The organism is Streptomyces sp. CC224B, assembly GCF_030010595.1.
Lineage (GTDB): Bacteria > Actinomycetota > Actinomycetes > Streptomycetales > Streptomycetaceae > Streptomyces > Streptomyces longispororuber.
Genome location: NZ_JASCXL010000012.1, coordinates 1 through 56,020, shown reverse-complemented (window position 1 = coordinate 56,020; position 56,020 = coordinate 1). Strand labels below are relative to the sequence as shown.

Genomic DNA, 56,020 nt, shown 5'->3' with positions numbered 1-56,020 from the left:
GGCCCTCAAGCAGGGAGTTGGAGGCGAGGCGGTTGGCGCCGTGCACGCCCGTGCAGGCGACCTCCCCGCACGCGTACAGGCCGGCCACGGTGGTGCGGCCGTACTGGTCGGTGCGGACGCCTCCGGAGGCGTAGTGCGCGGCCGGGGCGACCGGGATGGGCTCGGTCACCGGGTCGATGCCGTGGGCGCGGCAGGCGGCGAGGATCGTCGGGAAGCGGGTCGCCCACATGGCGGCGCCGAAGTGGCGGGCGTCCAGGTACATGTGCTCGGTGCCCTGCTCCTGCATGCGGCGCGTGATGCCCTTGGCGACGATGTCGCGCGGGGCGAGCTCGGCGAGCTCGTGGGCGCCCACCATGAAGCGCACGCCGTCCGCGTCCACCAGGTGGGCGCCCTCGCCGCGCACCGCCTCGGAGACCAGCGGCTGCTGGCCCTCGGCGTCGGCGCCCAGGAACAGCACCGTGGGGTGGAACTGGACGAACTCCAGGTCGGAGACCTCCGCGCCGGCGCGCAGGGCGAGGGCCACGCCGTCGCCCGTGGACACGGACGGGTTCGTCGTCGCCGAGAAGACCTGGCCCATGCCACCGGTGGCGAGCACCACGGCGGGCGCGTGCACGGCGCCCACGCCGTCGTGCTGGCCCTCGCCCATGACGTGCAGGGTGACGCCCGCGGCGTGCCCCTGGTCGTCCGTCAGCAGGTCGAGGACCAGGGCGTTCTCGACGGTCGGTATGCCGCGCGCGCGGACCGCGTCGACGAGGGCGCGGGAGATCTCCGCGCCGGTCGCGTCGCCGCCCGCGTGCGCGATGCGGCGGCGGTGGTGGCCGCCCTCGCGGGTCAGCTCCAGGTCGCCGTCGGCGGCGGCGTCGAACTGGGCGCCGGTCGCGATGAGGCGGCGTACGGCGTCGGGGCCTTCGGTGACGAGGGTGCGCACCGCCTCGTCGTCGCACAGGCCGACGCCCGCCACGAGGGTGTCCTCGAGGTGCTGCTCGGGGCTGTCGCCCTCGCCCAGCGCGGCGGCGATGCCGCCCTGGGCCCAGCGGGTCGAGCCGTCGTCGAGGCGGGCCTTGGTGACGACCACGGTCTCCAGGCCCGCGGCGGCGCAGCGCAGGGCGGCGGTCAGGCCGGCCACGCCGGAGCCGACGACCACGACGTCGGCGTCGAGCGACCAGCCGGGGGCCGGGGCGTGCAGCCGTATGCCAGTGGTACTCATCCGGGGGCTCCGATCTCCGGTCGCGGTGGTGCGGTGGCCGGGGGCCCGGGCCGCCCGGGGGCGGGCGCTCATGCCGGGGCTCCGAAGGTCAGCGGGATGTTGTCGATGAGGCGGGTGGTGCCGACCTTCGCGGCGACGGCGAGCACCGCCTCCCCCTGGTGCCCCCGTGTGACCTGCTGGAAGTCGGACGGGTCGACGAGTGCCACGTAGTCGAGGACGAGGGGCGGCCGCAGCCGTGCCGCCTCGTCGAGGACCTGCCGCGCGGCCGCGAGGACGGCCTCGGGACCGGCGGGCGCGGCCTGGGCGACGGCGTGCGCGTCGGCGGCCGCGCGGGACTCGCCCAGCGCGTTCAGCGCGTCGGCGCGCTCCGGGGTGGCGGGGGCGAGGGCCGCCCGCGCGCGCAGGGCCTCCTGGGCGGCGTGCCGGTCGCGGCCCGCGAACAGGGCGCGGGAGAGCGCGAGCGCGGTGTGGCGCTCGGCGGGCGACAGGTAGCGGTTGCGGCTGGAGCGGGCCAGGCCGTCCTCCTCGCGGACCGTGGGGACGGCGACGATGTCCACGGGGAAGTTCAGATCGCGCACCATGCGGCGGATCAGGGCGAGCTGCTGGGCGTCCTTCTGGCCGAACAGCGCCACGTCCGGGGCGGTGAGGTGCAGCAGCTTGGCGACGACGGTGAGCATGCCGTCGAAGTGCCCGGGCCGGGTGGCGCCTTCGAGGACCGTGCCCATGGGGCCGGCGCTGAGGCGGACCTGGGGCTCGCCGCCGGGGTAGACCTCGTCCACGGAGGGGGCGAACACGACGTCGGCGCCCGCCTGCTCGGAGGTCTTGACGTCCGCCTCCAGGGTGCGTGGATAGCGGTCCAGGTCCTCGCCCGCGCCGAACTGCAGCGGGTTCACGAACACCGTGACGACGACCTCGCCGTCCCGGCCCGCCGCCCGGCGCGCCTCCCGGATCAGCGTGGCGTGGCCCTCGTGCAGGGCCCCCATGGTCATGACGACGGCCCGACGGCCCGTACGCGCGCGGGCGCGCAGCTCGTCGGCGGTGTGCAGCACCTGGATCGGCGTGCCGCTCATCGGTCTCCTCCGTCCGCCTCGCCGTCACGGAATCCGTCGGTGCCGCCCGCCGCCGCCCCGGGGCCCGCGAGCACGCCCAGCAGGTCCTCGGCTAGCTCCGGCTTGAGCAGGCCGTGCGCGAGGGCGCGGTCGGCGGTGGCGCGGGCCATGGCCAGATAGCCGGCGACGGTGCCCGGCGCGTGCTTGCGCAGCTCGGCGACGTGCGCGGCGACGGTGCCCGCGTCCCCGCGCGCGACGGGGCCGGTCAGGGCGGCGTCGCCGGAGCGCAGGGCGTTGTCGAGGGCCGCGCCGAGGAGCGGTCCGAGCATGCGGTCGGGGGCCGCCACGCCCGCATCCCGCAGCAGCTCCATGGACTCGGCGACCAGGGTCACCAGGTGGTTGGCGCCCAGGGCGAGCGCCGCGTGGTACAGCGGCCGGGCGTCCTCGGCGATCCACTCGGGCTCGCCGCCCATCTCGATGACCAGGGCCTCGGCGGCGAGCCGCAGCTCGTCGGGCGCGGTCACGCCGAAGGAGCACCCGGCCAGGCGCTGGACGTCCACCGAGGTGCCGGTGAACGTCATCGCGGGGTGCAGGGCGAGCGGCAGCGCGCCGGCGCGCAGCGCCGGGTCCAGGACCTTGGTGCCGAACCGCCCGGAGGTGTGCACCAGGAGCTGGCCCGGGCGCACCGCCCCGGTCTCGGCGAGGCCTTCGACCAGGCCCGGGAGCGCGTCGTCGGGGACGGTCAGGAGCACCAGCTCGGCGCGCTCCATGACCTGCGCGGGCGAGACGAGGGGCACGTCGGGCAGCAGTGCGGCGGCGCGCCGGACGGAGCTGTCGGACACGCCGGAGGCGGCCACGGGGCGGTGCCCGGCGAGCTGGAGCGAGGCGGCCAGGGCGGGGCCGACGCGGCCCGCGCCGACGACGCCCACGGTGAGCCGCGCGGGGCGGTCGGCGGGGTCCGAGCCCGTGTCCGATCGGGCGGAGTGCTGCTCCGGCCGGTGTGGTCCGTTCACGCGATGACGCCTTCCGTTCCAGTCCGCTCGGGGTACCGGACGATTTCTCGTCATGCTAACGCGATCGGTTGGCGCGGCGCCGTCGGCTGTCCACAGGCTGTGGGCATTCGTACGACCGCGCGGGATGATCTGTGGATGACCGCACACGACGCGCGGCGCGACGCGCCTCCTCCGCACGCGTCCCCTCCGCACGCGCCCGCCCCGCACGAGAGCAGCCCGCGGGGGAGTACCCCTCAGGAGAGCACCCCGCAGGAGAGCACCGGGGCCGCCGCGGCGGCGCCGGAGGAGTCCGACGAGCACGCCCGGCGCGTGGCGGCCGCCCGGGGCGCCCGGCGGCTGCTGTCCCGCCCGCCGGCGACCGTCCCGCTCGGTGAGCGCCTGACCGACCTCACCCAGGGCGCGGCGGACGTCGCCGACCTGGACCAGGGCGCCGACATGTACGGCGACGGGGTCGTCGCCGACCTGGAGGACGAGGTCGCGCGGCTGCTCGGCAAGGAGTCCGCCGCGTTCTTCCCGACGGGCACGATGGCGCAGCAGGTGGCCCTGCGCTGCTGGGCGGGCCGCACCGGCAACCCGGTCGTCGCCCTGCACCCGCGCTCCCACCCCGAGGTCCACGAACGCGGCGCCCTGGGCGCGGTGTCCGGGCTGCGCACGGTGCATCCCACGGACGCGCCGCGCCCGCCCACCGCCGAGGAAGTACGCGACGTCGAGGAGCCGTTCGGCACTCTGATGCTCGAACTGCCCCTCCGGGAGCCCGGTTTCCTGCTGCCCACGTGGGACGAGCTCCAGGACGTGGTGGCCGCCGCGCGCGAACGGGACGCCGTCGTCCACTTCGACGGGGCCCGCCTGTGGGAGTGCGTGCCGCACTTCGGCCGCCCGCTGGACGAGATCGCGGGGCTCGCGGACAGCGTGTACGTGTCGTTCTACAAGTCCCTGGAGGGCCTGGCGGGTGCCGCGCTCGCCGGTCCCCGGACGCTGGTCGACGAGGCGCGGGCGTGGCGGCACCGCTACGGAGGGCTCGGTTTCCAGCAGTTCCCGACCGCCCTGTCGGCGTTGCTCGGCGTGCGGCGGGTGCTGCCGCGCCTGCCGGAGTACGTGGCGCACGCGCGCGTGGTCGCCGACGCCCTGTCCGAGGCGTTCGCGGCGTCCCCGGTGCCCTGGTCGCGCGTGCACCCCGCACCGCCGCACACCCACCAGTTCCAGGTGTGGCTGCCGTACCCGCCCGACGTCCTGAACGAGGCCGCCCTCGCGCAGGCCGAGCAGACGGGGACCCTGCTGTTCTGGCGCTGGTTCCCGTACGGCCCGCCCGGCCTGTCCGTCACGGAGGTCACCGTGAACGGACCGGGCCTGGCGTGGACGGCTGGCGACGTCAGGGAAGCGGTCGCGGACTTCGTACGCCGGCTCCCCTGAGAGCGCTCACGAAGCGGGCGAGCCCGGCCCGCACGCGCCCGTGTGCGGGCCGTTCGCGGATCACGGCCTGGAACCGGCCGTAGTCGCGCACCTCGCGCACCACCTGCCAGTCGTGGACACCGGGGGCAGGCGGCGCGGCCTGGCCGTGCTGAGCGGCGCGGTAGCTGTCGAGCAGGAACTGCTGGGTGGCACTCATGGCATACGACCTTTCATGACAAAGGGTACTTAACGGGCAAGGGGAGGGCGACCGAGCCCGCCCCTCGTTCGCGGACGCGGTCCGAAGGGCGCGGAACGGTTCCTGAGGGTGCTGAGGGGTGCTGAGGGTGCTGGGATGACGGGGGCGGGCGAACGGGAGTGGGCGATCGGGGGGGACGGGGCGAGGCCCGTCCGTGCGGGGCGGCGCCGTCGCGGCCCCGACATCGCCGGAGCGGCGCCGTCGCGGCCCCTGCGATGACTCCACCCTGCCCAAGGCCGGGCGGCCAGGTCCCGTCGATTGACGCCAGTCGTCAATCGACGGCGGCGATGTCAGTGGCGCGGTGCACCATGGGGATCATGAGCGTGAGCATCGACATCACCGGCCTGGCGCCGGAGCGGGTCCATGTGGTGCCCTCGCCCCTCGCCGAGCTCGGCATGGCGCTGCACGCGCTGTCCGAGACCGGTCACCACCCGGGGCTGCAGGGCTGGGCGACGGCCGTCACCGCGCGCCTCGACCAGGGTCTCGCGGACCGCCTGTGCGAGGCGGACTTCCTGTGGCGGACGACGTTCTCGGACGTGTTCGCGCCCTTCGCGGGCCTGCCCGGCAAGAGCGCCCTGCCCGGGGCCACGCTCGCCGAGGAGCTCGACCAGCTCGACAAGCTGTCGGACGAGCAGTTCGTGGACGCCGCTCTGGAGTTCACCTGCCAGCTCGCCTACGACCAGAACCGCGTGACGGACCCGCTGCACGACCAGGACATGCGCCGCCACGCCCTGGAGCTGGCCGCCGCCCGGGGAGAGCACCAAGTGGCGTTCACCGAGCGGCTCCTGGACGACCCGCCCGCCGTGCGGGCCTGGTTCCGGCAGTTGATGCAGGACTGCGACGAGGCGTTCTTCGCGGACACCTGGGCCCGGGTGAGCCATCAGCTCGCCGCCGACGCCCGGCACAAGACGGAGCTGCTGCGCCGCAAGGGCCTCGGGGAGGCCCTGAAGGCGATGTCCGGGGCGGTGTCCCTGGACGAGGAGGCACGGCTGATCACGATCGACAAGATGGCCGTGGGCCGCACGAGGACCGGCGACGGCGGCCTCGTCCTGGTGCCGACCAGCCTCGGCTGGCCGCATGTGATGGTCCTGCACCGCTACGGCTGGCAGTCCTCGATCACCTACCCCATCACGTCCCCCGGCCTGACCGAGCCCGCCTCCGTGGAGCAGCTCACCCGCCGCATGGCCGCGCTCTCGCACCCGGTGCGGATGCGCCTCTGCCGCCACCTGGCGCGCGGGGCGTACACCACGGGTGAGCTGGCCGACGCCCACGGCATGACCGCTCCGGAGATATCCCGGCACCTGAGCGTCCTGAAGAAGGCCGCGCTGATCACCACGCGCCGCCGCGGCCGGTACGTGCAGCACCAGCTCGACCTGGGGGTGGTGTCCCGGCTCGGCAGCGAGTTCATCGAGGGGGTGCTGCGGTAAGGGTCGCTCCCCCAGGCCCAGGGACCCCGGGGCGCTCAGCCCGCGCCGCCGCCACCGCCCGCCCGCACCAGGCCCGTCTCGTACGCGAGCACCACCACCTGCACCCGGTCCCGCAGGCCCAGCTTGGTCAGGATGCGGCCGACGTGCGTCTTCACGGTGGCCTCCGACAGCACGAGCCGCGCCGCGATCTCGCCGTTCGACAGGCCCTGGGCGACCAGCACCATGACCTCGCGCTCGCGCTCGGTGAGCCGCTCCAGCTCCTTGAGCTGCGGCTGCCCGGACCCGCCGGGCAGCATCGGCGCGAACCGGTCGAGCAGCCGCCGCGTCGTGGACGGCGCCACCACCGCGTCACCGCTGTGCACGGACCTGATCGCGGCCAGCAGCTCGCCGGGCGGCACGTCCTTGAGCATGAACCCGGAGGCGCCCGCCTTCAGGCCCGAGAAGGCGTACTCGTCGAGGTCGAAGGTCGTGAGTATCAGCACCTTCGGCGGGTTCGGCGCCGAGCAGATGCGCCGGGTCGCCTCCACCCCGTCCAGCTTGGGCATGCGCACGTCCATCAGCACCACGTCGACCGGTGTGGAGCGCAGCACCTGGAGGGCCTCGACGCCGTCACCCGCCTCCGCGACGACCTCCATGTCCGGCTGGGCGGCGAGGACCATCCGGAATCCGGTGCGCAGCAGCACCTGGTCGTCGACGAGCATCACGCGGATGGACATCACACGGTCCCTTCGGGGTGGATCGGCGGCAGAGCGTCGGCGGGAGCGGGCCGCGGCCGCGCCCCACGGGCGGAGTCAACCACGGCACTGCGGTCCGGGTGTACCGGTGACCGGTGCCGACGTACCGGTGACAGGTGTCAGTGTGCGGGTTTGAGCGGCAGCAGCGCGCTGATGCGGAATCCTCCGCCCGGCCGTGGTCCGGCGTCCAGCGTGCCACCGACCATGCCCACGCGCTCGCGCATGCCGATCAGGCCGTGCCCGCTGCCGTCGGCGCCGCCGTCCTCGTACAGCTCGTGCGGGGCGCCCTTGCCGTCGTCCTCGACGAGCAGCCCGAGGCCGTCGTCGAAGTAGACGAGCCGGACGCTCGCCCCGGCGTTCTCGCCGCCGTGCTTGCGGGTGTTGGTGAGGGCCTCCTGCACGATGCGGTACGCGGTCAGCTCCACGCCGCTGGGCAGCGGGCGCGGCGTGCCCTCCACCTTGAAGTCCACCGGAAGACCGGCGCCGCGCACCTGCTCGATGAGCTCGTCGAGCTGCTCCACGTCCGGCTGCGGGACGTACTCCCCGCTCTCCTCGGGCTCGCCCGTGCGGAGTACGCCGAGCAGCCTGCGCATCTCGGCGAGCGCCTGCCGGCCGGTACCCGAGATCGTCGCGAGGGCCTGCTTGGCCTGCTCGGGCGCCGCGTCGAGGACGTAGGCGGCGCCGTCGGCCTGGACGACCATCACCGACACGTTGTGCGCGACGACGTCGTGCAGCTCCCGCGCGATCCGGGCCCGCTCGGCCGCCACCGCGACCTTGGCCTGCGCCTCGCGCTCCTTCTCCAGGCGGGCGGCGCGCTCCTCCAGCTGCGCGAGGTAGGCGCGGCGGGTGCGGATGGAGTCGCCGAGCACCCAGGCGAGCGCGAACGGCACGACGGTGAAGGCCGTGACGAAGACGTGGCCCCAGGTGCTCGCCTGCTCCTCCGGCCAGCGCATCTGCGCCAGCGGCGCGGCCGCGAGGCCCCCGGCGAGGGCGAACCGCGAGGCCCACTGGGCACCGTCGGCTGCGGCCGTGTAGATGATCACCAGCATGGCGAAGTTCGCCGGGTTCGGCTCCACGTCCAAGGCCAGCTGCGCGAGGCCGATCACCGCGGCCAGGACGAGCATCCGCTCCGTCATCCTGCGGCGCAGCGCCACGACGAGGGACAGGCCGAGCATGACCGGGATCACGACGAGCGGCGGCTCGTGGCCTTCGGTGTCGGCCACGGCCACCACGCTCAGCCCGGAGATCCCGAAGAGGACGAGCGCCCAGAAGGCGTCGACCCCCGTCGGGTGCCTGCGGAGAAAGTCATAGAGGCGCTGCACGTAACCCAGCGTAGGCAACCCGTCCGGGCCCCCGGGTCAACCCGAGGAGCGATCCGTGCCGCCGTCACGTACTCCCCAAGGTGGAGGCCCGCTTAGCCTTCTCGCTGTGACGCACGAGACGCGGGTACCGGCACGGGGCTGGCGGGAGGCCACCGAGGAGGCGCTGTACGGGCCGTACGGCTTCTACCGGCGGCCCGAGGGACCCGCCGGGCACTTCCGTACGTCCGTGCACGCCTCGCCCCTGTACGCGGCCGCCGTGGCCCGGCTCCTGTGCCGGGTGGACGCCGCGCTCGGGCACCCCGGGGAACTGGCGTTCGTGGACGTGGGCGCCGGTCGCGCCGAGCTGACCACCGGTGTCCTCGACCGCCTGCCCGCCGACGTGGCCGCCCGCACGCGCGCGTACGCCGTGGAACGCGCCGCGCGCCCCGAGGGCCTCGACCCGCGCGTCACGTGGTGCGCCGAGCCGCCCGCCGGTGTGACGGGCCTGCTCTTCGCCAACGAGTGGCTCGACAACGTCCCCCTGGACGTCGTGGAGGTCGCCGCCGACGGGGCGCCCCGCCGCGTCCTCGTCCACGACGACGGCACGGAGGAGCTCGGCGGCGCCGTGACCGGTCCGGACGCCGACTGGCTGGCGCGCTGGTGGCCGCTCGCCGCCGAGCCGGGGCTGCGCGCCGAGATCGGCCGCCCCCGGGACGCGGCCTGGGCGGCGGCGGTGGCGACGCTGCGCCGCGGGCTCGCGGTGGCCGTCGACTACGCGCACGCCCGGGGCGCGCGGCCGCCCTTCGGGACGCTGACGGGCTTCCGGGAGGGCCGGGAGACGGCGCCCGTACCGGACGGGAGCCGCGACATCACCGCCCACGTGGCGCTCGACGCGTGCGCCCTGCCCGGCGGGCGGCTGCTCACCCAGCGGGCCGCCCTGGGCGCCCTGGGCGTGCGCGGGGGCCGTCCGCCGCTGTCCCTGGCCGCCACCGACCCGGCCGCGTACGTCCGCGCCCTCGCGCGCGCGGGCGAGGCCGCGGAACTCACCGCGCGCGGGGGCCTCGGTGACTTCGGGTGGCTCCTCCAGCCCGTCGGCACCGGCGTGGAAGAGCTGCTCGCGGACGCGGGGCTGGCGGAACCGCTCACGGACGCGGGTCCGGAGGAACCGCTCATGGACGCAGTTCTGGAGGAACCGCTCGCGGACGCGGACCCAGGGGAGCTGCCCACCGGCCGTGCGGAGCCGGCGGAGCTACTTGTCGATGTCGCCGACCACGAAGAACAGTGACCCCAGGATCGCCACCATGTCGGCGACGAGCTGCCCCGGCAGGAGCTCGGCGAGCGCCTGGATGTTGTTGTACGAGGCCGAGCGGAGCTTGAGGCGGTACGGCGTCTTCTCGCCCTTGGACACCAGGTAGTAGCCGTTGATGCCGAGCGGGTTCTCCGTCCACGCGTACGTGTGCCCCTCGGGGGCCTTGAGGACCTTCGGCAGGCGCTGGTTGACGGGCCCCGGCGGCAGCTCGGCCATCCGGTCCAGGCAGGCGTCCGCGAGGTCGAGCGCGTTGTGCGTCTGCTCCAGGAGGCACTCGAAGCGCGCCAGGCAGTCGCCCTCCTCGCGGGTCACCACCTTCAGGACGCCGGCAAGGTCCCCGTACGCCAGATACGGCTCGTCGCGGCGCAGGTCGAAGTCCACGCCCGAGGCGCGCGCGATCGGACCGCTCACCCCGTAGGCGTGCACCGCCTCCGCGGAGAGCACGCCCACGCCGCGCGTGCGCCCCCGGAAGATCTCGTTGCCGAGCACCAGGCGGTCGTACACGTCCATGCGGGAGCGCACCGCGGCGACGGCCGCCCGCGCGCGGGTGGTCCAGCCCGCGGGCAGGTCCTCCTTGAGGCCGCCGACCCGGTTGAACATGTAGTGCATGCGGCCGCCGGAGATCTCCTCCATGACGTTCTGCAGCTCCTCGCGCTCCCGGAACGCGTGGAACACGGGAGTGATGCCGCCCAGTTCGAGCGGGTACGAACCGAGGAACATCAGGTGGTTCAGGACGCGGTTGAGCTCGGCGAGCAGCGTGCGGGTCCACACCGCGCGCTCGGGCACCTCCATGCCGAGCATCCGCTCCACGCCGAGCACCACGCCCAGCTCGTTGGAGAACGCCGACAGCCAGTCGTGGCGGTTGGCCAGCATCACGATCTGCCGGTAGTCGCGCGCCTCGAAGAGCTTCTCCGCGCCCCGGTGCATATAGCCCACGACCGGCTCCGCGTGCTGGATCCGCTCGCCGTCCAGGACCAGGCGCAGGCGCAGCACGCCGTGCGTGGACGGGTGCTGCGGGCCGATGTTGAGGACCATGTCGGTGCTCTCGGCCGCGCCGCCGACGCCGACCGTCGTCTCGGTCAGGTCCGTACCCGGCGCCGGCCGCACTGTCTGCGTGTTCCCGGGGTGCTCGGTCGTGGGGCTCATGCGCACAGTCTGACGTACGCACGCGGCCACGCCACTGTCAGATGCCGTACGTACGCTGGAGGCATGGAGACGGGGTCGGGGACGGCGGCGGGCGCGCCCGCCGGTGAGCCGGTGTGGACGGGGCTGCCGCGCGGGCTGCTGCGGATGCGCCGGATGCTGCTCGTGGTCTGGCTGGTGCCGCTCGCGGTGGCGGCCGGTGTGCTGCTCGGCCTGTTCGCCGGGCCCGCCTGGGCGGCCTTCGCGGTGCTGCCGCTCGCCCTCGCGGCCTGGGGCTGGCTGCTCCTGGAGCGCAACTGGCGCTCGTGGCGGTACGCCGAGCGCGCCGACGACCTCCTCATCAGCCGCGGCGTGCTGTGGCGCGAGGAGACCGTCGTGCCGTACGGGCGCATGCAGCTCGTCGAGGTCACCTCCGGACCCGTGGAGCGCTACTTCGGCCTCGCCGGCGTCCAACTGCACACGGCGGCCGCCGCCACCGACGCCCGCATCCCCGGCCTCGACCCGCAGGAGGCCGAGCGCCTCCGCGACCGCCTCACCGAGCTCGGCGAGGCCCGATCGGCGGGGTTGTGAGCGGGGCGCCGGGGGCCCGCGGAGAGCCCGCAGGGACGCCGGAGCCCGGGGCTCCCCTACCCGCGGGTGGTGCTGTGGCCGGTGGGGCCGGGGGAGCTGCGGGCGGTGCGGTGGCCGACGGGCCCGGGGGTGCTGTGAGCGAGGCGCCCAGTGCGGCGGTGGGCGGTGTGCGGGCCTGGGTCGCGGGGTCGGCTCCCGGCCCCGGGGAGCGGCGGCTGCACCCCGTGACGCCGCTGCGGCGGGCCTGGGCGCCGGTCGCCGTGCTCGTCGGCTGGGCCTTCCACGACCCGAACGGCACCCAGCGCCGCCTGGCCGACATGACCGCCGTCTCGCTCGCCCTCGTCGCCACGGCCGTCGTCGTCGGCGGCGCCCTGTACGGCTTCCTGAGCTGGTGGTTCACGCACTACGCCGTCACCGACACCGAGCTGCGCATCCGTACGGGCCTGCTGTTCCGGCGCACCGCGCACATCCGCCTCGACCGGCTCCAGGCCGTCGACCTGACCCAGCCGCTCGCCGCCCGCGTCGTGGGCGTCACCAAGCTGAAGCTGGACGTCGTCGGCACGGACAAGAAGGACGAGCTGGCCTACCTCGGCGAGCGCGACGCGGGCGCGCTGCGGGCCGAGCTCCTCGCCCGGGCCGCCGGATTCGCCCCCGAGACGGCCCGCGAGGTCGGCGAGGCGCCCTCCCGGCAGCTCCTGCACGTACCGCCGCGCATGCTCGCCCTGTCCGTCCTGCTCACCGGTGCGCCCTGGGCGCTCCTGCTCGCCGCCCTGGTCGTACCGACCGCCCTGTGGTTCGCGACCCACAACCCCTGGACCGTCGTCGTGACCGCGCTGCCCATGCTCGGCGGCGCCTTCGCCAGCAGCCTCGGCCGCTTCATCGGCGAGTACGACTGGACGGTCGGCGAGTCCCCGGACGGGCTGCGCCTGGACCACGGCCTGCTCGACAAGGCGCACGAGACGGTACCGCCGGGCCGTGTGCAGACCGTACGGCTCGTCGAGCCGCTGCTGTGGCGGCGGTTCGGGTGGGTGCGCGTGGAACTCGACGTGGCCGGCTCGGCCAACGGCGTGCTCGTGCCGGTCGCCCCGCGCGCCCTGGCCGAGGCGGTGATCACGCAGATCCTTCCCGGGGTACGGGTGCCCGGCCCCGACGAGCTGTCCCGGCCGCCCGCGCGCGCGGCGTGGTGCGTCCCGGTGTGGTGGAAGGGGCACGGGCTCGCCGTCACGGACGCGGTGTTCGCCGCGCGGCACGGGCTGTTCCGGCGGCGGCTGTCGCTGGTGCCCCATGCGAAGGTGCAGAGCGTACGGCTGGTGCAGGGGCCCTGGGAGCGGTTCAAGGGCGTCGCCGACGTGAAGGTGGACACCGGGGCCAGCAAGACGGTGACGGCGCGGTTGCGGCCTGCGGGCGAGGCGCGGGAGCTGTTGCGGGGGCAGGCGGAGCGGTCGCGGACGGGGCGTGGGGCTGCGCGGCCCGAGCGGTGGATGGCCTGAGGCCTGGCGGGGCTCGTCTTGCCCACCCGCCCACCCATGGCCACCTGGCTTCGCCTGGCTGGGGTCGGCGCGAAGCGCTGCAGCTGCGCCTTCGGCTGCCCGTCACCGACTTTCCCGCCCGCCCACCCATGGCCACCTAGCTTCGCCCGGTGCGGGTCGGCGCGAAGCGCTGCAGCTGCGCCTTCGACTGCCCGTCACCGACCTTCCCACCCACCCACCCATGACCACCTGGCTTCGCCCGGTCCGGGTCGGCGCGAAGCGCTGCGGATGCGCCTTCGGCTGCCCGTCACCGACTCTCCCACCCTCCCACCCATGACCACCTGGCTTCGCCCGGTGGGGGTCGGCGCGAAGCGCTGCGGATGCGCCTTCAGCTGCCCGTCACCGACTCTCCCACCCACCCATGACCACCTGGCTTCGTCTGGCTGGGGTCGGCGCGGGGCGCTGCGGATGCGCCTTCGGGTGTCCGCCACAGATCCCTGTTACCGCTCGCCTGTGGCTCCGGGTCGGGCCCAGCGTGGAGCGCTGCGGGTGCGTTTTCGGGTGCCTGTCACACAAGCCCCCAACTGTCCGCCCGCGACCGCCCTGCTTCGCCGGGCCCGGGTCTGGCGCAGCGTGCTGCGGGTGGGTCTTGAGGTGTCCGTTACCGAATCTCCCGCCCGCCTACCCGTGGCTGCTCGGCCTTGCCAAGGGTCGGGTTTGGTGTGCGATGCAGCGGGTGTGTCTTCGGGTGTCCGGCGCCGAGCGTTCTACCCGCCCGTCGGTGGCCGTCTGGCTGCGACAGGTCCGGGACACCGGTGCGGAGCGCTGCGGGCGCGCCCTCGTCGCAGGGGCCTCTGCCGGTCGTCCGTGCCATCCGGCTCGCTGGGTTCGCGGGCCGCGCTGGGCGCTGCGGGCGCGCTTTCGGCTTCCCGTCACAGGAATCTCCCCCCTCCCCGGACGCCTGTGACTGTCCGGCTCGACGGGTTCGGCCTGCGCGGAGCGGCTGCGGAGGCGTCCTCGGCTGTCCATCCCAGGCCCTCGCCGACCGTCCCTGCGATTTGGCTGGGCCATGGCGTCCGCCTTGATGCCTTCCAGGGTGGGGGCGGGTGGGTGGGCCCGCCCGGGCTGGGGGCGTGTGGCCGGGCAACGGGCCGGGCTCGACCGGGCCGCCGCAGGACCCGCGCCAGGGGTGGGGGCGGGTGTGTGGGCCCGCCCAGGCAGGGGGGCGTATGGCCGGGCCGCGGGCCGGGCTCGACGGGGCCGCCGCCAGGGTCCGCGCCGGGGCAGGGGGCGGGTGGGTGGGACCGGCCCGAGCGGGGCGGTGCCGCTCTGTGGAGGGCCGTGGCCAGAGCCGGGGCCCCGCCAGCTGGCAGTCCCGGCAGGGCGTTCGGCCACGCCACAGGGGCCGAGCCTGGCGAGAGGTGCCTCATGCCCCATGCCCCGCGCCACGGCCAGGGTGGGGCGGGCCCGTCCCGGGGGCCGGAGGGGCCGGTCAGGCCCGGAGGGCTGTGCGGAGGCCCTGCATGTCGATCTGCTCCGTCTCGTCGTGGGCGGTCAGGTCGATGACCTGGCCCACCCCGCGCTCCGCGGCGGTCGCCGCGTCCGCGGGCTTGAACTCGGCCTCGGCCTCCGCCTTGTGCACCGCGAGGGCCTCCTCGCCCACCACGTCGGCGAGGTCCTCGTTCTGCACGGCGTCCAGCTCGGCCGGGGCCGTGCTCTTCGCCGCCGTGCTCTTCGTGCCGAAGAAGTCGAAGCCGCCCTCCTCGGCGGGCTGACGGACCTGCGCCGGCGGCACGACGGCCGCGGCGGCCGGGACCGTCACGTGGTCGTGGCCGTGGTCGGCGGCGGCCCGCTCGTGTCCGTCCCCGTCAGGCTCCTGCGCGTGGGCGTCCCCGTGCTCGTCCCCGGGCCCGGCGGGCTCTTCACTCCCTTTGGCGGTGGCCTCCCCGTCCGGCCCGGCCGGGGCCGTGAGGCCGTCCAGGGCCGCGTTGGCCCTGCCGTACAGCGCCGCCGTCAGTGTGCTCGTACCGGCGGGGACCGCCTCGTCCGAGGTGCCGCCGGTGAGCTCGAGCGGCGACGTGGTCTCCATCGCGAGCAGCCGCTGCCCTTCGAGGGCGCTGGCCCGCTCGGTCTCCGCCGTCGCGTACCGGCGCAGCAGCGCCGCGTGCTCGTTACGCAGCGCGGCCAGCTCCGCCCGCTTGGCGCGCAGCTTGTTCTCCAGCTTGGCCCGCAGGGCGCGCGCCTCCTCGAGGTCGGACTCGCACTCCGCTATCCGCTCCTCGTACCGCCACTCCTCGCTCGCCCGCACCCGGCCGAGCTCGGCGACCCGCTTGCCCGCGGCCCGGTCCCAGCGGCGCATCACGACCGAGCCGGCGACGGCGCTCGCGGCCGCGGCGGCGGCAAGACCGCGCAGGACGACGGGTTCCGCGAACAGCCAGGCGCCGCCGGCGCAGACGAGGGAGAAGCCTGCGACCGCCGAGGGTGGAAGCAGCCTGTGCAGCGGTGGGGAATGGCGGTGACGTCCACGTGGCATGGCCAGAAACTTACCGCGCGTAGGCGAAGTCTGGTGCCTCGCCCGCCAAAATCCCGGTGCCCCCACCGCAACTCCCCGCCCTGCCGCGCTTCTTCTTCTCCGACCGGTCACTCCATCTCCTCCGGCTGGATTCCGCAACCCGGCACGCGCACCGCGCGCTCGCTTCGCCCCTACGCCGCGCCTCCTTCCCGTTTACTTGTCGATCAGGCCCTTGGACTTCAGATAGTCCGCGGCGACGTCGTCCTCCTTCTGCCGCTCCTCGTCGACCTTGCGGTTCAGTTCGATGAGGTCCTCGGTCGTCAGCGTCCTGGTGAGCTTGCCGAGCGCGGCCGCCACCTCCTTGCCGCCCGCCGACTTCCCGTTCACGACGGGGAGGATGTTGTCGGCGTTCTGGAGCTTCTTGTCGTCCTCCAGGATCACCAGGCCGAAGTTCTTCAGCGTCGCGTCCGTGGTGGTGGTCAGGACGAGCTGGTCCGTGCCGTTCTTCACGGCCTGCTTGGACTGCGTGGTGCCGACGCCCTTGGGGTCGATTCCGGCGACGTCGATGCCGTACTTCGCCTTCAGGCCCGGCGCGCAGAACGGCCGCGTCTCGCATTCGTCGCCGGCGGCGATCCTGACCTTCTCGCCCGACCTGCCGAGGTCGGAAAGCGTCTTGAGCTTGTGTTCCTTCGCGTATTTCGCGGTGACGGCGAACGCGTTCTGGTCCACCGCCTTGCCCGCGGGAAGCACCTTGAGGCCCTGCGGCTCGGCCAGCTTCGTCAGCGCGCGGACCGTCGTATCAAGATCACTGGAGGCGACCGGCTTCGCGTCGGCGCCGTTCTTCTTCCGGTTGAGGAATTCCGCGAGCGTGGCCGCGTATTCGGGTGCGACGTCGATGGAGCCCTTCTTCAGCTCGGGCTCGTACACCTCGCGGTTCTGCACGGTCTTCACCGACGCGTCGTAGCCGGCGTCCCGCAGGACGCCCGCGTACAGCTCGGCGAGCACCTTCTGCTCGGTGAACCGCGCCGACCCCACCACGATCTCGCCCTTGCCGCCGCCCGAGCCCTTGTCGTCGTCCTCCAGGCTGTCGCCGCCGCACGCGGCGAGCCCCGCGCCCAGCGCCACGACGGCCGCGGCCGTCCCTGTCATACGCCGCGCGCGACGCGTCCTGCTGTTCATCGGTGAACCACCATTCGAGAGTGACGAGGTCCGGGGCCGGGCCCCGGGGCCTGGGGAACCGTAAGAGTCGGATGGGTCGGAAGGGTTGGGAGGATTGGGGGACCGGGTCGTCAGCCGCTCACGCGGGACCGTCCCCGCATCGGGTCGAAGACCCGCCCGAGCAGGACGAGCACGCCCTCCACGACCAGCGCGAGCACCGCGACCAGGAAGGCGCCCGCGACCACCTGCGGGGTGTTCTGGAGGTTGAACCCGGCGGTGATGATCCGGCCAAGGCCACCCTCCCCCGCCATCGCGGCGAGCGTCGCCGTGGCCACCACCTGTACGGCGGCCGACCGCACACCCGTCATGACCAGCGGGTACGCCAGCGGCAGCTCGACCCGGGCGAACACCTGGCGGCCGCTCATGCCCATGCCGCGCGCGGCCTCCACCACCGAGCGGTCCACCTCGCGCATGCCCACGTACGCGTTCGTCAGGAGCGGCGGCACGGCGAACAGCACCAGGGCGATCAGCGTCGGCACGTCCCCGTGCTCCCCGAGCGGGGTGAGCGTGAGGAGGATGAGCACCGCGAGCGTCGGCACCGCGCGGCCCACGTTCGAGATGTTGACCGCGAGCGCGCCGCCCTTGCCGATGTGCCCGAGGAGGAGTGCGACGGGCAGCGCGACGGCGCACGCCACGGCGAGGCACACCCCGCTGAAGTACAGGTGCTCGGCGAGGCGGTGCCACACCCCCTTCTCGCCCTGCCAGTTGGCTGACGTGGTCAGCCAGTCGTAGGCACCGGATATCGCGTTCATACGGGCTCAGCCACCTTGCCCACCCCGGGGGCCGCGTCCGCCGTGCGCGCGGAGCGGCCCGTACGTATGCGACGCGCCCGCGTCCAGGGCGTCAGCCAGTACTGGAGGGCGAGCAGCAACAGGTCGGCGGCGAGCGCGAGCAGCACGCACAGCACCGACGCCGTGAGGACCTGGGCCTTGAACTGGGTGTCGAGGCCGTCGAGGATCAGCGTGCCGAGGCCGCCGTAGTCCACGATCGCGCCGACCGTGGTGAGCGCCACCGTGGACACCGTGGTGATCCGTACGCCGGCGAGTAGCGCGGGCAGCGCCAGCGGCAGTTCGACCTCCCACAGCAGCCGCACCGGGCCGTAGCCCATGCCCCTGGCCGCCTCTCTCGCCTCCTCGGGGACGGCGCGCAGGCCCGCGAGGATGTTGCGGACCAGGATCGTCAGCGAGTACAGGACCAGGCCTGTGATCACCAGCGACACGGAGAGGCCGAAGAGCGGCAGCAGCAGCGAGAACATCGCCAGCGACGGGATCGAGTACAGCACCGTCGTCACGCCGAGGATCGGCGCGGCCAGGAACCGCCAGCGCCGGGCGAGCAGCGCGAGCGGCAGCGCCACCGCGACGCCTATCGCCACGGACGCGGCGGTGATGCCGATGTGCTGCACCGTCGCGTCGGTCAACTCCTGGCTGCGCGAGCGGACGTACTCGCCGCAGATCCAGTCGTTCGTCACGAGACAGTTCCGCTTGCTCACCCGCCCCGCCTCCCCCGATTCCCCGTCGGCCATGCCGGCCGGTCCTGTGCTTCATCGCACACGTGCCGCGTGTCCTGTCGACCACACACGTCGACCACACACGCCCGCCCGTGGCCGCGCACACGTCTCTTTGTCCAGCGACCCTAACGCCGGGCACTGACAATCGCCGAGACTCGTACGACGGGCGCAACACGGCCTTCACATCACACGCGCCACAATGGGGACCCATGATCCGGTTCGAACACGTGACCAAGCGGTACGCGGACGGCACGACCGCCGTCGACGACCTGTCCTTCGAGGTCGGCGAGGGTGAACTGGTCACGCTCGTCGGCCCCTCGGGCTGCGGCAAGACCACGACGATGAAGATGGTGAACCGGCTCATCGAGCCCACCAGCGGGCGGATACTCCTCGACGGCGAGGACATATCCGGCATCGACCCGGTGCGGTTGCGGCGCCGCATCGGGTACGTCATCCAGCAAGTCGGCCTGTTCCCGCACAAGACGGTCCTGGACAACACGGCCACCGTGCCGCACCTCCTCGGCGTCAAGCGCGCCAGGGCCCGCGAGCGCGCCGCCGAACTCCTCGACCTGGTCGGCCTCGACCCGGCCGTGTACGGCGGCCGCTACCCCGAGCAGCTCTCCGGCGGTCAGCGCCAGCGCGTCGGCGTGGCACGGGCGTTGGCGGCGGATCCGCCGGTGCTGCTGATGGACGAGCCGTTCGGCGCGGTCGACCCAGTAGTCCGCGAGCACCTGCAGAACGAGTTCCTCCGGTTGCAGCAGGCCGTACGGAAGACCGTGCTGTTCGTCACGCACGACATCGAGGAGGCGGTCCGCCTCGGGGACCGCATCGCCGTCTACGGACACGGCCGCGTGGAGCAGTTCGACACGCCCTCCACCGTCCTCGGCTCGCCCGCGACGGAGTACGTGGCGGACTTCGTCGGCGCGGACCGGGGGCTCAAGCGCCTGTCGGTGACGCCCATCGAGGAGGGCGACCTGGAGCAGCCGCCGGTGGTGCACCTGGACGACCCGCTGCCCGCGGAGCTCGACGCCCGCTGGGCCGTCGTCCTGGACGGCGAGAACAACCTGCACGGCTGGATCTCCGCCGAGCACGCGCGCGCGGGCGGCGGCACGGTGCGCGAGCACGCGCGGCGCATGGAGGCCTGGCTGCCGGTGGGGGCCAGCCTCAAGCAGGCGTTCTCGACGATGCTCCAGCACGACGCGGGGTGGATCGCGGTCATCGACGAGCACAGTGCGGGGCGGTTCCTCGGGGTGCTGACGCCCGCGCGGCTGCACGAGGCCCTGCGGCGGTCCACCGCGGCCGACGCGCGCGCCATCGCGCGCGCGGACGTCGAGCTGGAGACGGTGGCCTCGGTCGACGGCCTCTGACGGCCCCGCGGCCCCCTGAAGAGGTGCGCCCACCCGCCCTGGTGGGTCGGGTGGGCGCTGGAGGGGGCGGTGCGGCCCCGGCGGGGCCGGAAGCGCCGTACGAGCCACCGCACGTCCGAGCCGCCCGTCAGACAGCCCGCCGTACGGGCTACCGCGCCTCCGAGCCGCCCGTCAGACAGCCCGTCGTACGGGCCACCGCACGTCCGAGCCGCCCGTCAGACAGCCCGTCGTACGGGCTACCGTGCCTCCGAGCCGTTCTCCAGACAGCCCGTCGTACGGGCTACCGCACGTCCGAGCCGCCCGTCAGGCGGCCGCTCATCCACACCAGCGACGCCGGGATCTCACGGCGCCAGGTGTTGAAGTTGTGGCCCCCGCTGTCGAGGATGATCGACGAGACCCGCGTCGGCGGCTTGACCTTGTCGATGAACTTCAGGGTGTCCCTGTAGTTGCCCTCGCCCTTCTTGCTGCTGCTCAGCAGCAGGGAGGTCTTCGGGGGCGGCATGTGCTCCAGGTACCACATGAGGTTGGCGCGGTTGCGCAGGTTCTTGTCGCCGTGGAAGAGGTTGCCCGTGGTGACGTCCTCCGCGGCCTTGTAGTACCCCGACAGGCTCACCGCGGCGCCGTACACGCGCGGGTGGTGCATCGCGAGCTTCAGGGCGCAGTAGCCGCCCGTGGAGTCGCCGATGATCCCCCAGGAGTCGGGCTTCTTGCCGGCGCGGAAGTGCTGGGTGATCGCGTCGGGCAGGTCCTTGGCGAAGAAGGTCTCCGACTGCGGGCCGCCGGGGATGTCCACGCACTCGGTGTCGCGCGGCGGGGCCACGGTCGGCCGCATCATCACCAGGATCATCGGCTGCATCTTGCCGTTCCTGGCCTGCTTGTGGGCGGTCTGCGGGTAGTGCAGGCCCTTGATGAGGGCCTCCGCGGTGCCGGGGTAGCCGGTCAGGACGACAGCGGCCGGGAAGGTGCGGTGGCGGTACTGCGGCTGGAAGTACTCCGGGGGCAGGTACACGTAGGCGGGGCTCGCGATCTTCGAGTGCCGGCCCTGTACCTGGACCTTCTGGATCTGGCCGCCGATCCGGGGGGTGTTCCCGCCGGGCACGTCCACGGACTGCGTGTCGGTGACCTTGACCGGGCCCTTCTCGCCGTTCAGCACGTCGTGGTCGACGACGACCCCCTGCTCGGTCTCCCGCCCGAAGAGGTCCGCCCAGCTCGCGTAGAACCCGAACGTCTGGTTGGCGAAGAGGCCGACCGACGCGAAGACCGCGACCTGGGTGGCCAGCAGCAGCCCGACGCGCCCGGTGACGGCGCGCCAGTGCTGCCGTGCCAGCCGCGGCCACAGCCAGACCGTGCCGATGAACAGCAGCACGGCCAGCGCGATCGCGAGTGCCAGCACTTTGTTGCTCGTGAGACCCATGGGAAGATCCTGCCTGCGCTTTCTGCCTGTTCGCTCCCCGGGGGCCGGAAGGGCAAGCTCCGGTCAGGGGCAGAGCCCTGGGTCCGGGTTTGGCCTGGGCTTTCCTCGGCCTTGGCGTGCCTTTTCCGTCACCTTTGGGCCGGTTTTCCGGTTCGGAGTGAACCCGTGTCCCTGAAGGACCGTCCTAGAGGGCGCAATATCGCCGGATGCCGCCTTCGGCACCGGATCGAAGCTCTCTCGCAGAACTACGGGATGCGATGTCTGTCAGGATAGATGGGGAAATGTCGGGTGTGGTTCCAGAGGGTCCGGAGAGCAAGGGTGGGCTGCGCCGCATCCTCCGCGGGCCCCGCCCCGAAGCCGTCCCCACCTGGGTCGCCAGGGCCTGCACGCTCGTAGGACTCCTGAACGTGGCGGCGGGCGTGTTCCCCCGCTTCCGCCACAGCCGCCTGCACATGGTCGCCGAGGTCCTGCCGGGCCTGTTCGGGCCGTTCGCCGCCGCGCTCGCGCTGAGCTGCGGCGTGCTCCTGCTGCTGCTCGCGCACGGCCTGCGCCGCCACAAGCGGCGGGCGTGGCGCGCCGCCGTGGTGCTGCTGCCCGTGGGGGCCGTGGCGCAGTTCGCGTACCGGCACTCGTTCATCGGCGTGCTGATCTCGATCGCGCTGCTCGTGCTGCTGATCCGGCACCGCGCCGAGTTCGCCGCCCTGCCCGACCCGCGCAGCCGCTGGCGGGCGCTGGCGAACTTCGTCGTCCTCGGGGCCGGCTCCCTCGCCCTGGGCCTGGTGATCGTCAGCGTCCACCCGGACAAGGTGGTCGGCGACCCCAGCATCTCCGAGCGCCTGATGCACGTCCTGTACGGCCTGTTCGGCGTCGAGGGCCCCGTGGACTACACCGGCCGCACCCCCTGGACCGTCGGCTTCTCGCTCGGCGCCCTGGGTCTTCTCACCGCCCTCACCACCATCTACCTGGCCTTCCGTCCCGAGCACCCGGCCGCGCGCCTCACCCAGGACGACGAGGCCCGGCTGCGGGAGCTGCTCGCCAAGCACGGCGCCCGCGACTCGCTCGGCCACTTCGCGCTGCGCCGCGACAAGGGCGTGGTGTTCTCGCCGAGCGGCAAGGCGGCCGTCACGTACCGCGTCGTGTCCGGCGTGATGCTGGCCTCCGGGGACCCCATCGGCGACGTCGAGGCCTGGCCGGGCGCCATCGAGCGCTTCATGGACGAGGCCAAGGCGCACTCCTGGACCCCCGCCGTCATGGGCTGCTCCGAGACCGGCGGCCAGGTCTGGACCCGCGAGACCGGCCTCGACGCCCTGGAGCTCGGGGACGAGGCGGTGGTGGACGTCGCGGATTTCTCCCTGTCCGGGCGCGCGATGCGCAACGTGCGCCAGATGGTCAAGCGGATCGAGCGCAATGGCTACGAGACACGCGTCCGGCGCATCCGTGACCTCGGCGAGCAGGAGCTGGAGCGCATCCAGCGGGCCGCCGACGCCTGGCGCGGCACCGACACCGAGCGGGGCTTCTCCATGGCCCTCGGCCGCATCGGCGACCCCGGCGACGGCGACTGCCTGATCGCCACCGCCCACAAGGCGGACGAGCAGCCCGGCCCGTTCGGCGACCTGAAGGCCGTCCTGCACTTCGTGCCGTGGGGCAGGGACGGCGTCTCCCTGGACCTGATGCGCCGCGACCGCTCCGCCGACCCGGGCATGAACGAGCTGCTCATCGTGGCCGCGCTGCAGGCCGCCCCGAAGCTCGGCATCGCGCGCGTGTCGCTGAACTTCGCGATGTTCCGCGCCGCCCTCGCCCGCGGCGAGAAGCTGGGCGCGGGCCCGGTGCTGCGCGCCTGGAGGGGCCTGCTCGTCTTCCTGTCGCGCTGGTTCCAGATCGAGTCGCTGTACAAGTTCAACGCCAAGTTCCAGCCGCGCTGGGAGCCGCGCTTCGTGGTCTACCGCACCAGCCGCGACCTCCCGCGGATCGGCTTCGCGGCCATGCAGGCGGAGGGGTTCGTGACCCTCGGCCTGCCGCGTTTCCTGCGCGGCCGCACGGCGGGCCCCCGCCCCTGCCCGCACCAGTCGGTGCGCTCCGCCGAGCAGCACGAGATCCGCGCGGCGTAGCACCCACGCGCGCGGGCCTAGGCTGGAGGCATGAGTACGTTGCGCGGGCGGGGACGGGTCGAGGGGCTTCCCCGGTGGGACCGCTGTGCGGTCATGGGGGTCGTGAACGTGACGCCCGACTCCTTCTCCGACGGCGGCCGCTGGTTCGACACCACGGCCGCCGTCAAGCACGGCATCGACCTGGTCGCCCAGGGCGCCGACCTGGTCGACGTCGGCGGCGAGTCGACCCGGCCCGGCGCCACGCGCGTGGACGAGGACGAGGAGCTGCGCCGGGTGGTGCCCGTGGTGCGGGACCTGGCGGGCGAGGGCGTCACGGTCTCCGTGGACACCATGCGCGCCTCCGTGGCCCGGCAGGCGCTCGCGGCGGGCGCGGTGCTCGTCAACGACGTCTCCGGCGGCCTCGCCGACCCGGACATGGTGCCCGTGGTGGCCGCCGCGGGCGCGCCGTTCGTGGTCATGCACTGGCGCGGCTTCCTGTCGGACCTGCGCGCCAAGCCCGTGTACGAGGACGTCGTCTCCGAGGTGGTCGAGGAGATCCACGCGCGCGTGGAGGCCGCCATCGCGGGCGGCATCGCCCCCGAGCGCATCGTCGTCGACCCCGGCCTCGGCTTCTCCAAGGACGCCGAGCACGACCTGGCGCTGCTCGCCCGCCTGGACCGGCTGCGCGAGCTCGGCCGGCCGGTGCTCGTCGCCGCCTCCCGCAAGCGCTTCCTCGGCCGGGTCCTGGCGGGCCCGGGCGGCTCGCCGCCGCCCGCCCGCGAGCGGGACGCCGCCACGGCCGCCGTCTCGGCCATCGCCGCGCACCAGGGCGCCTGGGCGGTCCGGGTGCACGAGGTACGCGCGACGGCGGACGCGGTGCGGGTGGCCCAGGCGGTGACGGACGCGGCGGACCACCGCCCCGGCGGCACCCCGGGCACGACGGCGGGCGGCGGGGACGCCGCCGGAGCGGCGGGCGCTCGGTGACACGCGCCAGGACGGACGTCGAGCAGGTCTGGGAAGCGAACACCGCCTTCTACGAAGCGCTGGAGCGCGGCGACTTCGACACGGTGTCCGACCTGTGGCTGGACCCGGCGGACCTCGCGGACGGCACCGGCAGCGGCGGCCCGTCGACCCTGACCGCGGCCACCCCGCGCCTCATCGAGGACCCCGAGGACCTCACGGACGTCCGGGATGTCACCGACGTCATGGACATCAGCGATGTCGCCGATATCACGGATATCACCGATGTCACGGGGGTCGCGGATCTCACGGACCTCACGGACCTCACCGGTGCCGGGGCTGTCCCACGCCCCGCCTCCTACGACGACGGCGAGAACGACAGCGAGAACGACGGCGACAGCGACAGCGACGACGAGGACGAGGACGCCGACCGCGACTCCGGCGACCGGAGCGCCGCGATCTCCTGCGTCCACCCGGGCTGGCCGGTGCTCACCGGCCGCGGCGAGGTCCTGCGGTCGTACGCGCTGATCATGGCCAACACCGAGTACATCCAGTTCTTCCTCACCGACGTGCGGGTCAGCGTTGCCGGGGACACGGCCCTGGTGACCTGCACGGAGAACATCCTCAGCGGGGGCCCGGCGCCGCGGGGCGGCGACGAGCTCGGGCCGCTCGTCGGACAGCTCGTGGTCGCCACGAACGTGTTCCGGCGCACGCCCGGGGGGTGGAAGCTGTGGTCGCACCACGCCTCGCCCGTGCTCGCCGAGTCCGGCGACGACGAGGACGACGAGACCCCGTCCTGACGGGTGGCGGCCCGCCCGTGAGTGGGTAGGGGCACCGGCGGACGCCCGACGGCCGGGCCCCGGCGGCCCCGCTCGCCCGCGCTGTCGGTGCCCGCAGGTAGATTCGATCGTGGCCGGTGTGCCGACCGCACTCGGCAGCAACCGGCCGTACCGACGACTGTCAGGAGTGATTCGCGTGGATCGTGTCGCGCTGCGTGGCCTCAAGGCCCGCGGGCACCACGGTGTGTTCCCGCGGGAGCGCGAGGAGGGCCAGACCTTCATCGTGGACCTGGTCCTGGGTCTGGACACCCGTGCGGCCGCGGCCGACGACGACCTGGCGAAGACCGTGCACTACGGCATCGTGGCGGAGGAGGTCGTGGCCGTCGTCGAGGGCGAGCCGGTGAACCTCATCGAGACGCTCGCCGAGCGCATCGCCCGGGCCTGCCTGAAGCACGACGGCGTCCTGGAGGTCGAGGTCACGGTGCACAAGCCGGACGCCCCGATCACCGTCCCGTTCGACGACGTGACCGTCACCATCACCCGGAGCCGCGTATGACCCCCCAGAGCGACCCCACCGTCCAGCCGGTGCCCGCCTCCGTCGTCGCGCAGGTGGACGCCGCCGACACCACCCTGTCCAACCCGCGCCGCGCCGTGCTCTCCCTCGGGTCGAACCTGGGCAACCGCCTGGAGACCCTCCAGGGCGCCGTGGACGCCCTGGAGGACACCCCGGGCCTGCGGGTCAAGGCCGTCTCACCCGTGTACGAGACGGAGCCCTGGGGCGTCGAGCCGGGCTCGCAGCCCTCGTACTTCAACGCGGTCGTGGTCGTGAAGACGACCCTGCCCCCGGACTCGCTCCTGGAGCGCGCGCAGGCCGTCGAGGAGGCCTTCCACCGCGTGCGGGACGAGCGCTGGGGCCCGCGCACGCTCGACGTCGACATCGTCGCGTACGCCGACGTGGTCTCCGACGAGCCGGCCCTCACCCTGCCGCACCCGCGGGCGCACGAGCGGGCCTTCGTGCTGGCGCCGTGGCACGACGTGGACCCCGAGGCGCGGCTCGCCGGCCGCGGCGCGGTCGCGGACCTGCTGGCCGGCGTCACCCGCGAGGGCGTCGCGCCGCGCGCCGACCTGGAACTCCGGCTGCCCGAGTAGTCGTTAGGGTCTACCGAGAAGGCGGCGACGGCAGCGGGACAGACGCAAAAGGGGCGACCTCCGGAATGAAGCAACTGCGTGTGAGGACGCTGGCCGGCCTCTTCGTCGTCGCCGGACTGCTCTCCTGGGCGGCCGCCCGGCTGTGGAACTCGGTGGGCACGCTGCCGCGCGTGCCCCTCGCCGCGCCCATCGTCCTCGCGGTGATCGCCGTGGTGCTGCTCGCCACGGCGATCTCGCTGCGCGCCCGGCTGCGCGCCCAGCGGGAGCGGCGCCCCGGGGCGAAGGGCGTCGAGCCGCTGATGGCGGCCCGCGCGGTCGTCTTCGGCCAGGCCAGCGCCCTGGTCGCGGCCCTCGTCAGCGGGATGTACGGCGGCGTGGGCGTCTTCCTGCTCGAGTTCCTCGACCTGCCCGAGCGCCGCGACCAGGCGTACTACGCGGGCTTCTCGGTGATCACGGGCATCGGCGTGATAGCGGCGGCGTTCTTCCTGGAGCGCGTCTGCAAGCTCCCGGAGAACGGCGACGACGACCAGCCGGGCGCGGCCGCGGCCTGACACCGGGCGCGCCCGCGGCCTGACCGGCTCGACCGACCGTTTCCCGCCACCCGCGGCCGTACGGGGTCGGACGGAGCCGCCCGGCGTCACCGAAGGCCCACGCAGCCGCTCGCGTCACGCAGAGCTGTACGCGAGGCAGCGCACGGCCCCGCCCCGAGCGCCCAGCGCGCGCCCAGTGCGCCCGGCGCACCCACCACGATTTCCCACCCCTACGCCCGGACACGAGCACGCCGCCACGCCGGACGCGGCGCACACGGCGGACACGGCGGACGCGGCGGACGCGGCGGACGCGGCGGCCCGACGTACTCCCGGCCGGACGAAACCAGCGCCGTCGGCTAGCGCGCCATGATGAGGCTCATCGCCTCGTTGCGCGTGGCGGGGTCGCGGAGCTGCCCGCGCACCGCCGACGTGATGGTCTTCGCGCCGGGCTTGCGCACCCCGCGCATCGTCATGCACATGTGCTCACACTCGACGACGACGATCACCCCGCGCGGCTCCAGTATCTCCATCAGGGAGTCCGCGATCTGCGTGGTGAGCCGCTCCTGGACCTGCGGTCGGCGCGCGTAGACGTCGACGAGCCGGGCGAGCTTCGACAGCCCGGTGATCTTGCCGTCGTGGGAGGGGATGTACCCGACGTGGGCGACGCCCACGAACGGCACCAGGTGGTGCTCGCAGGAGCTCATCACCTCGATGTCCTTCACCAGGACCATCTCGTCGTGCCCGAGGTCGAACGTGGTCGTCAGCACGTCCTCGGGCTTCTGCCGCAGGCCCGCGAATATCTCCCGGTACGCCCGCGCCACGCGCGCGGGGGTCTCCCGCAGGCCCTCCCGGTCCGGGTCCTCGCCGACCGCGATCAGCAGCTCCCGTACGGCGTTCTCGGCCCGCTTCTCGTCGAACTCACCGATCGAGCCCTCGCCGGCCAGCGTCACGGGGTCGGTCATCTATGCCTCGTTCCTGGTTCTGATACGTGCGGGCGGCCGAAAAAAGCCGTGCCCCCCAGGCTAGAACCAGGGGGGCACGGCATCCATTCCGGGCCGGTCGGGGCTCGGGGATCAGCTCTCGGGACGATCCTCCGGAGCCACCTCGCGGGGCTGCGTCTCGCCGCTGGAGGCGGTGGACGGAGTGGACGAGGCGGACGGGGTGGAGCCGCCGGAGGCGGACACCGCGGGGGTGGCGCCGTTCGCGCCGTTCGTCAGGGACAGCTCCTTGGGCGAGAGCACCGGCGGGCGGGTCGACGGCGTACGCCGCGTGGAACCCGTCCAGGCCGGGCGGGCCGGGCGCTTGACGATCGGGGCGAAGATCTCCGCGATCTCCTCCTTGCCGAGGGTCTCCTTCTCGAGCAGCGCGAGGACCAGGTTGTCCAGGACGTCGCGGTTCTCGACCAGGATCTCCCAGGCTTCGTTGTGCGCGGTCTCGATGAGCTTCTTGACCTCTTCGTCGACCAGCGCCGCGACCTCTTCCGAGTAGTCCCGCTGGTGCGCCATCTCGCGCCCGAGGAACGGCTCGGTGTTGTCGCCGCCGAACTTGATCGCGCCGAGCCGCTCGGTCATGCCGTACTGCGTGACCATCGCGCGGGCCGTCGCCGTGGCCTTCTCGATGTCGTTCGCGGCACCCGTGGTCGGGTCGTGGAAGACGAGCTCCTCGGCCGCGCGCCCGCCCAGCATGTACGCGAGCTGGTCGAGCATCTCGTTGCGCGTCGTGGAGTACTTGTCCTCGTCCGGCAGGACCATCGTGTAGCCGAGGGCACGCCCGCGCGACAGGATCGTGATCTTGTGAACCGGGTCGGAGTTCGGGGAGGCCGCCGCGACCAGGGCGTGTCCGCCCTCGTGGTACGCGGTGATCTTCTTCTCCTTGTCGGACATGATCCGGGTGCGCTTCTGCGGGCCCGCGACGACGCGGTCGATGGCCTCGTCCAGCATGTGGTTGTCGATGAGCTTCTTGTCGCTGCGGGCGGTGAGCAGCGCCGCCTCGTTCAGCACGTTGCTCAGGTCGGCGCCCGTGAAGCCCGGGGTGCGGCGGGCGACCGCCGCGAGGTCGACGTCCGGCGCGACCGGCTTGCCCTTCTGGTGAACCTTGAGGATCTCCAGACGGCCCAGCATGTCCGGGCGGTCGACGGCGATCTGCCGGTCGAAGCGGCCGGGGCGCAGGAGCGCCGGGTCGAGGATGTCCGGGCGGTTCGTGGCGGCGATCAGGATGACGCCGCCCTTCACGTCGAAGCCGTCCATCTCGACGAGGAGCTGGTTGAGCGTCTGCTCGCGCTCGTCGTGACCGCCGCCGAGGCCGGCGCCGCGGTGGCGGCCGACGGCGTCGATCTCGTCGACGAAGACGATCGCCGGGGCGTTCGCCTTGGCCTGCTCGAACAGGTCACGGACACGGGAGGCACCGACACCGACGAACATCTCGACGAAGTCGGAACCGGAGATCGAGTAGAACGGGACGCCCGCCTCGCCCGCGACGGCGCGCGCGAGCAGCGTCTTGCCCGTACCGGGCGGGCCGTAGAGCAGCACACCCTTGGGGATCTTGGCGCCGACGGCCTGGAACTTGGCGGGCTCCTGGAGGAACTCCTTGATCTCGTGGAGCTCCTCGACCGCCTCGTCGGAGCCGGCGACGTCGGCGAACGTCGTCTTGGGGGTGTCCTTGGTGATGAGCTTCGCCTTGGACTTGCCGAAGTTCATGACCCGGCTGCCGCCGCCCTGCATCTGATTCATCAGGAACAGGAAGACGACGACGATCAGGACGAAGGGGAGGAGGGACAGCAGGATGCCGACGAAGGGGTTCTGCTTCGACGGCGAGACGGTGTAACCGTCCGGGATCTGCTTGTCCTCGTACTTGGCCTGCAGCATCTTGGCGATCTCGACGCCCTGGTCGCCGATGTAGCTCGCCTGGATCTTGCTGCTGCCCTTGACCTTCTGGCCGTCCTTGAGCTCGACCTTGATGGTGTGATCGTCACCGGTCGTGAGCTTGGCCGACTCGACCTTGTTCTGGTCGATGGCCTGCACGACCTGGCCGGTGTCCACCGTCTTGTAGCCGCCGCCCGAACCGACGACCTGCATCAACACGACCACGGCAAGGACGGCCAGCACGATCCACATGACTGGCCCACGGAAGTATCGCTTCACGTCCATCCACACGGAGCGATGCCGCTCCGTACCTCCTGCCATAGTGAGTTTGATAAAGACTGTTCTTCGGACGGTACCCCAGCATTGTCACCCGAAGCCGCACGGGACGGCTGGCAATCCCGCCTTCGCATGCTCCAACGGCGGGAAAGCCCTCGGGGTTCCCGGGCCCCGCGCCGCCCCGGGTGACCGGTGGCCGCCGGTGGCCCGCTCAGCCCCCGTAGACGTGCGGGGCGAGGGTGCCCACGAACGGGAGGTTGCGGTACTTCTCGGCGTAGTCCAGGCCGTACCCGACGACGAACTCGTTCGGGATGTCGAAGCCCACCCACTCGACGTCGATCGCGACCTTGGCGGCCTCCGGCTTGCGCAGCAGCGTGCACACCTTCAGGGAGGCCGGCTCGCGCGAGCCGAGGTTGGACAGCAGCCAGGACAGGGTCAGCCCGGAGTCGATGATGTCCTCGACGATCAGGACGTGCTTGCCCTTGATGTCCGTGTCGAGGTCCTTGAGGATGCGGACCACGCCGGAGGACTGGGTGCCCGCGCCGTACGACGACACCGCCATCCAGTCCATGGTGACCGGGGTGGACAGGGCTCGCGCCAGGTCCGCCATGACCATGACGGCGCCCTTGAGCACGCCGACGATGAGCAGGTCCTTGCCCGCGTACTCCGCGTCGATCTTCGCGGCCAGCTCGGCCAGCTTCGCGTCGATCTCTTCCTTGGTGATGAGCACCGACTGGAGGTCGGTGCCCATGTCTTTCGCGTCCACCCGCATCACTTTCGGTCGTCCCACCGGCCCGCGGAAAACTGTCGCAAAACCAGCTCGCGTGAGCTGGGGACGGTCTGCCGCGTCAGCCTTGCCGGATCACCAGTCTGCCACCCTGCCGCTGGGCGACGACCTTGCCCGGGAGATTGATGGCCCCCTGGCCGCGCCAGCCGGTGATGAGCCGGTCGACCTCCTCGATGTGCCGGGCGAAGAGGGCGCCCGCCGGAGCACCGGCCTCGATGGCCGCGCGGCGCACGATGCGGCGGCGCACCGCGGGCGGCAGCGCGAAGAGCTTCGCGCACTCCAGGCGCCCGGCCTCGTCCCGGACGGTCGCCTCGGCCTCGGCGGCCCAGGCGTCGAGCGCGTCGGCGTCGTCCCGGGAGAGCTGGGCGGTGCGCGCGAGGGCCTCCACGACGCCCTTGCCGAGCGCCTTTTCCAGGGCCGGCAGGCCCTCGTGGCGCAGGCGGGAGCGGGTGTAGGCCGGATCCGCGTTGTGCGGGTCGTCCCAGACCGGCAGGGACTGGACCATGCACGCCTTGCGGGCGGTCTGCCGGTCGAGCTGGAGGAACGGGCGGCGGTAGCGGCCGCGGACGCCGGAGACGGCGGCCATGCCGGACAGGGAGCGGATGCCGGAGCCGCGCGCGAGGCCGAGCAGGACCGTCTCGGCCTGGTCGTCGCGGGTGTGGCCGAGCAGCACGGCGGCGGCGCCGTGGCGCTCGGCGGCGTCGTCGAGGGCCGCGTACCGCGCGTCGCGGGCGGCGGCCTCGGGGCCCACCCGCCGCTCGCCGCCCCCGGTGTACGCCGCGCCGTGCGCGGCGCGGCCCGAGGCGGGGCCCACGGAGACGGCCAGCGACTCGACCGGGTCGAGGCCGAGGGCGGTCATCCGGGTGACGACTTCGGCGGCACGGACGTCCGAGCCGGGCTGCAGACCGTGGTCGACGGTGACCGCGCCGGCGCGGATGCCGAGCTTGGGGGCCTCGAAGGCGAGGGCGGAGGCGAGCGCCATGGAGTCGGCGCCGCCCGAGCACGCCACGAGCACGAGCGGCGAAGGGGGCTGCTCGTGCGGGTCACGCGGGGCGTGCGGGTCGCTCGGGGGGCGTGGGCCGGGGTGGGGGGCGTGCGGGTCGGTGTGGGGGGCGCGCGAGGTGTCGGTCGCGCGGTGGGCGGCGACGTCGTTCAGTACGTCGTGGAGGACGCGGCGGACCGCCAGGCGTATCGCCGCGACCGCAGGATGGGGACCCATTCCGGTTGGTTCCCTTCATGAAGTTCGGGGGGTGAGCCTCGGGCCGTCACTCAGCGGCCTCGCGTGGGGGCGCGAGGGTTTCGGATCTCATGATCCCCGCACTGCCGGTCACCGAGAGTGCGTCGATGGTGACAGAACCGAGCCGTTACCCGAGCATTGCACGCCTACCCATGCCCCACGGTCCCTCGGACGGGTGATAACGGGGGCGTTCTCCTGCCGTCGGCCGCATCTGTTCGCTCACTCTGCCCTACGGTGCACCCGCGCGACCCAGTCCGCTGGTTTGGCGATCTCCGCCTTGGTGGGAAGCGTGTTCGGTGAGGTCCACACGCGGTTGAAGCCGTCCATGCCGACCTCGTCGACCACGGCCCGCACGAAGCGCTCCCCGTCGCGGTACTGCCGCAGCTTGGCGTCCAGGCCGAGCAGCTTGCGCAGCGCCTGGTCGAGGCGGCTCGCGCCGCGCTGGCGGCGCTCCTTGAACTTCTCCCGGATCTCCTCGACGGACGGGACGACGCCGGGGCCCACGCCGTCCATCACGTAGTCCGCGTGGCCCTCCAGGAGCGACATGACGGCCGTCAGGCGGGCCAGGATCTCCCGCTGCGCCGGGGTCTGCACGAGGTCCACGAAGGAGCGGCCGCCGTCGTCCTCCTCGGCGTCCGGGCGCCCGCCGGCGAGGCTCTGGGCGGCCTCCCTGATGCGCTCGAGGACGGTCATCGGGTCGACGTCCGTCTCGCCCAGGAACCCCTGGATCTCGCTCTCCAGGTGGTCGCGCAGCCACGGCACGGAGGAGAACTGCGTGCGGTGCGTCTCCTCGTGCAGGCACACCCACAGCCGGAAGTCGTGCGGGTCGACGTCCAGCTCGCGCTCCACGTGCACGATGTTGGGCGCCACGAGGAGGAGCCTGCCGCCGCCGTTCTCCCCCGCCGGGAGGTCGCGGGTGGCGGGGGCGAAGGTCTCGTACTGGCCGAGGACGCGCGAGGCGAGGAAGGACAGCAGCATGCCGAGCTCCACGCCCGTCACCTTGCCGCCGACCGCGCCGAGGACGGCGCCGCCGGGGCCGCTCGCGCGGCGGTCCTTCATCTTCTCCAGGAGGGGCTTGAGGACCTCGCGGAAACCGGCGACGTTCGCGCGGATCCAGCCCGCGCGGTCGACCACGAGCACCGGCGTGTCGTGCGTCTCCTCCGTGCCCATCCCGGTGAACGAACGGACGTGCTCCTCCGAGGACTTGGCGTGCCGGCGCAGCTCCGCGACGACCGCGCGGGCCTCGTCACGGCTCACCTCCGGGCCCGGCCGCACGAGCCGGGTCGCGGTCGCCACCGCGAGATTCCAGTCGACCATCTCCGCACCACCGAGGCTCGTCATGCGTCAACGGTACGTGGTCGGCCGCGCGGACGTCCCGGGTTGGGCCGCCCTTCGGCCGGGCCCGCGGGGCCTCGGCCGCTAGGCGGAGCAGCCGCAGGCGGCCGCCGCCGAGGCCATGGCGTCCAGGGCGGCCTGGGCGCCGGACGGGTCCGTCGTGCCCGTCGTCATGAACGCGAAGGCGAGCAGGCGCCCGTCGGCGGTGACGACCGTGCCGGCCAGGGTGTTGACGCCGGTGAGGGTGCCGGTCTTGGCGCGGACGAGCCCCGTTCCGGGCGACCCCTGCGGATAGCGGTTGACGAGGGTGCCGGTGAAGCCCGCGACGGGCAGGCCGGTGACCGCGGAGCGCAGCTCGGGGTGGTCCCGGTCGGCGGCGCGGGCGAGCAGCGCGGCCAACAGCTCGGCGGTGAGCCGGTCCTCGCGGTCGAGCCCGCTGCCGTCGGCGAACTCGGCCCCGGCCAGCGGCAGGTCGAGCTTCTCCAGGCGGTCGCGGATCGCCCGGGAGCCGCCGGCGAAGCTCAGCGGCTCGCCGCTCGCCCGGGCGGTCTCGCGGGCGAGGGCCTCGGCGATGTCGTTGTCGCTGTGGGTGAGCATGCGCTCGACGAGGACGGAGAGGGCGGGCGAGGAGGTCCGTGCCAGCCTCGCGGCGCGGGGCGAGGCCTTGGCGGGGCCGACGTCGGCCCGCACGTCCACGCCCCGGGCGCGCAGCAGGTCCGCGAACTTCCGCGCGGCGTCCCCGGCCGGGTCCTCGGTGCGCGGGGCCGGGCCCGACGTGGAGTCGTCGAGGCGGCCCTCGTCGGCCATGAGGGCGCTGACCGGGGTGATGTTCTCGTTCGGCCCGATGGGGTGGCGGGACGGCCCGGTGTAGCGCGTGTCGTCGTACGAGAGGCGCACGGGGTCCTTGCGGTCCTTGGGGTCCTTGCCGCGCTTCTTCAGGGCGCGGGCCGTGTCGTCGGCCAGCTCGCGCAGGCTCGCGTAGCCCTCGACGTACCGGCCCTCCTCGCGGGCGGTGAGCGTCGGGTCGCCGCCGCCGACCAGGACGACCTCGCGGGAGTCCGGCTGCAGGACGGTGCTCGTGGTGAGCCGGTGGTCGGGTCCCGCGGCCGAGAGCGCGGCGACCGCCGTGGCGATCTTCGTGGTGGACGCGGGCGTGAGCGCGTCGTCCGCGCGCTTGCCGTACAGCCGCTTGCCGGTGGCGACGTCGACGACGACCGCGGCGCGCTCGGGGCCGAGCGCGCGGTCCTTCAGGACCGGGTCCAGGACGTCGGCGAGGGCCTTGCCGCCCGGTCCGCCGCGGGCGGGGGCGCGCAGCCCGGCCAGCACGGCGGGGGCGCTCGGCGCGGCACCGGGCGCCCGCTCACCGGGGGCGCCGCCCGCGTGATCTGCGCCACCCCCGGCTTCCCGGGAGGCCGCGAGGTGACGCTCCGCCGTACGCTGACCGGAGGAGTCCCAGGGCCCGGCCGCGGTGACCGCCACGGCCGCGACGGCGAGGCCCACGGCGGCGGAGCCCGTCGTGACCTGCCACGTCCTGGCTGTCCGGAAGCGTCCGGAGGACTCGACGGCAAGCCGCCGCAGGAGCGGCAGCGGCCGTCGAAGCCATTGCCAAGGCGTGCGCTCGTCCACGACGACCTGCCCCTTTCGCGATCACACATCTGCGTGAGGGACACTTAATCACCCGAAGTATGTGCTGATCATGGAGGAGCCACCCGTGGAGTTCGACGTCACCATCGAGATCCCGAAGGGTTCGCGGAACAAGTACGAGGTCGACCACGAGACCGGCCGCATCCGCCTGGACCGTCGACTCTTCACGTCCACCAGCTACCCGGCGGACTACGGCTTCGTCGAGAACACCCTGGGCGAGGACGGCGACCCGCTGGACGCCCTGGTGATCCTGGACGAGCCGACCTTCCCCGGCTGCCTCATCAAGTGCCGGGCGATCGGCATGTTCCGGATGACCGACGAGGCGGGCGGCGACGACAAGCTGCTCTGCGTCCCGGCCTCGGACCCGCGCGTCGAGCACCTGCGCGACATCCACCACGTGTCCGAGTTCGACCGCCTGGAGATCCAGCACTTCTTCGAGGTCTACAAGGACCTGGAGCCCGGCAAGTCCGTCGAGGGCGCCGACTGGGTCGGCCGCGCCGACGCCGAGGCCGAGATCGAGGCCTCGTACAAGCGCTTCCAGGCCAACGGCGGCCACTGAGCCACCCCGGGGGCCCGAGGCGGCCCCCGCGCACACGCGAACGGGCCGCGTGATCCCCTTCCGGGTCACGCGGCCCGTTCGTGTGCCACCGGGCACGCGGCCCGTTCGCGTACCAGGAGCGAATACGCCCGGACCGGGTACACGGCCGGGTGCGTGCGCACACCGACCTACGTAAGGTGCGCACGGGACCGTACGCAGAAGGAGCGAGGCGAACCGGTGGCTGACCCGGAGGAGGACGACCGCAAGCCGCAGTCGGACGAGGCGCGCAGCGCGTTCGCTCCGGTGGGCGGCGTCGACCAGACGGCCGCGCCCGAGGAGGACCATCCGTCCTCGGAGTTCACCATCCCGACCGGTCTGCGGATCCCCCCGGCGCCGGAGGACAACGAGTCCTCGGCGTTCACGCCGCCGCACACCTACGACGCCCGCCAGCCGGCGTCCGCGTTCACCCCGCCCGGCGGCGTGCCGGTGGTCCGCCTCACCAAGGAGGCGCCCTGGCAGGACCGGATGCGCACGATGCTGCGCACGCCGGTCGCCGAGCGGCCCGCCCCCGAGGCCACGCAGCGGTCCGAGGACGACGCCGGGCCCGCCGTGCCGCGCGTGCTCGACATGACGCTGCGCATCGGCGAGCTGCTGCTCGCGGGCGGGGAGGGCGCCGAGGACGTGGAGGCGGCGATGTTCGCCGTCACCCACTCGTACGGTCTGGATCGCTGCGAGCCGAACGTCACCTTCACGCTGATCTCCATCTCGTACCAGCCCTCGCTCGTCGACGACCCCGTGACGGCCTCGCGGACGGTGCGCCGCCGGGGCACCGACTACACGCGCCTCCAGGCCGTCTACCGGCTCGTGGACGACATCAGCTCCGAAGAGGTCGACGTCACCCTGGAGGAGGCCTACCGGCGGCTCGCGGAGATCCGCCGCAACCGCCACCCCTACCCGGGGTGGGCCCTGACGGCCGCGGGCGGGCTGCTCGCGGGGGCGGCCTCCGTGCTCGTCGGCGGTGACCTGCTGGTGTTCGTCGCGGCGGCCGTGGGCGCGATGCTCGGCGACCGGTTCGCGTGGCTGTGCGCCGGGCGGGGGCTGCCGGAGTTCTACCAGTTCGTGGTCGCGGCGATGCCGCCCGCCGCGATGGGCGTGGCGATCAGCCTGCTCGACCTGCCGGACGTCCGGGCCTCGGCGGTGATCACCGGTGGCCTGTTCGCGCTGATCCCGGGGCGGGCGCTGGTCGCGGGCGTGCAGGACGGCCTGACCGGCTACTACATCACCGCCGCGGCCCGGCTCCTGGAGGTCGGGTACCTGATCGTCGGGATCGTCTGCGGCGTGCTGATGGTGCTGTACCTCGGCGTCCAGCTGGACGCCGGTCTCAACCCGGAGACGTCGATCCACACCCCGGACCGGCCGGTGGTCCAGACCCTCGCGTCGATGGCGCTGAGCTGCGCCTTCGCGGTGCTGCTCCAGCAGGAACGTTCCACCGTGCTGCTCGTGACCCTCAACGGCGGCGTCGCCTGGGTCGTGTTCGGCGCCCTCGCCCGCGCCGGGGACATCTCGCCGGTCGCGGCCACGGCCGTGGCGGCGGGGCTCGTGGGGCTCTTCGGGCAGCTCCTGTCGCGCTACCGGTTCGCGTCCGCGCTGCCGTACGTGACGGCGGCGATCGGCCCGCTGCTGCCCGGCAGCGCGACGTACTTCGGGCTCCTGGAGATCGCCCGCAACCATCTGAACCCCGGGCTCGCCTCGCTGTCCAAGGCGGCCGCCCTGGCGCTCGCCATCGCGATCGGCGTGAACCTGGGCGGGGAGCTGTCGCGGCTCTTCCTCAAGGCGCCGAGCACCGAGACGGCACAGGGGCGCCGCGCGGCCAAGCGGACGCGCGGCTTCTAGGACGTCTCGGCGCGGCGCCGGTCCCGGCCCCGGTCCTAGTACCGGGGGTGGCCGTGCCGCGGCTCCTCGGGGTGCTGCGGCCGCTGGTCCTGGTACCGGCCCTGCTGGTGCGGGGGCTGCGGGTGGTGGCCCTGCTGGTGGTGACCCTGCTGGTGCGGGTACTGCTGCTGGGGCTGGTACTGCTGGTCGTCCGCGGGGGTGCCGTACTGGTTCTGGGCGTCGTACTGGTGCTGGCCTTCGTACTGGCTCTGGCCGTCGTACTGGTTGTGGCCTTGGTACTGGCTCTGGTTGTGGCCGTCGTAGTGGCCCTCGTACTGGTTCTGGCCCTCGTACGGGTACGCGGTCCGGGACGGGTCCTGGTACTGCTGCTGGGCGTCGTACTGGGGCTGCTGGGCCTGGTGGCCGGGGTACGGGTGCTGCTGCTGGTGCTGGTGCCCCGGGTACTGGGGCTGCTGGGTCTGGTACGCGGACTGGTCGGGGTACTGCTGGTGCTGCTGGCCCTGACCCTGGCCCGGGTACTGCTGCTGGTGGTTCTGGCGCTGCTGGTGGTTCTGCTGCGGCTGGTACCGGTGGGCGGCCTCGGCGGCGGGCTGCTGGGTCTCCGGGGCGGCGGCGGGCGCCTTCTTCTTCTGCGCGCGGGCCCTGAGGACCTCGATGATGATCGGGACCACCGAGATGAGGACGATCAGGATCAGGATCGCCTCGATGTTCTTGTGCACGACCTCGTGCTTGCCGAGCCAGGCACCGAGCAGCGTGACGCCCGCGCCCCACAGGACGCCACCGATGATGTTGAACGTGATGAACGAGCGGTACCGCATGCCGCTGACGCCCGCGATGATCGGCGTGAACGTCCGCACGATCGGCACGAAGCGGGCCAGGACCAGCGACTTCGGGCCGTGCTTCTCGAAGAACTCGTGCGCCTTGGTGACGTTCTCCTGCTTGAAGAGGCGTGAGTCCGGGCGCTTGAACAGCGCCGGGCCGACCTTCTTGCCGAACAGGTAGCCCGCCTGGTCACCGAGGATCGCGGAGATCGAGATCAGCACGCAGGCCAGCCACAGCGGGACGTCCAGCTTGCCCGTCGTGATCAGCAGGCCCGTCGTGAACAGGAGCGAGTCGCCCGGCAGGAAGAAGCCGATGAGCAGGCCGGACTCGGCGAACACGATCAGGAGCAGGCCCCAGAGCCCGAACTGGTTCAGGAGGTAGTCCGGATCCAACCAGCTTGGTCCGAGCGCAAGCGTCTGCACGGTTCCGGGCTCCTGTGGGTGTGAGGCGTACGGCGGAGGGCGGTGCGGGCCGGGCGTGGTGATGGGCTTCGGCGTCGCCGCCCAAAGCTATCAACGTGGGGCGGAGGGCAGGGGTTCCACCGGGTGGAACCCGGGCCGTTGGGCCCGGACCCCCCTCCATAGTGCCTGGCCCCGTCCGCCCCGCGGGACGCTTGCCCGCAGAGGGAGCCGGCAGCGGCTAAGCCCCGGCCCGGGTGGCGTTGGCGCGCATGGCGTCCCGCATGTACCTGGCCAGGCCCGGTTTGATCGCTTCGTACGTCGCCGTGAAGCGGGGGTCCGCCACGTACAGCTCGCCCAGGCCCGCGTGGATCTCGTACGTGCACGCGTAGTAGTGGTCGCTGATGAAGCGGCGGTGCTCCTCGGCGGTGTCCATCGCGCGCGGGGAGCCGGCCGGGACGCCGGCCGCGAGCAGGTCGGCCATGCGCGCGTGGAGGGCGTCGAAGGCGTCGCGCAGCCGCTTCCAGTCCTCCTTCGTGTACGCGGCCGTGCGGCGGCGCGACGCGGCGTACGCCTCCGTGCCGCCCCAGCGGCGCTGCGCCTCCTCCTCGTAGCGGTCCGGATCGGCGTCTCCGAAGACCTCGAACTTCTCCTCGGGCGTGAGGTTGATGCCCATGCGTCTCGCCTCCATGGCGGTCTCGACAGCGGCTGCCATCTGCTGGAGCCTGGCGATGCGCCCGGTCAGCAGCCCGTGCTGGCGCCGCAGGTGCTCCTGCGGGTCGGCCCCGGGGTCGTCGAGCAGGACGGCGACCTCGTCCAGCGGGAAGCCCAGTTCGCGGTAGAACCGGATGCGCTGGAGCCGGTCGAGGTCGGCGTCGCCGTAGCGCCGGTGGCCCGCGCGGCTGCGCTCACCGGGCACCAGGAGGCCGATCTCGTCGTAGTGGTGCAGGGTGCGCACCGTGACCTTGGCGAGGGCCGCCACCTGTCCGACGGAGTAGTTCACCGCTGTCTCCTTCCGTTCCGACACCGACCACCCTGGGTCCTCACGCCGCGTGAGGTGCAAGCCGGAAGGGAGGCGCTACTTGCTCAACGCCGTGAACCTCCGGATCGCCAGGGGGGCGAAGAGCGCCGCCAGGGCCAGGGGCCAGAGAACCGCCAGGAGAGCGGCGTGGTCCGCGGCCCAGGAGGTGTCCGGGACCCCGGGGTCGTTGCCGAACAGGTCGCGCACCGCCGCGGCCGTCGCCGACATCGGGTTCCACTCCACCACCGCCCCCAGCCAGTCCGGCATGGTCTGCGGCACGGTGAACGCGTTCGAGAGGAACCCCACCGGCCACACCAGGATCTGCACCGCCATCACCAGCTCGGGCTTGCCCGCGACCATCGCCAGGTAGATGCCGAGCCACAGCATCGCGAAGCGCAGCAGCATCAGGAGGCCGACCGCCCCGGCCACCGCCGCGAGCGAGCCGTGCCAGCGCCAGCCGATCGCGAGGCCCACGCCCATCATGACGAGCAGCGAGGCGAAGGACTGGAGCATGTCCGCGACCGACCGGCCGACGAGGACCGCGCCGTTGGTCATCGGCATGGCGCGGAAACGGTCCACCACGCCCTTGTTGAGGTCGCCGGTGACCGCGACCATCGTGGCGTCCAGGCCGAACACCATGGTCAGCGCGAACATGCCGGGGACGAGGAACTCCACGTAGTTCCCGGCGATGCCCTTGCCGCCGCCGATCAGGTAGTTGAACATCAGCAGCATCATCACGGGGAAGGCGAGCCCCACGAAGACCTGCACGGGCTGGCGCGCCCAGTGGGCCAGCTCACGCCGGGTCATCGTCCAGGAGTCGGCGACCGCCCAGCCGACGGAGGTGCCCGCCCCCACGCCCGTCCCCGGGTCCCCGCCCGTGCTCGTGCCCGTACTCGTACTCGTGCTCACGCTCATACGGTCTCCTTCACGTGCTCGTCGGCTCCGGTGTGCCCGGTGCGCTCCGTCAGGCGCAGGAAGACCTCGTCCAGCGTCGGCCTGCGCACCGCGATGTCCTCCGCCTCGATGCCCTCCTCCTGGAGCGCCCGTACGACCCGGGTGAGGGCCTCCATGCGGTCGCTGACGGGGGCGCTGGCCAGGCGGCGGTCCGCGTCGACCGTGACGTCGCCGGCGGGCCCGGGGAGCAGCCGGGCCGCGCGCACCAGGTGGGCGCCGTCGCGGACGACGACGTCGATGCGGTCGCCGCCCAGCCGCGCCTTCAGCTCGTCCGCCGTGCCCTCGGCGATCACCCGGCCGCTGTCGACCAGCGAGATGCGGTCGGCGAGCTGGTCGGCCTCCTCCAGGTACTGCGTGGTGAGCAGCACCGTCGTGCCGCCGCCCACCAGGGAGCGCACCGCGTCCCACACCTCCGCGCGGCCGCGCGGGTCGAGCCCCGTCGTCGGCTCGTCCAGGAACAGCACCCGCGGCTCCGTGATGAGGGACGCCGCGAGGTCCAGGCGGCGCCGCATGCCGCCGCTGTACCGCTTGACGGCCTTGCGGCCCGTGTCGGCGAGGCCGAAGCGCTCCAGGAGCTCGTCGGCCCGCACGCGCGCGTGGCGCGCGCCCAGGTGGTGGAGCCGCCCGAACATCTCCAGGTTCTGCCAGCCGCTCAGCTCCTCGTCGAGCGCCGCGTGCTGGCCGAGCAGGCCGATTCGGCGGCGCACCTGTCCGGCCTGGCGCCGCGCGTCGCAGCCGGCGATCTCCACCCGGCCCTCGTCCGCCGTGAGCAGCGTGGACATGATCCGCACCGCCGTGGTCTTGCCCGCGCCGTTCGGCCCGAGCACGCCGTGCACCGTGCCGCGCGCGGCCACCAGGTCGAGCCCATCCAGGGCCCGCTTCTCGCCGTACCGCTTCCGTACGCCTTCGAGGACGATCGCGTCCGTCATGCGTCTCCCTCCGTGCCCAGCCCGTCGCTAGTCAAGGTTGACTAGCTGGAGGAAGGTACTCCCCTCCCGGAGGGTTAGTCAAACTTGATTAATGCGATGTGCGGGTGGGACGTCGGCGACCGGGACGGGGCGGCGGGCGGGCTAGCGCTGGTCCCCGGGGTGCTTCTCCCCGGTCGCGTAGGGGTTCTCCGCCTCCTCGGCGAGCACCCCGACGAACGGTTCGCCCTCGCCGGAGAAGGTGTACGCGCCGTTCTCGATCCGCTCGACGAGGCTCTTGGTCCATTCCTCGCCCGCGTCGGCGGAGTGCACCCACAGGTTCATGATCTCGCCGATGTGGCCGAGCTGCTCCGGGCCGTCCTCGGGGACGTAGTACTCGGTGACGGAGTGGCGCCAGTCGTCGATGGCGCGCAGCCGCTCCTTGAGGAGCGAGACGACCTCCTCGCGCGGCAGGTCCACCATGAAGCCGACGGCCGCCGAGAGCACGTCCGGCTTCTGGTCGTGGGCCACGGCGGTCAGGCCCGCACGGAGAAGGGCGAAGTACTCCTCGGTGCCCTTCTCCGTGATCTCGTACTCCGTGCGCGGCGGACCGCCCGCCGTGGAGGGGGCGGTCTCGTGTTCGAGCAGCAGGCCCTGCTTCGCCATCTGCCGCAGCGCGTGGTAGATCGAGCCCGGCTTGGCGTTGGACCACTCGTGGGCGCCCCAGTACTCGAGGTCGTTGCGCACCTGGTAGCCGTGCGCCCGCCCGTGCATACGGACGGCCCCGAGGACCAGCATCCGGATCGCCGACATCCACCGCACCCTTCAGCCTGCTGTTCCGTACCATTCATCAACTTTGACTAGGGTACGGCCCGGGTGGTCCCCCCCGGCGGCTCACCCCCAGGACTGGCCCGACTCCTGCGCCACCAGCTCGAACGCCGTCCTGCCGTCCAGGGACTCGCGGATGATGTCCGCGTGGCCCGCGTGCCGGGCGATCTCCTCGACGAGGTGCAGCATCAGCCAGCGCATCGACACCGAGCCCTTGGGGAACCAGGGCGCCTCGGGCAGCGGGAAGGTGTCGTCCAGGCTGGGCACGGACCGGATGAAGGCCTCGGTCTCGGCGGCCACCTCGTCCCAGAAGGCCAGCACGCCGGCCAGCGTCTCGCCCTCGACGAGCCGGAAGCCGTCGCCCCAGGTCTCCTCGGTGCGCTGCCGCTCGTTCGGCTTCTGCTGGGCGAGGCGCAGCCAGTTCAGCTCGACCTCGGCGACGTGCTTGACGAGGCCGGCGAGGGTCAGCTCGCTGGCGCTCGGGCGGCTCGTCGCCTGCTCGTCGCTCAGGCCGAGCACGGAGCGGCGGACGCCGCCGCGCTGCGCCTCGACGAAGGCGATCAGCGCCCCGCGCTCGTCGCCGTGGGCTTCCGCGTTCACGTGAGTGGGCATGAGGTCCGCCTCTCCAGGGTGCGCCGGGCTTTCCGACACCTCAGACAGTACGGACCCTTGCGGACAGCTACGGTCCTCAAGGGTCCGGGTCCGGACGGTGGTGCCCGGAGTGCAGGCCTGTCGGCAGGCGGGCCTCAGAACGGGAAGCGGGAGCGCCCGTGCTGCACCGAGATCCACTTCGGCGTGGTGAAGGCGTCCACCGTCGAGTCGCCGTTCAGCCGGCCGACACCCGAGTGCTTCTCGCCGCCGAAGGGCACGATCGGCTCGTCGTGGACGGTGCCGTCATTGATGTGGATCATGCCGGTGCGGATGCGCCGGGCGAGGCGCACGCCGCGCTCGGTGTCGGCGGTGTGGACGGCGCCGCTGAGGCCGTACGGCGTGTCGTTGGCGAGGCGCACGGCCTCCTCCTCGCCGTCGAAGGGCAGGATGAGCGCCACCGGGCCGAAGATCTCCTGGCGCAGCACCGGGGCGTCGTCGGGCAGGCCGGTGAGGACGGACGGGAAGACGAGATTGCCCTCGGTGCGGCCGTGCAGCAGCGCCGTGGCGCCCGCCTGGACGGTCTGCGTGACGAGCGAGGTCACGCCGTCGGCCTGCGAGGAGTTGATGAGCGGGCCGATGTGCGTCTCGGGGGACGCCGGGTCGCCGACCTTCAGCGTCTTGACCTTGGCGACGAACTTCTCGGTGAACTCGGCCTCGACGGCGCGGTCCACCAGGATGCGGTTGGCCGCCATGCACACCTGGCCCTGGTGCACGAAGCGGCTGAAGACGGCGGCGTCCACGGCGTAGTCGACGTCCGCGTCGTCCAGGACGATCAGCGCGCTGTTGCCGCCCAGTTCCAGGACGCAGCGCTTGAAGTGCTGGGCGCAGACGGTGGCCACGTGGCGGCCCACGGCGTCGGAGCCGGTGAACGAGATGACGCCGGGCACGGGGTGTTCGAGCAGGGCGTCGCCGATCTCGGCTATGTCCGTGATGACGACGTTCAGGACACCGGGCGGCAGGCCCGCGTCCTCGAATATCTTCGCCACCAGGCTGCCGCCGAGGACCGGCGCGTTCTGGTGCGGCTTGAGGACGACCGCGTTGCCCAGCGCGATGGCCGGGGCGACCGACTTCACCGACAGCAGGAACGGGAAGTTGAAGGGGCTGATGACGCCGACGACCCCGACCGGGACGCGGTAGAGGCGGTTCTCCTTGGTGTCGTCGGGCGACGGGATGAGGTGGCCCTGCGGGGCGAGCGCCAGGTGGACCGCCTCGCGCAGGAACTCCTTGGTCAGGTGCAGCTCGAAGGCGGCCTTGACGAGCGTGCCGCCGAGCTCCGCGACGATCGCCTCGGTGATCTCCGCCTCGCGGTCCTCGATGATGCGCAGGGCGCGCTCGAAGACCTCCCGGCGCTTGTACGGGTTGGTCGCGCCCCAGGACTCCTGGGCGCGCTGGGCGGCGCGGTAGGCCTGGTCCACCTCGTCGGCCGTGGCGACCGTGATCGACGCCAGCTTCTCCCCGTCGTACGGGTTGAAGTCGATGATGTCCCAGGAACCGGAGCCGGCCTTCCACTCACCGTCGATGTACTGGTGAGCGAGATCGGTGAAGATGGACATGAGACGAGACCCCTTGCCGCACGACAGCAGACTCCTGAATTCCCGTCATCCTACTGACGATTCAGGTCAGTTGGAGTAGACCACGCAGAAGGTCACGGCTGTCGGCCGGATCCGGACAGTCCTCCTGGAGCTCGGCCATCGCCCGCTCGTACTGGGCCACTTCCTCCCGCTTGTCCAGGTACAGCGCGCCGGTGAGCTGTTCCAGGTAGACGACGTCCGACAGGTCGGACTCGGGGAAGCTCAGCATCGTGAACGCGCCGCTCTCGCCCGCGTGGCCGCCGAAGGTGAACGGCATGACCTGCAGCGTCACGTTCGGCCGCTCGGAGATGTCGATGAGGTGCTGGATCTGCCCGCGCATCACCTCGCGGTCGCCGTACGGCCGCCGCAGCGCCGCCTCGTCGAGGACGCACCGGAACTGCGGCGCGCGCTCCGAGACGAGCAGCTTCTGGCGCTCCAGGCGCAGCGCGACCCGGCGGTCGATGTCGGCCTGGCTGACCTTGCCGCCACCGCCGCGGCCTGCGGCGGCCTTCAGGCCGCGCTCGACGACGGCGTGCGCGTAGGCCTCCGTCTGCAACAGGCCGTTGATGAACTGGACTTCGTAGACCCGGATGAGCGAGGCGGCGCCCTCCAGGCCGATATATGTCTGGAACCAGCCCGGCAGCACGTCGGAGTAACTGTGCCACCAGCCGGTGAGGTTGGCCTCCTTGGCGAGCGAGAGGAGCGCGGCGCGCTCGGCCTCGTCCGTGACTCCGTAGAGCGTGAGAAGGTCTTCCACGTCCCTCGACTTGAAGCTCACCCTGCCCAACTCCATGCGGCTGATCTTCGATTCGGACGCGCGGATCGAGTATCCGGCCGCTTCACGGGTGATGCCGCGTGCTTCCCTCAGGCGCCTCAGTTGCGAGCCCAGCAGAATGCGCCGTACCACCGAGCCGCTCGACTCCCCAGCGGTCACTTCGCTCAGTCCTCCCCAAGGTCTTGAGACTCGCAGTGTGCCATTAAACGCTTCAGGCGGTGCTCGTTCGGTTACGGAAAGGGAAAGCGTAAGGACAGTCTCCACAAGAGGCCGTAGGAAGAAATGGGCAAGAAGCCCCCTAGGAACGGTCAAGTCCGGCGCGTGCACGTGCATCTGCCCTTGCATCTGCTGTACGCATTCGGAACCATGGTCGGCGCGTCACTTGTTGTGCCCTTGCTGTACCGACCGCTGTACCGACCGCGCCACCGCACGCTCGCTTCGTACCGCGAACCGCGAAAACCGGGGAGTGCCTCGCATGGGGACGAATGGATCAACCATGCTCGAGCCCTTGCGGCAGGGGCTTCCTCCGCTCGACCCCTCCGGGGTCTCCAGCGCGGCCTCCTGCTCCCTCCCGCCCCGGTACGAAGCGGTCGGCAGCGCACGGCAGTTCACCCGGAAGACGCTTTCCTCCTGGGAGCTCGACGACCGCTTCGACGACGTCGCGCTCGTCGTCTCCGAGCTCGTCACCAACGCGCTGCGGCACGCCCTGCCCGCCCACGGCGCGCACGCCGAGGTGCACTGCGTGGTCGGCGAGGACGCGCCCGTGCGGCTGCACATGATGCGCTGGACCTCGCGCCTGGTGTGCGCGGTACGGGACCCCAGCGACGAGAGCCCGGTGACGCGGGGGCCCGAGGACGCCTTCGACGAGTTCTCGGCGGAGTCCGGCCGGGGCCTCTTCCTGGTGGACTCGTTCAGCGACGGCTGGGGGTGGCACCCGCTCGCGGGCGCGCTGAGCGGCAAGGTGGTGTGGGCGCTGTTCCAGCTCGCCTGATCAGCGACGCGGCGTACGCACGGGTTCGGCGACGGCGCGCACGCGTGTGATCAGCCGCTGACCAGGTCGTCGAACTCGCCGTCCTTCATGCCGAGCAGCATCGCCTCTATCTCGGCGCGCGTGTAGACGAGCGCCGGCCCGTCCGGGAAGCGCGAGTTGCGCACGGCGACGTCGCCGCCCGGCAGCTTCGCGAACTCCACGCAGGCACCCTGGGAATTGCTGTGCCTGCTCTTCTGCCAGACCACCCCGTGAAGATCCGTGGCCGCCATGCCGTTGAACACGTGGTGCACAGGTCGCTCCCCGGTGGTGCCGTGGCTGTCGTTGTAGCCGTCAACTGTCCCGGATCATAGCTGTGTTCATGTGCCGATGCATGGGCAGATGCACGTGCACGCGGTGTGGTGAGCTGGTTACAGCTCCTCCGGCCACCGCGACGAACCCCGCATGACATGCGAACGCCAGCCCCCGTCCATGATCTTCCCGCGGTGTTCCCGCGCCGGGTTGTCCGGATCCGATTCCCTCGTGCACTAGGTACAGACGCGTTCGGGGGCCGTCTGGTGGCAGGCGTACGGGGAGGAGTTCGCGGCGGCCGCAAGCGCTTGCCCCGGCACCGGGGGCGGCGGCCGCGTCAGCGGGGCGCGTACGGCAGCAGCGCCATCTCCCGGGCGTTCTTGACGGCGCGGGCGAGCTGCCGCTGCTGCCGCACCGTCACGCGGGTCACACGGCGGGAGCGGATCTTGCCCCGGTCCGAGAGGAACTTCCGCAGCAGCTCGACGTCCTTGTAGTCGATGTACGTGATGCCCGCCTGGTCCAGCGGGTTGGGGCGGGGCTTCAGGGGCTTGCGGTCGGCGCGGCGGGGGGACACGGGTCAGACCTCCAGGAGGGAGTCGAAGGCGGGCGGCAGGTTCTTCCAGGCGTCGCGCCCGGCGGCGTACTCCTCGTCCGTGAGGAGGCAGGACTCCAGGACACGCACGAGCGCGTCGCGGTCGAGGCCGGGCGAGGTGAACACGAGGTGCTGGCAGCGGTCGCCGTGCTCCGGGTGCCAGTCGAGCGCGGCGGCAGCGCGGCGCACCGGCGGCACCAGCTCCCAGGCGGCGTCCGGCAGGGACGCGAGCCACGGCCCGGCGCTCTCCACGCACAGGGCGCCGCCCGCCGCGTCCCAGGCGAGCAGCGTGTCGGGGTGGTCGGCGAGCCAGAAGCGGCCCCGGCTGCGCGCGGCGGCGCAGGTCAGGTCCTCCAGGGCCGCGTACAGCCGCTCCGGGTGGAAGGGCCGCTCGCGGCGCCAGACCAGCGTGGTGACGCCGCTGTCGTCGGCCTCGGCGGGCAGCAGCGCGCACGCCGGGTGCTGCGCCGCGGCGGCCGCCTCCACGTCGAAGCCGGCGCGTGCGGCGCCCGCCAGGTCACCGTGGCCGATCGGGACCTGGCGGGCCGTCGGGTGGAGCTGGGCGAGCAGCGCGCGGTCGGCGTCGTCCACGGGCGCGGCGGTCCCGGTGTCGAGGACCGCGAGCACCGGCGGGTACTCGAGCTGCCGCGCCCAGGTGTCGGCGACGGTGCGCCGGTCGGCGGCGGCCGCGGCGAGCCCCGCCTCCGCCAGGTCGTCGCCGTTGGCGAGGTAGGGCAGCAGCAGGCTCGGGTCGACGGCCGTGAGCACACCGCTCAGGCGCAGCGCGCGCGAGCCGTGCCCGGCGATGACCTCGGCCATGGCCTGGGGCTCGACGGAGTCCCACAGCTCGACGACCGCGAGCCGGGTGAGGCCGCCGGCGGCGAGGCGCTCCAGCTCCGGTACGAGGTCCTCGCGCAGGGCGCAGCAGGCGCAGTCGTTGACGAGGGGGGCCTCGCCGCTGGACAGCGGCCCGTTCGCGTCGCGCACGGTCCGGGTGACGCCGCCGCCGGGCGCGGCCGAGAGGTCGTGGTGCAGGGCGACGCTGCCGGGGACGGTGGCCAGCAGCCGGGCCACGGCCGCCGCGCGGGCCTCGGCGTGCAGCCCGGCCACGACGACCACGTCGAGGGGGGTGCCCATCAGCGGGCCCCGCCCTCGGGGGAGCGGGAGCCGTAGCGGCGCTCGAAGCGCTCCACGCGGCCCGCCGTGTCGAGGACGCGCTGCTGGCCCGTGTAGAAGGGGTGGCTCGCGGAGGAGACCTCGACGTCGATGACGGGGTACGTGCGGCCGTCCTCCCAGTCGATCGTCTTGTCGCTGGTGGCCGTCGAGCGCGTGAGGAAGGCGAAGCCCGCGGCCTTGTCGCGGAAGACGACGGGGCCGTAGGGCGGGTGGATGCCGGGTCGCATCGGGATCAGCGCTCCTCTCGGAAGTCGACGTGGCGGCCGGCGACCGGGTCGTACTTGCGCAGGGTGAGGCGGTCGGGGTCGTTCCTGCGGTTCTTGCGGGTGACGTAGGTGTAGCCCGTGCCGGCGGTGGACCGGAGCTTGATGACCGGGCGGAGTTCGTTGCGAGCCATGACGGCTAGTATATGAAAATGAATCCCGTTTCCAAATGGACGGGAGCGATTCCGACCGAGAGGTGCGTCACCGTGTCCGCCCACTGCCAGCTCACCGGCGCGAAGCCGGGCTTCGGCAAGACCATTTCCCACTCCCACCGGCGCTCGTCGCGCCGTTTCGACCCCAACGTCCAGAGCAAGCGCTACTGGCTGCCGAGCGAGGGCCGGTACGTGCGCCTGCGGCTGAGCGCGAAGGGCATCAAGACCGTCGACGTGATCGGCGTCGAGGCCGCCGTGGCCCGGATTCGTGCGCGCGGGGTGAAGGTCTGATGGCCAAGAAGAGCAAGATCGCGAAGAACGAGCAGCGGCGCGCGACGGTCGCCCGGTACGCCGCGCGGCGGGCCGAGCTGAAGGAGATCATCCGCCGCCCCTCCACGCCGGAGGCCGAACGCATCGCGGCCCGGCGGGAGTTGGCGCGCCAGCCGCGTGACGCCAGCGCCACCCGCGTACGCAATCGCGACAGCGTGGACGGGCGGCCGCGCGGCTATCTGCGGACGTTCGGGCTCTCCCGGGTGCGGCTGCGCGAGCAGGCGCACGCCGGATTCCTGCCCGGCGTACGGAAGTCGTCCTGGTAGCTTGGCGCGCGATTCCGGGCCGGTGGCCGGGGACGATGCTCGTTCAACAGCTCTGACTAGGGGGACTTCGTGCGCAGGCACGTCCGCATGACGACGATCGGTGCGACGGTGGCGGGGCTCGCCGCCGCGCTCGTGCTGACCGGTTGCAGCAGCGACGACGGCGACAAGGGTGACGAGGGCGGCAACGACAAGGGCGCGGCCTCGGACAGCGCGTCCAAGGGGCCCGGCTCCGGGGAGTCGGGCGCCAAGGGCGGCAGCCTGGAGGGCAGTTGGATGACCCAGTCCAAGGGCAAGCCGGTCGCCCTCGTCATCAGGGGCGGGAACGCCTCGCTGGCCTCCGCCGGGCAGGTGTGCAGCGGCACCGCCGAGGAGGAGGCGGGCCTGCGGATGATCAAGCTGAAGTGCAGCGACGGCTCCACGGACCGCTCCGAGGGCCGCGTCGAGTCCGTGGACGGCACGAAGCTGAAGGTCGCCTGGGAGGGCTTCGGCACGGACGAGTTCACCAAGGCCGAGGGCGGCCGGCTGCCCAAGGGGCTGCCGACGGCGGACCTGCCGCGGGGCTGACGCACCCGGCGGACGCCGTCAGCGGGCCGCGGACCCCCCGGGGGGCCGCGGCCTGCCGCTGTCGGTGCCGTCCACCAGCATCGGCGGGGGCGTCACGTCCAGGGCGTCGGAGAGTTCACCGAGCGCGTCCAGGAGGAGGCCCGCGCCGCGGCGGACGACGCGGTCCGGGGCGCCCTCGCCGTCCCAGTCCGCCAGCGCCTCGCGGACCGGTTCCCAGGTGGGTACGCGGCGTTCGCGCACGGCCTTCGCAGCCCGGTCGGTGGCGGTGCCCAGTGCGTCCGCGAAGCGGGCGGCGGCCGGGACCGGGGGCGCCCCGCGCTCGGGCAGGTGGGCCTCCATCAGCATGGCGACGCGGCCGATCTGCACCAGGGCGCGCTCGGCGTCCTGCGCGGCCGCGTGGGACAGGCCGCGGTGACGCACCGGTTCGCGCCGGGCCCGCGCCGCGGCCTCCTGCCAGGCGATCCGCGCGTCGCGGGCGGCGAGCAGGGCCTCGCGCACGTCGGGGCAGGCCTTGCCCGCGGGTTCGGCGTAGTGGCGGACGACGGCGGCGGCGTACCGGCCGTCCGCGGCCAGCCAGTCCGCGAGCCGGGTGCGCAGCCGCGGGGTCTCCCAGGCCGGGTAGAGGGCGTACGCGAGCATCGCGAGGGCGCCGCCGAGCAGGGTCAGGACGGCGCGCTCCGGCACCGTCTGCGTCCACTCCTCGCCGCCCATCCCGAGCAGGAACACGACGTACGCGGCGACACAGGCCTGGGCGGCGACCTGGCCGGTGCGCATCAGCAGGTACATCAGCCCGGCGCAGATGACGGCGAGGGCCGCGGACAGGTGCGTGCCGGGGTGGACGAGCTGGACCAGGCCGGTCGCCAGGGCCACGCCGACCAGGGTGCCGGCGAAGCGGGCCACCGCGCGGGAGTAGGTCTGGGAGAAGTCGGGGCGCATCACCATGACCGCGGCCATGGGCGCCCAGTAGGCGTGCCCGAGGGGCAGGCGCGTGGCCAGGAGGTAGCCGGTGACGGTGACCGCGGTGACGCGGACGGCGTGGCGGGTGACGGCGGAGTTCCGCTTGCGCAGTTCGGTGCGCATGGCCTTGCAGGCGGCGGGGACCAGGGCCAGGAGGCCTGGGCGGACCAGGTGGGCGGGGGCCTCGCGGGGGGTCGCGGACGGGTCCGGGGTGGCTGCCTCTCGGGAGGTCGCGGACGGGTCCGGGCTCGCTGCCTCTCGGGAGGTCGTGGACGGGTCCGGGGTGGCTGCCTCGTGGGGCGCCCGCCCCGCGGGACGCTTGCCCGGGGCGGGGACGCCCGCGACCTCCACGACGTCCCGCAGGAGAGCCCCGAGGCGCGTCGCCGCCCGGTGGGGCGGGCCCGTGAGCAGGTCCTCCGCGTCGGGCGCGCCGAAGGTGGCGGCCGCCGCGGGCAGGCGCGGGACGGGGGTGCCGTGGCGGATGGCCCGGGCCGCGGCGTCGAGGACGTCGGCCGCCGCGGCCAGGAGCTCCCGGACGCGGTCGCGCTCCGGGCCCTCGGCGGGGACGCCCATCGCCGGGTCCGCGAGCGAGGCGAGGACCGGGCGGACGCGTTCGGCGAGGCCGCGGGTGCCGTGCAGGGCGGCCGGGCGGCTGCGTGCCTGGCGGGGCGTGATGGTCGCGGCGTCGCGGGCCGCCATCAGCGGGGCCGGGTCGAAGGGCGCGACCGGGTCGTGGCGCAGGCGGCGGGCGTAGTCGGCCTCGGCGGCCAGCGCATCGGCGAGGGCGTCCCGGTGCGGGCCCCAGCGGCGCACCGGGAACAGGATCACCAGGGCCGCCTGGACCAGGCCGCCCACGACCATCATCGCGGCGTGGCCCGCGGCCTCCGCGAGCGAGGTGGGGAGCGTGATCGTGACCAGCATGATGGCGACGTTGGACGTGGCGATGAGGCCGATCGTGGGGCCCGCCGCCCAGCTCAGGCCCGCGAGGAAGGTCCACACGGCGAGCAGCGCGAGGAACAGGGGCTCGTGGGCGCCGCTCACGTAGCCGAGAAAGGTCGACACGGCGAGGCTGGTGCCGGAGGCGACGGCCAGCTCCGGGCGGGGGCGCCAGCTCCGCTGGAACGTGGCGATGGCCGCCTGGTACGCGCCGAACGCGGAGCCGGCGGCGACGGCGGGGCCGAAGAGGGCGAGGGCCGCGGTGATCACCACGGCCAGGCCGGCCGCGCCGCGCAGGGCCACCAGGGGTTCGAGGCGGCGGCGCTCCACGGTCAGACCCGTGCGGGTCGTCTGTCGCAGGGCTCGCCACCAGGTCACTCCGTGATGGTACGGGTTTGCGGGGTTTCGCCCCCTATGCCTCCTCGGTGGCGCCGCGGGCGGGGGCGGGGCGCGCGGCCGGGGGGCGGGGCGCGCGGCCGGGGGTTACGCCGGTTGTCGTGCGCGGGTCGCGCGGACTTCGTTCAGGTACTCCGCTATCGCGTCGCGGTTGCGGGTCAGGCATTCGACGCGTCGGGTCATGCGGTCCCGTTCGCGCTCCAGGGTGGCGAGCATCTCCGGGGTGGCGTCCTCGAAGTGGATGGCGCGGGGCTTGTTCAGGCAGGGCAGGATCTGCTTGATGAGGCGGGTGGGGAGCCCGGCGTCCAGGAGGCCGCGGATCTGCAGGACGCGGTCGACGTTGGACTCGTCGTAGTCGCGGTAGCCGTTCGGGGCCCGGTCGGCGACGATCAGGCCCTGTTCCTCGTAGTAGCGCAGCAGTCTGCGGGACGTACCGGTGCGTTCCGACAGCTCTCCGATGCGCATGTCACTCCCTCCGGTCCGGGCGGGTGTGCGGAAGCCTCACACGAGCGTGAAGGTTAGCGCCCGACGCGGCCGCCGCGCCCTCGGCCCAGCCCGCGCCGTCGTGGGCGCCGCGCACGCGGGTCGTGGTGGTCTCGGGGAACATGCGCTCCGCGTGGTCGGTGACGGCGACGTCCCGCGCGGCGAGCACCGGGAGCAGCGCGCCGTGGCCGGCCTCGTGCGTGACGGGCGCGGCCGCCGCCTCCAGGCGGGCCCCGACGCGGTCGGCGTACGCCATCCAGAAGGCCTGCCGGAACGTCTTCGTACGCCTGCGCCCGCCCGCGCGCTGCTCCGCCTCGGCCGTGGTCAGGGCGGCGGCGCCCTGGACGAGCAGGGAGGTGTACAGCAACTCGGCCACCTCCAGGTCGGGTTCGAAGCCGACGAGGGTGGAGAAGGCGAAGGGCTCGTTCCACACGGCGCGGCAGCGGTTCGCCGTGGCCACGGCGTCGAGGAGGATCGCCTTGGCCGTCTCGTACGGGGCGTCGACGCCGACGCGGCAGGCGCCGGGCGCGTCCGCCGCGTGGGTGCGCGCGGCGAGCAGCGCCTCGTCGACGCTGTAGCGGGCCATCAGCTCCTGCGCCTTCGCGGTCAGCGCCTCCGCCTCCGGCGGGTACGCGGTCGCCTCGGCCTTGGCGAGCAGGGCGCGGACGCGGGTGAGGGCGCGCGGCTCGCCGTGCGCGGGCGCCGCGGTGAGCCGGGTGCGCGCGCTGCCCGGCGGCGGTCCCACCGGCTCGATCGCGGGCAGCCGCAGCAGGAAGCGGTAGAGGGTGAGCAGGGCGGTGGCCCGCGAGAAGCGGTCCGGGGCCCGCCAGGGCTCGTACGCGTCGAGGGCGGCGAGCTGGGCGGGCCAGCGGGCGGGCAGGTCGCCGGGTCCGTAGCGGCGGGTCTCGGCGCGGATCAGCTCGGCGGCGAGGCGGACGTGCTCGTCGCCGAGGTCGCGCCGCACGAGGCGCAGCACGTCGGCGGGGAGCCAGCCGCGCTCCCAGGCGCGGCGGAGGAACTCCTCGCCACGGCGCGCGACTTCGGCGTCGACGGCGGGTTCGGCGGCGATCAGCGAGGCCGCGGTGTCCAGGGCGTGGTCGGGGGCGTGGGCGGCGCGCCCCCCGCGCCCGCCCCGGCCCGCGCGCCCACTACGGCCCGCGCGCCCGTCGCGGCCGCCCTCGCGCCCCTCCCGGCCCCGGTTGCCCTTGTCGCCCCGGTTGCCCTTGCCGCCCTTGCCACCCTTACGGGACGCCCCGTTCGGGCTGTCCTCGGAACCTTCACCGGCAGCCGCCGCGCCCTCGTACAGCGCCGTCGCGAACGCCTTGTCGATCACCGAGTCCATACCCCTAAGGGTAGGTCTGGCCCTACCGTCGATCCGCCCGCCAGGGGGCGTGAGGCGGGCGGCGGCGGACGGTTCGCTGGGAGCATGATTCTCGCTTCGCTGCGCTCTCGCTGGGCCGGGTTCCTCGGGGCCTTCGTCGCCGTCGCCCTCGGGGTGGCGCTCACCGCCGCGGCGGCCGTGGGGCTCGCGGCCGGCGCGGGCGGGGCGGACCGGGCCCCGCAGCGGTTCGCGGACTCGGCCGTCGTCGTGGCGGGGCGGGACACGCTCACCGTGCCGGTGCGGCGCGGGCCCGAGGCCGACCGCGTCACGAAGCGGCTCGCTCATCCACACCCTGTGGACAGCGCGCTCCTCGACGACCTGCGGGACCTCGGGACCGTACTCGTCCGGGGGCCGCTGGACGCCGTCGGCGTGGACGCGCCGGAGCGCGCGGTGCGGGCGGCGGTCGCCGCGTCCGGCACCGGCGCCCGGGTGCTCACCGGCGCCGACCGGCGCCGCGCCGACCCCGGGGCCGAGGAGGACGGGCGGGCGCTGGTGGCCGTCACCGCGTTCCTCGGCACGGCGGGCGGGGTCGCCGTCTTCGTGTCGGCGTTCGTCACCGCGTCCGCCTTCGCGTTCGTCGTGGCGCTGCGCCGCCGGGAGCTGGGGCTGCTGCGGGCGGCCGGGGCGAGCCGGGGCCAGGTGCGGCGCTGGCTGCTCGGGGAGGCGCTGGCGGTGGGCGCGGCGGCGTCGGCGGCGGGGTGTGCGCTCGGGGCGTGGGCGGCGCCCCGCTGCGCGCGGGCGCTGGTCGCGGCGGAGGTGGCGCCGCCCTGGTTCCGGGTGGCCGAGGGGCTGCAGTGGACCTGGTGGCCGTACCAGCTCGCCTTCTGGACGGGGCTGCTCGTCGCCCTCGCCGGGGCCTGGAGCGCGGCGTGGCGGGCGGGGCGCGTGAGCCCCGTGGAGGCGCTGCGGGAGGCCTCGCTCGACACCGGCGTCATGCCGCGGGGCCGCCGCGCCGCGGGGGCCGCGCTGCTCGCCGGGGCGCTCGGGCTGCTCGCGTGGACGCTGTGGTCGGACCCCGCGGACCTGCTCAAGCGCAAGACGTACACCACGCAGCCGATGATCCTCGCGACGGCCGTCGCCGCCCTCGCGCCGCTCCTCGTACGCCGCGTCGTGGCGCTCTTCCGCCGGCCCGCGGCGCTGCGGCCGGGGCGGACCCGCCCGGCGGTCGCCCTCGCCCGGGTGGCGCGCGCCAACTGCGGCGCCGGGGTGCGCCGTACGGCCGCCGTGGCCGCGCCCGTCCTGGTCACCGTGGCGCTCGCGGGCTGCCTGTTCGGCTCGGCCGCGACGGTCGGGGCGGCCGGGGCGGCCGAGGCGCGGCGGCAGACCGCCGCCGACCTCGTCGTCACCGGGGACGCGCTGCGCCCCGTCGGCCCGGTGCCGGGCGCGACCGTGTCCGCCTCCGCCGCCACGGCCGTCTTCGTCCGCGAGGACGACGGCGCCGCGCTGGTCCGCTCCGAGGCGCGGGCGGTCGCCGACCCGGCGGCGTTCGCCGCGGTGACCCGGCTCCCGGTGGTCGCGGGCGACGTCCGCGGCCTCGACGACTGTTCGATCGTCGTCAACGAGGAGTGGCAGCGGCACCGCGTCGGCGAGCGCGTGACCGTGTGGCTCGGCGACGGGCGCCGGGCCCGGCTGCGGATCGCGGCGGTCCTCGCGCGCGGCACCGGCGGCAACGGCGCGTACGTGACCGCGCGCAACGCGGCCGCCCCCGTGGACCGGCTCGACGTACGGCTGCGCCCCGGCGCCGAGCGAGCCGCCGTGGCGCGGGCGCTGCGCGCGAGCGGCGGCGAGGTCCGGCCGGTCGCGGACTGGCTCGCCGCCACGCACCCCGGCATGAAGGAGCAGACCCGCCTCGGGCTGCTGATGCTGCTCGCGATCTGCCTCGCGTACGCGGTGATCTCCCTGGCCGCCACGCTCCTGATGACCGCGCCGGTACGCGCCCCCGAGCTGCGCTCCCTGCGCCTCGTAGGGGCCACCCCCGCGCAGCTACGGCTCGTCGCGGCCGGGGAGGCGCTGCTGGCGGTGGCGGTGGGCACGGTCCTGGGGCTCGCGGTGACGGGGGTCGGGCTCGGGGGCCTGGCGGCGGCGCTCGCGCGGCTCTCGGTGCCGGTGGGGCCGGAGGTGCTTGTGGTGCCGTGGGATGTCATGGGGGTGTGCGTGGGGGTGTGCGTGGGGGTGGCTGTGGGGGCTGCGGTGGTGGGGGTGCGGGTGGGGCGGGCCTGAGCAGGCGCGTGGCCTCGCGGGGGCGCCCCAGGCCCACCCCTTCCCGAAACGGGGGGGGGGGGCCCCCCCCCCCCCCCCCCCACGGGGGGGGGGGGGGGGGGGGGCGCGCCCCCGCCCCCCCCCCCGCGGGGAGCGGCGG

At 73.5% G+C, this 56,020-nt stretch carries 53 protein-coding genes and 1 pseudogene (1 of these 54 cut by a window edge); 20 read left to right on the top strand and 34 right to left on the bottom strand.

Annotation, left to right across the window (positions count from 1 at the left end):
* The 3 genes from QK440_RS07390 to QK440_RS07380 form a co-directional block, all read right to left on the bottom strand.
* A protein-coding gene (locus QK440_RS07390) for an L-aspartate oxidase (protein ID WP_282792169.1) crosses the window boundary here: on the bottom strand, positions 1-1,207 show its 5' portion. It extends 497 nt beyond the left edge of the window; only the first 1,207 of its 1,704 coding nucleotides appear in the window; the start codon lies at positions 1,205-1,207; the stop codon falls past the left edge of the window.
* A gap of 68 nt (positions 1,208-1,275) precedes the next feature.
* Positions 1,276-2,277, bottom strand: a complete 1,002-nt coding sequence (gene panC, locus QK440_RS07385; protein WP_282792168.1) for a pantoate--beta-alanine ligase — start codon at positions 2,275-2,277, stop codon at positions 1,276-1,278.
* Entirely contained in the window at positions 2,274-3,185 is a 912-nt protein-coding gene (locus QK440_RS07380) for a DUF2520 domain-containing protein (protein WP_282792210.1), read from the bottom strand. The genes panC and QK440_RS07380 overlap by 4 nt, the downstream gene beginning before the upstream one ends.
* 219 nt (positions 3,186-3,404) lie before the next feature.
* Here QK440_RS07380 and QK440_RS07375 point away from each other — a divergent pair, with 219 nt between their 5' ends.
* On the top strand, positions 3,405-4,679 hold the full coding sequence (locus QK440_RS07375) for a beta-eliminating lyase-related protein (RefSeq protein ID WP_282792167.1): 1,275 nt from the start codon (positions 3,405-3,407) through the stop codon (positions 4,677-4,679).
* On the opposite strand, the gene QK440_RS07370 is transcribed toward QK440_RS07375, so the two are convergent.
* Entirely contained in the window at positions 4,639-4,875 is a 237-nt protein-coding gene (locus QK440_RS07370; protein WP_282792166.1) for a hypothetical protein, read from the bottom strand. The genes QK440_RS07375 and QK440_RS07370 overlap by 41 nt on opposite strands.
* Before the next feature lie 356 nt (positions 4,876-5,231).
* Here QK440_RS07370 and QK440_RS07365 point away from each other — a divergent pair, with 356 nt between their 5' ends.
* Positions 5,232-6,341, top strand: coding sequence for a DUF5937 family protein (locus QK440_RS07365; protein WP_282792165.1), 1,110 nt, complete (start codon positions 5,232-5,234; stop codon positions 6,339-6,341).
* 35 nt (positions 6,342-6,376) lie between these two features.
* Here QK440_RS07365 and QK440_RS07360 read toward each other — a convergent pair whose 3' ends face one another.
* On the bottom strand, positions 6,377-7,057 hold the full coding sequence (locus tag QK440_RS07360; RefSeq protein WP_190134027.1) for a response regulator transcription factor: 681 nt from the start codon (positions 7,055-7,057) through the stop codon (positions 6,377-6,379).
* A gap of 137 nt (positions 7,058-7,194) precedes the next feature.
* Entirely contained in the window at positions 7,195-8,397 is a 1,203-nt protein-coding gene (locus tag QK440_RS07355; protein ID WP_282792164.1) for a sensor histidine kinase, read from the bottom strand.
* A gap of 106 nt (positions 8,398-8,503) precedes the next feature.
* On the opposite strand from QK440_RS07355, the gene QK440_RS07350 reads away from it, so the two are divergent.
* Positions 8,504-9,661, top strand: coding sequence for an SAM-dependent methyltransferase (locus tag QK440_RS07350; RefSeq protein WP_282792163.1), 1,158 nt, complete (start codon positions 8,504-8,506; stop codon positions 9,659-9,661).
* Here QK440_RS07350 and QK440_RS07345 read toward each other — a convergent pair.
* A complete protein-coding gene (locus QK440_RS07345) occupies positions 9,626-10,768 on the bottom strand; it encodes an NADH-quinone oxidoreductase subunit D (RefSeq protein WP_282792209.1) in 1,143 nt (380 codons plus the stop codon). The two genes, QK440_RS07350 and QK440_RS07345, sit on opposite strands and share 36 nt — an antisense overlap.
* 126 nt (positions 10,769-10,894) lie before the next feature.
* On the opposite strand from QK440_RS07345, the gene QK440_RS07340 reads away from it, so the two are divergent.
* Entirely contained in the window at positions 10,895-11,398 is a 504-nt protein-coding gene (locus QK440_RS07340) for a PH domain-containing protein (RefSeq protein ID WP_282792162.1), read from the top strand.
* A gap of 158 nt (positions 11,399-11,556) precedes the next feature.
* Entirely contained in the window at positions 11,557-12,888 is a 1,332-nt protein-coding gene (locus tag QK440_RS07335; protein WP_282792208.1) for a PH domain-containing protein, read from the top strand.
* Positions 12,889-14,359: 1,471 nt separating this feature from the next.
* On the opposite strand, the gene QK440_RS07330 is transcribed toward QK440_RS07335, so the two are convergent.
* The 4 genes from QK440_RS07330 to QK440_RS07315 all read right to left on the bottom strand — a co-directional run bounded on the left by QK440_RS07330 (position 14,360) and on the right by QK440_RS07315 (position 18,086).
* Positions 14,360-15,400, bottom strand: a complete 1,041-nt coding sequence (locus QK440_RS07330; protein ID WP_282792161.1) for a hypothetical protein — start codon at positions 15,398-15,400, stop codon at positions 14,360-14,362.
* Positions 15,401-15,592: 192 nt separating this feature from the next.
* Positions 15,593-16,558 (bottom strand): ABC transporter substrate-binding protein, encoded by a 966-nt coding sequence (locus tag QK440_RS07325; RefSeq protein WP_282792160.1) that lies wholly within the window; start codon positions 16,556-16,558, stop codon positions 15,593-15,595.
* Positions 16,559-16,668: 110 nt separating this feature from the next.
* Positions 16,669-17,349, bottom strand: coding sequence for an ABC transporter permease (locus QK440_RS07320; RefSeq protein ID WP_282792159.1), 681 nt, complete (start codon positions 17,347-17,349; stop codon positions 16,669-16,671).
* The gene (locus tag QK440_RS07315) at positions 17,346-18,086 is read right to left on the bottom strand and encodes an ABC transporter permease (protein ID WP_190134021.1); all 741 of its coding nucleotides are present in this window, start codon (positions 18,084-18,086) and stop codon (positions 17,346-17,348) included. The genes QK440_RS07320 and QK440_RS07315 overlap by 4 nt, the downstream gene beginning before the upstream one ends.
* Positions 18,087-18,313: 227 nt before the next feature.
* Between QK440_RS07315 and QK440_RS07310 the strand changes: the two genes are divergently transcribed.
* Positions 18,314-19,471, top strand: coding sequence for a betaine/proline/choline family ABC transporter ATP-binding protein (locus tag QK440_RS07310; RefSeq protein ID WP_282792158.1), 1,158 nt, complete (start codon positions 18,314-18,316; stop codon positions 19,469-19,471).
* Positions 19,472-19,751: 280 nt separating this feature from the next.
* Here the strand turns inward: QK440_RS07310 and QK440_RS07305 are convergent, their stop codons facing one another.
* Complete coding sequence (locus QK440_RS07305) at positions 19,752-20,885, bottom strand: alpha/beta hydrolase-fold protein (RefSeq protein ID WP_282792157.1); 1,134 nt, start codon at positions 20,883-20,885, stop codon at positions 19,752-19,754.
* Positions 20,886-21,166: 281 nt separating this feature from the next.
* On the opposite strand from QK440_RS07305, the gene QK440_RS07300 reads away from it, so the two are divergent.
* The 7 genes and pseudogenes from QK440_RS07300 to QK440_RS07270 all read left to right on the top strand — a co-directional run bounded on the left by QK440_RS07300 (position 21,167) and on the right by QK440_RS07270 (position 26,411).
* Complete coding sequence (locus QK440_RS07300; RefSeq protein WP_282792156.1) at positions 21,167-22,993, top strand: phosphatidylglycerol lysyltransferase domain-containing protein; 1,827 nt, start codon at positions 21,167-21,169, stop codon at positions 22,991-22,993.
* Positions 22,994-23,023: 30 nt separating this feature from the next.
* Positions 23,024-23,956, top strand: coding sequence for a dihydropteroate synthase (gene folP / locus QK440_RS07295; RefSeq protein WP_282792155.1), 933 nt, complete (start codon positions 23,024-23,026; stop codon positions 23,954-23,956).
* A pseudogene (locus QK440_RS07290) lies at positions 23,953-24,072 on the top strand (DUF4440 domain-containing protein); the annotation flags it as partial. The gene folP and the pseudogene QK440_RS07290, both read left to right, overlap by 4 nt.
* Positions 24,073-24,177: 105 nt before the next feature.
* Positions 24,178-24,732, top strand: coding sequence for a nuclear transport factor 2 family protein (locus QK440_RS07285; protein ID WP_282792207.1), 555 nt, complete (start codon positions 24,178-24,180; stop codon positions 24,730-24,732).
* 175 nt (positions 24,733-24,907) lie between these two features.
* Positions 24,908-25,267, top strand: a complete 360-nt coding sequence (gene folB, locus QK440_RS07280) for a dihydroneopterin aldolase (RefSeq protein ID WP_282792154.1) — start codon at positions 24,908-24,910, stop codon at positions 25,265-25,267.
* The gene (gene folK / locus QK440_RS07275; protein WP_190134016.1) at positions 25,264-25,860 is read left to right on the top strand and encodes a 2-amino-4-hydroxy-6-hydroxymethyldihydropteridine diphosphokinase; all 597 of its coding nucleotides are present in this window, start codon (positions 25,264-25,266) and stop codon (positions 25,858-25,860) included. Before folB ends, folK begins: the two co-directional genes overlap by 4 nt.
* A 65-nt stretch (positions 25,861-25,925) precedes the next feature.
* The gene (locus tag QK440_RS07270; RefSeq protein WP_282792153.1) at positions 25,926-26,411 is read left to right on the top strand and encodes a DUF3180 domain-containing protein; all 486 of its coding nucleotides are present in this window, start codon (positions 25,926-25,928) and stop codon (positions 26,409-26,411) included.
* Between the two features lie 335 nt (positions 26,412-26,746).
* On the opposite strand, the gene folE is transcribed toward QK440_RS07270, so the two are convergent.
* The 6 genes from folE to dacB form a co-directional block, all read right to left on the bottom strand.
* Complete coding sequence (gene folE / locus QK440_RS07265; protein ID WP_190134014.1) at positions 26,747-27,352, bottom strand: GTP cyclohydrolase I FolE; 606 nt, start codon at positions 27,350-27,352, stop codon at positions 26,747-26,749.
* Between the two features lie 111 nt (positions 27,353-27,463).
* Complete coding sequence (gene ftsH / locus QK440_RS07260) at positions 27,464-29,536, bottom strand: ATP-dependent zinc metalloprotease FtsH (RefSeq protein WP_282792206.1); 2,073 nt, start codon at positions 29,534-29,536, stop codon at positions 27,464-27,466.
* 202 nt (positions 29,537-29,738) lie between these two features.
* Entirely contained in the window at positions 29,739-30,299 is a 561-nt protein-coding gene (hpt, locus tag QK440_RS07255; RefSeq protein ID WP_030679974.1) for a hypoxanthine phosphoribosyltransferase, read from the bottom strand.
* Between the two features lie 76 nt (positions 30,300-30,375).
* Positions 30,376-31,533, bottom strand: coding sequence for a tRNA lysidine(34) synthetase TilS (gene tilS, locus QK440_RS07250; protein ID WP_282792152.1), 1,158 nt, complete (start codon positions 31,531-31,533; stop codon positions 30,376-30,378).
* Between the two features lie 237 nt (positions 31,534-31,770).
* Positions 31,771-32,892 carry a zinc-dependent metalloprotease gene (locus QK440_RS07245; RefSeq protein ID WP_282792151.1) on the bottom strand — a complete coding sequence of 374 codons (1,122 nt, stop codon included), beginning with the start codon at positions 32,890-32,892 and terminating at the stop codon, positions 31,771-31,773.
* 78 nt (positions 32,893-32,970) lie between these two features.
* Positions 32,971-34,512, bottom strand: a complete 1,542-nt coding sequence (gene dacB / locus QK440_RS07240) for a D-alanyl-D-alanine carboxypeptidase/D-alanyl-D-alanine-endopeptidase (protein WP_282792150.1) — start codon at positions 34,510-34,512, stop codon at positions 32,971-32,973.
* Positions 34,513-34,597: 85 nt separating this feature from the next.
* On the opposite strand from dacB, the gene QK440_RS07235 reads away from it, so the two are divergent.
* Positions 34,598-35,089 (top strand): inorganic diphosphatase, encoded by a 492-nt coding sequence (locus QK440_RS07235; RefSeq protein WP_190134044.1) that lies wholly within the window; start codon positions 34,598-34,600, stop codon positions 35,087-35,089.
* A 216-nt stretch (positions 35,090-35,305) separates the two neighbouring features.
* A complete protein-coding gene (locus tag QK440_RS07230) occupies positions 35,306-36,961 on the top strand; it encodes a threonine/serine exporter family protein (RefSeq protein WP_282792149.1) in 1,656 nt (551 codons plus the stop codon).
* A gap of 35 nt (positions 36,962-36,996) precedes the next feature.
* Here the strand turns inward: QK440_RS07230 and QK440_RS07225 are convergent, their stop codons facing one another.
* From QK440_RS07225 to QK440_RS07190, 8 genes are all read right to left on the bottom strand, one after another.
* Complete coding sequence (locus QK440_RS07225; RefSeq protein WP_282792148.1) at positions 36,997-38,205, bottom strand: DedA family protein; 1,209 nt, start codon at positions 38,203-38,205, stop codon at positions 36,997-36,999.
* A gap of 217 nt (positions 38,206-38,422) precedes the next feature.
* On the bottom strand, positions 38,423-39,184 hold the full coding sequence (locus tag QK440_RS07220) for a MerR family transcriptional regulator (protein ID WP_282792147.1): 762 nt from the start codon (positions 39,182-39,184) through the stop codon (positions 38,423-38,425).
* Positions 39,185-39,259: 75 nt separating this feature from the next.
* A complete protein-coding gene (locus tag QK440_RS07215) occupies positions 39,260-40,009 on the bottom strand; it encodes an ABC transporter permease (RefSeq protein WP_282792205.1) in 750 nt (249 codons plus the stop codon).
* Between the two features lie 104 nt (positions 40,010-40,113).
* Positions 40,114-41,085 carry an ATP-binding cassette domain-containing protein gene (locus QK440_RS07210; RefSeq protein WP_282792146.1) on the bottom strand — a complete coding sequence of 324 codons (972 nt, stop codon included), beginning with the start codon at positions 41,083-41,085 and terminating at the stop codon, positions 40,114-40,116.
* A 141-nt stretch (positions 41,086-41,226) separates the two neighbouring features.
* Positions 41,227-41,874, bottom strand: a complete 648-nt coding sequence (locus tag QK440_RS07205) for a PadR family transcriptional regulator (RefSeq protein WP_282792145.1) — start codon at positions 41,872-41,874, stop codon at positions 41,227-41,229.
* A gap of 81 nt (positions 41,875-41,955) precedes the next feature.
* Positions 41,956-42,501, bottom strand: a complete 546-nt coding sequence (locus tag QK440_RS07200; RefSeq protein ID WP_282792144.1) for a DinB family protein — start codon at positions 42,499-42,501, stop codon at positions 41,956-41,958.
* A gap of 134 nt (positions 42,502-42,635) precedes the next feature.
* Positions 42,636-44,093: an aldehyde dehydrogenase family protein gene (locus tag QK440_RS07195; RefSeq protein ID WP_282792143.1), complete on the bottom strand. Its 1,458-nt coding sequence runs from the start codon at positions 44,091-44,093 to the stop codon at positions 42,636-42,638.
* Between the two features lie 61 nt (positions 44,094-44,154).
* Positions 44,155-45,045, bottom strand: coding sequence for a helix-turn-helix transcriptional regulator (locus QK440_RS07190; protein ID WP_282792142.1), 891 nt, complete (start codon positions 45,043-45,045; stop codon positions 44,155-44,157).
* Positions 45,046-45,361: 316 nt separating this feature from the next.
* Here QK440_RS07190 and QK440_RS07185 point away from each other — a divergent pair, with 316 nt between their 5' ends.
* The gene (locus tag QK440_RS07185; RefSeq protein ID WP_282792141.1) at positions 45,362-45,877 is read left to right on the top strand and encodes an ATP-binding protein; all 516 of its coding nucleotides are present in this window, start codon (positions 45,362-45,364) and stop codon (positions 45,875-45,877) included.
* Between the two features lie 50 nt (positions 45,878-45,927).
* On the opposite strand, the gene QK440_RS07180 is transcribed toward QK440_RS07185, so the two are convergent.
* The 5 genes from QK440_RS07180 to rpmG form a co-directional block, all read right to left on the bottom strand.
* Positions 45,928-46,167 carry a DUF397 domain-containing protein gene (locus QK440_RS07180; protein WP_282792140.1) on the bottom strand — a complete coding sequence of 80 codons (240 nt, stop codon included), beginning with the start codon at positions 46,165-46,167 and terminating at the stop codon, positions 45,928-45,930.
* Positions 46,168-46,502: 335 nt separating this feature from the next.
* The gene (gene rpsR / locus QK440_RS07175; protein ID WP_282792139.1) at positions 46,503-46,739 is read right to left on the bottom strand and encodes a 30S ribosomal protein S18; all 237 of its coding nucleotides are present in this window, start codon (positions 46,737-46,739) and stop codon (positions 46,503-46,505) included.
* Between the two features lie 3 nt (positions 46,740-46,742).
* Positions 46,743-47,894 carry a GTP-binding protein gene (locus QK440_RS07170; RefSeq protein WP_282792138.1) on the bottom strand — a complete coding sequence of 384 codons (1,152 nt, stop codon included), beginning with the start codon at positions 47,892-47,894 and terminating at the stop codon, positions 46,743-46,745.
* Positions 47,894-48,160: a type B 50S ribosomal protein L31 gene (locus QK440_RS07165; RefSeq protein WP_282792137.1), complete on the bottom strand. Its 267-nt coding sequence runs from the start codon at positions 48,158-48,160 to the stop codon at positions 47,894-47,896. Before QK440_RS07165 ends, QK440_RS07170 begins: the two co-directional genes overlap by 1 nt.
* Before the next feature lie 5 nt (positions 48,161-48,165).
* Entirely contained in the window at positions 48,166-48,330 is a 165-nt protein-coding gene (gene rpmG / locus QK440_RS07160) for a 50S ribosomal protein L33 (RefSeq protein ID WP_030361075.1), read from the bottom strand.
* Between the two features lie 72 nt (positions 48,331-48,402).
* Here rpmG and rpmB point away from each other — a divergent pair, with 72 nt between their 5' ends.
* The 3 genes from rpmB to QK440_RS07145 all read left to right on the top strand — a co-directional run bounded on the left by rpmB (position 48,403) and on the right by QK440_RS07145 (position 49,508).
* Entirely contained in the window at positions 48,403-48,639 is a 237-nt protein-coding gene (rpmB, locus tag QK440_RS07155) for a 50S ribosomal protein L28 (RefSeq protein ID WP_282792136.1), read from the top strand.
* Complete coding sequence (gene rpsN / locus QK440_RS07150) at positions 48,639-48,944, top strand: 30S ribosomal protein S14 (RefSeq protein ID WP_282792135.1); 306 nt, start codon at positions 48,639-48,641, stop codon at positions 48,942-48,944. The genes rpmB and rpsN overlap by 1 nt, the downstream gene beginning before the upstream one ends.
* An 87-nt stretch (positions 48,945-49,031) precedes the next feature.
* Entirely contained in the window at positions 49,032-49,508 is a 477-nt protein-coding gene (locus QK440_RS07145) for a hypothetical protein (RefSeq protein ID WP_282792134.1), read from the top strand.
* An 18-nt stretch (positions 49,509-49,526) separates the two neighbouring features.
* Here the strand turns inward: QK440_RS07145 and QK440_RS07140 are convergent, their stop codons facing one another.
* From QK440_RS07140 to QK440_RS07130, 3 genes are all read right to left on the bottom strand, one after another.
* A complete protein-coding gene (locus QK440_RS07140; RefSeq protein ID WP_282792133.1) occupies positions 49,527-51,779 on the bottom strand; it encodes an FUSC family protein in 2,253 nt (750 codons plus the stop codon).
* A gap of 105 nt (positions 51,780-51,884) precedes the next feature.
* The gene (locus QK440_RS07135; RefSeq protein WP_282792132.1) at positions 51,885-52,262 is read right to left on the bottom strand and encodes a MerR family transcriptional regulator; all 378 of its coding nucleotides are present in this window, start codon (positions 52,260-52,262) and stop codon (positions 51,885-51,887) included.
* A 1-nt stretch (position 52,263) separates the two neighbouring features.
* Positions 52,264-53,622, bottom strand: coding sequence for a DUF2786 domain-containing protein (locus QK440_RS07130; protein WP_282792131.1), 1,359 nt, complete (start codon positions 53,620-53,622; stop codon positions 52,264-52,266).
* 84 nt (positions 53,623-53,706) lie between these two features.
* On the opposite strand from QK440_RS07130, the gene QK440_RS07125 reads away from it, so the two are divergent.
* The gene (locus QK440_RS07125) at positions 53,707-55,881 is read left to right on the top strand and encodes an FtsX-like permease family protein (protein ID WP_282792130.1); all 2,175 of its coding nucleotides are present in this window, start codon (positions 53,707-53,709) and stop codon (positions 55,879-55,881) included.
* Positions 55,882-56,020: the final 139 nt, after the last annotated feature.

Excerpts from the sequence above, each read along its gene's own strand:
- panC (WP_282792168.1), bottom strand. The coding sequence starts at position 2,277 with ATGAGCGGCACGCCGATCCAGGTGCTGCACACCGCCGACGAGCTGCGC.
- QK440_RS07375 (WP_282792167.1), top strand. The coding sequence starts at position 3,405 with ATGACCGCACACGACGCGCGGCGCGACGCGCCTCCTCCGCACGCGTCC.
- QK440_RS07370 (WP_282792166.1), bottom strand. The coding sequence starts at position 4,875 with ATGAGTGCCACCCAGCAGTTCCTGCTCGACAGCTACCGCGCCGCTCAG.
- QK440_RS07365 (WP_282792165.1), top strand. The coding sequence starts at position 5,232 with ATGAGCGTGAGCATCGACATCACCGGCCTGGCGCCGGAGCGGGTCCAT.
- QK440_RS07360 (WP_190134027.1), bottom strand. The coding sequence starts at position 7,057 with ATGTCCATCCGCGTGATGCTCGTCGACGACCAGGTGCTGCTGCGCACC.
- QK440_RS07340 (WP_282792162.1), top strand. The coding sequence starts at position 10,895 with ATGGAGACGGGGTCGGGGACGGCGGCGGGCGCGCCCGCCGGTGAGCCG.
- QK440_RS07330 (WP_282792161.1), bottom strand. The coding sequence starts at position 15,400 with ATGCCACGTGGACGTCACCGCCATTCCCCACCGCTGCACAGGCTGCTT.
- QK440_RS07325 (WP_282792160.1), bottom strand. The coding sequence starts at position 16,558 with ATGAACAGCAGGACGCGTCGCGCGCGGCGTATGACAGGGACGGCCGCG.
- QK440_RS07320 (WP_282792159.1), bottom strand. The coding sequence starts at position 17,349 with ATGAACGCGATATCCGGTGCCTACGACTGGCTGACCACGTCAGCCAAC.
- QK440_RS07310 (WP_282792158.1), top strand. The coding sequence starts at position 18,314 with ATGATCCGGTTCGAACACGTGACCAAGCGGTACGCGGACGGCACGACC.
- QK440_RS07305 (WP_282792157.1), bottom strand. The coding sequence starts at position 20,885 with ATGGGTCTCACGAGCAACAAAGTGCTGGCACTCGCGATCGCGCTGGCC.
- QK440_RS07300 (WP_282792156.1), top strand. The coding sequence starts at position 21,167 with ATGTCGGGTGTGGTTCCAGAGGGTCCGGAGAGCAAGGGTGGGCTGCGC.
- folP (WP_282792155.1), top strand. The coding sequence starts at position 23,024 with ATGAGTACGTTGCGCGGGCGGGGACGGGTCGAGGGGCTTCCCCGGTGG.
- QK440_RS07285 (WP_282792207.1), top strand. The coding sequence starts at position 24,178 with ATGGACATCAGCGATGTCGCCGATATCACGGATATCACCGATGTCACG.
- folK (WP_190134016.1), top strand. The coding sequence starts at position 25,264 with ATGACCCCCCAGAGCGACCCCACCGTCCAGCCGGTGCCCGCCTCCGTC.
- QK440_RS07270 (WP_282792153.1), top strand. The coding sequence starts at position 25,926 with ATGAAGCAACTGCGTGTGAGGACGCTGGCCGGCCTCTTCGTCGTCGCC.
- folE (WP_190134014.1), bottom strand. The coding sequence starts at position 27,352 with ATGACCGACCCCGTGACGCTGGCCGGCGAGGGCTCGATCGGTGAGTTC.
- ftsH (WP_282792206.1), bottom strand. The coding sequence starts at position 29,536 with ATGGACGTGAAGCGATACTTCCGTGGGCCAGTCATGTGGATCGTGCTG.
- hpt (WP_030679974.1), bottom strand. The coding sequence starts at position 30,299 with ATGCGGGTGGACGCGAAAGACATGGGCACCGACCTCCAGTCGGTGCTC.
- tilS (WP_282792152.1), bottom strand. The coding sequence starts at position 31,533 with ATGGGTCCCCATCCTGCGGTCGCGGCGATACGCCTGGCGGTCCGCCGC.
- QK440_RS07245 (WP_282792151.1), bottom strand. The coding sequence starts at position 32,892 with ATGACGAGCCTCGGTGGTGCGGAGATGGTCGACTGGAATCTCGCGGTG.
- QK440_RS07215 (WP_282792205.1), bottom strand. The coding sequence starts at position 40,009 with ATGACCCGGCGTGAGCTGGCCCACTGGGCGCGCCAGCCCGTGCAGGTC.
- QK440_RS07210 (WP_282792146.1), bottom strand. The coding sequence starts at position 41,085 with ATGACGGACGCGATCGTCCTCGAAGGCGTACGGAAGCGGTACGGCGAG.
- QK440_RS07205 (WP_282792145.1), bottom strand. The coding sequence starts at position 41,874 with ATGTCGGCGATCCGGATGCTGGTCCTCGGGGCCGTCCGTATGCACGGG.
- QK440_RS07200 (WP_282792144.1), bottom strand. The coding sequence starts at position 42,501 with ATGCCCACTCACGTGAACGCGGAAGCCCACGGCGACGAGCGCGGGGCG.
- QK440_RS07195 (WP_282792143.1), bottom strand. The coding sequence starts at position 44,093 with ATGTCCATCTTCACCGATCTCGCTCACCAGTACATCGACGGTGAGTGG.
- QK440_RS07185 (WP_282792141.1), top strand. The coding sequence starts at position 45,362 with ATGGGGACGAATGGATCAACCATGCTCGAGCCCTTGCGGCAGGGGCTT.
- QK440_RS07170 (WP_282792138.1), bottom strand. The coding sequence starts at position 47,894 with ATGGGCACCCCCCTCGACGTGGTCGTCGTGGCCGGGCTGCACGCCGAG.
- QK440_RS07165 (WP_282792137.1), bottom strand. The coding sequence starts at position 48,160 with ATGCGACCCGGCATCCACCCGCCCTACGGCCCCGTCGTCTTCCGCGAC.
- rpmG (WP_030361075.1), bottom strand. The coding sequence starts at position 48,330 with ATGGCTCGCAACGAACTCCGCCCGGTCATCAAGCTCCGGTCCACCGCC.
- rpsN (WP_282792135.1), top strand. The coding sequence starts at position 48,639 with ATGGCCAAGAAGAGCAAGATCGCGAAGAACGAGCAGCGGCGCGCGACG.
- QK440_RS07145 (WP_282792134.1), top strand. The coding sequence starts at position 49,032 with ATGACGACGATCGGTGCGACGGTGGCGGGGCTCGCCGCCGCGCTCGTG.
- QK440_RS07135 (WP_282792132.1), bottom strand. The coding sequence starts at position 52,262 with ATGCGCATCGGAGAGCTGTCGGAACGCACCGGTACGTCCCGCAGACTG.
- QK440_RS07130 (WP_282792131.1), bottom strand. The coding sequence starts at position 53,622 with ATGGACTCGGTGATCGACAAGGCGTTCGCGACGGCGCTGTACGAGGGC.
- QK440_RS07125 (WP_282792130.1), top strand. The coding sequence starts at position 53,707 with ATGATTCTCGCTTCGCTGCGCTCTCGCTGGGCCGGGTTCCTCGGGGCC.